This window comes from Pseudomonas sp. MF09156 (genome assembly GCF_059862305.1).
Genome location: NZ_JCBCUR010000026.1, coordinates 1 through 50,153 on the forward strand (window position 1 = coordinate 1; position 50,153 = coordinate 50,153).

The following is a 50,153-nucleotide window of genomic DNA, read 5'->3' on the forward strand; positions in this document are numbered from 1 at the left end:
GCCTTTTCTTCAGATACTTCAGCCCATTCGTTGCCTCCTGAACTGCTCCGAAGTGCTTCCGGCCGGAGCGACAGTGGCCGGGTGGGATTCGCACCCACTGAACTCATACGCCTTGTCAGGGCGTACATAACAACCCGGTCGAAAATCAGATCCGGCCGTGGGCTCTTGGGCGCTCGAACTGGTTATTCGCCGGCTCGCTGCGCAGTGGCAAACGGGCAGCGGCGATCATGAGTTTGATCCAGTCAGCGCGCATGAATGGGCATGATCCATATGCCTATCTCAAAGATGTGCTGACGCGCCTGCCGACGCATCGGGCAAGTGAGATTGATCAACTGCTGCCGCATCGGTGGGTGCCAGCCTAACTTACGCAAGGTGAGTTGGGCGGACGCTTACCGCTATACAAGCTGCGCAAGCAGACGGTCGAGCCGGTCTTCGGAATCATCAAGCGGGTGATGGGTTGGCGGCAGATGAGCATGCGCGGACTGGCCAAGGCCCAATGTGAATGGAGCTTGGTGACCATGGCCTAGAACATCAAGCGCCTGCATGTGCTGCGTGCAGCGTAAAGGTAGAAAAGTACGCCCCGAGGCCGTTCAAACAGCTGCTCAGGCGTGCTGATTCGTCCCCCGGGGCCGCGACCCAACTCAGATGCCTGAAAGGCACGGCGACGCGTCAAAAAGCACCTTGATCCCGCCGCGGGGGCAAGCCCGACAGGCTCCTAGGCCGGAGACAAAAGCCACGCTGTCTGTCCAGCTGAAGCATTCGGCCACCGCGCGCAGGAATGGCACGCAGGTAATCGACGCGCAGGTCTATGGTGGCATAGAGCGGAGCGCGGAGAAAATGGCCAGTCCGCACGTCGTGTCGAGCAGGGTCACCAGCGGCCCCGGTGCAACGCTCTATGGCCGTCGGCAAGAGTTTCGGAAACGGCATCGTCATCTCCGCCCTGGCGTCAGCCACCGCCACCACGTCGATACCGAAGGCGTTGAACAGCAGATGCTGGCAGCCGAAAAATGCTTTGGCCATGGCAGTTTGGCCCAGCTCCGGCTTCATATGCGATATGCCTACTCCTCTATGTGTACTGCAACTGCGTTCACTCAATATGTCAGAACAGCGTCGACATAGCGACGCTCCGCCACCCGTAAGGCTTGCAGGGCATCAGCGAGTTGCTTTGTAGGGAAGCATTCGCTCTCGGAGCCTGCTTTCAGCACCAGCGCCAGCGCTGTCCAGCATATGGCACAACCTGTCATTAGTTCCGGCAGCTGCAACTCGCTGATGCGTGGATCAGCCGATGCGGCTTCCTCCAGAAATTCTGCGTACATCTTGCGAAAGCCACCGCCGCCCGTGCCGCGCCGCTCGATAACTTGATAAGCAAAACGCGTCGTCCAGCGCCAATCGCCCTCGCTCTCCCAGCGGCCAAGATCGGCCAGCCAGGTATCGAGCGCGGCCAAGCCGGTATTGTGTCCGCCCTCCAGCAGCAAACGCGCGTTATGGCGTATAGCTGCCGCCACCCGCTCGACCGAAAGCCGGGCATCAATGGCGGGAGGCGCGAACAAGTTGCCAGCATGAAGAAAGGGAGGCAGTTCCGCGAAGCGTGCACGCGCTAGGGCGGCACGTGCCACCGGGATGGGCGCTGGGCGCTCAGTATCCGTCACCAGAATGCAACCATCCGTCGGTTGGCGCTGCCAGGCCACGATGGCATGGCCGGGAAAATGCGTGCGGCTGGCAAAGTACGGCAGGTGAAAAATATCGGTCAGCAGCAGGGCCGGGCACCCCTGGTCGAGCAGGCCATCTAGCGCCTGCGCGCCCTCCTCGACCGAGCCGTAACTTGTCCAGGCGAACGGTACGTCAAGCGCCTGAAATACCCGCTCCTCGTATCCCAGCGAGCGTACATGGACCAGAAAGGGTGTCGGCGTACCGGGCAGCGTCAGGTACGTGATGCCTAGCCCCGAGCCTAGCCCAAAACACATGGCCTCGGTCAGTGTCGTGCCATGGAACTCGAGCAAGTCCCGGATAGCCGAACTCCCGCAATGGCGGCCGGGCCGATGAGGAATGGCGAGGGCGGGGGCAATCTCTTCAGTGTGCGATGACATTATCGATTTACCTCTCTTGAAGACCGATGAATGAATTTTGGCACATAACATTCCGTCACAATCTGCGTTGCTTTGAAGGGCTGGCCCGGTCAATTACCCAGAACGTTTCAGGTACGGCCGGCGAGTTCAGCACTCGCGTCAGGCGGCCTGCGCCAGCACCCGGTCACCGAGCACAGTAGCCGAGGCCAGGTACCGGGTCGATCATTTTCACCAATCACAGGGATGCAACAGCGGTGGCCTGGCCGATTCCCCGAGGTGCGTCGGTGATGAATATAACCTTGCCCGACACGCTGCTTCTCAACGCCGAGGCAGGGCCGACCAAAAGCGAAGTCGGCAGCGAACGATTGACTCCGGCGTCAATGGCGAGTGCATCTGGGATCCAATGGAGTCGAGGTCACGGATTCAGGCATACATTATCCTCACCCAAAACCTCTTGGCAGCGGGCGCTCAAGAGTTGCATTGCGACGTCAAACACGGCGGGGTCTTCCAGATATGCTATGGTTGCGCGAGCAACTTCCTTCTGCCTATTGCCCCATTCGGCGCATTGCCAGGTCTCCAGATCCGGACCAAGGCCCGGGGTCACGTGGTGGAAATAGGTGCCCACCGGACTCATCAGGCCGTTTTCAGCCCGCAGACTCATCATCGCGATGCGTGCGCGTTCCTTCGGGGTTGCGCCCATCAGGGACGGACCGTCAAAAACGCTGTCGATATATTCCGTGATAGCGTTGCGCTGGGCGATGCAGGTGCCATCGTCAAGCTCCAGCAAGGGTACGGTGGCATCCGGATTCTTCGCCTTGAACGCGTCGGAACGGTGCTCGCTGCCCATCGACGGGGACGAATTCAACCTTATCCGTTGCGCCCTTCTCTGCCAAGGCGATGCGGACGCGAAACGGGTTCGTCTCGCGGGGCTGTAACAGCACCCGATAACGCTGCTACGAATCAACATCCCTTACCTGCTGCTGCACCGTATGCTCCATTAGGTATCCAGATCCTTCTGTACCCTCGCCCAGCAACGGCACATCATCAATACGAATGGTCAGGTGCGTGCTGGCCGCCGCCACCTTGCCCCGCTCCAGCAGATCAAGCCGGTTGGCCCAGTCCTGCATCATCCTTCGACGAGGCTCTACATATAGGGCGTGGTTGTAGGTCGCGCTGACTTTATTGGGATCAGCGTGCGAGAGTTGCGCATCCACCCAAATCTTGGGGTAGCCAATCTCGTTGAGCGCCGTGGAGAGCGTGCCACGAATGCCATGACCTGTGAGTAACCCCTCGTAGCCCATGCGCTTGAGCGCTGCATTCAGCGTGTTCTCGCTAATGCGCTTCTTTAGGTCGCCACGGTGGGCCAGCAGGTGGCGTTGGGCTGGTTTGACCAGCTCCAGCAGATAGCGAACGACCTCGATGGCCTGGACAGATAACGGCACGATGTAGGGCGGAATGTCCTGCGGTCGCTTTCCACGCTTGCGCATGCCGTCCTGCAGTTGCTTGACCACCTCGGGTGGAATGGTCCACAAGCCGCGTTCAAGATCGAACTGATCAGGGGTCGCCAAGCGCAGCTCGCCGGTGCGCACGCCGGTCAGCAGCAACAGACGAATCCCAAGTTGCGTGGTGATCGTGCCCCTATAACTGCGCAGCTTGCGCAGCAGCTCGGGCAACTGGTGCAAGCGCAGGAAGGGGTTATGAGCAACGGGGGGTTTGGGGGCTGCAACCACGTCCAGATCGGACGCAGGGTTAGCCTCCAACCCTCCGACTTTTACCATGGCAAAGCGGAACAACTGCCTGAGCCAGGAACGCACCTTCTCCGCAGTTGTGAATGCCCCGCGCTGCTCGATCCTGGCGAGTACGTCCAGCAGATTGGGGCGGCGGATATCGAAGATGGTTACGGTGCCAAGGGCAGGCAACACATCCTTGTCGAAAATGCGCTGGATCTGCGAGAGCGTGCTCTGCCGCCCTTCCTTGAGGTCCAGCCTGCGGTGTGCAAGCCACTGCAGATAAACTGCCTTGAAGCTGTTTTCCGTCGCCAAGCGGACAGCGTGGAGCTTTTGCTTGCGGTCGATCTTGGGGTTTATACCTTTCGCGGCCAAGGCACGGGCCTCATCACGCAACGCACGCGCTTCCCGAAGGCTGACGGCCGGATAGGTGCCCAGGGACATCCGCTTCTGCCTGGCGGCCCAGTAGTACCTGAAGTGCCACGACTTGCCGCCCTTGGCGGATACCGCCAGCGAGAGGCCATCGAAATCACGGAGGGTATAGTCTTTGCCGGTCGGGCGGGCCTGCCGGACGGCGACATCTGTAAGTGCCATGAGCGAACTCCTGAACAAGAGTCAGGACCCGATACTTGCCTCGCCGACCGCACTCCTCCAGCAACAATCCGGAAACCACAGCCCCCGTAAAGGTGGACTCAAAAATGGACTTAAACGCCCTGGCTGGGGGTAGATTCCGGTAGATGTTGCTGGAACGAAATAAGGGCCGTAAGGCCCTTTTTTCAATGACTTACAGACTTTGGTAGACGCCTGTAGATCATAATCTGGAGCGGGAAACGAGACTCGAACTCGCGACCCCGACCTTGGCAAGGTCGTGCTCTACCAACTGAGCTATTCCCGCGTCTTGGTGATGCGCATTCTATAGAATCCTCACCACCCGTCAACCCCTTGATTCAAAAAAGTTTTATTTCTTTTCCACGGTGGTGCGCAGATGGGGCCAGGCGGCGCGCAGGTATTGCAGCATGGACCACAAGGTCAGGCCGGCGGCGATCAGCAGCAAGGCGTAGCCCAGCAGCACCCAGAACGTGAAATTCGACGGGTTGGCCAGCAGGATGACCAGCGCCAGCATTTGCGCGGCGGTTTTCCATTTGCCCATGTTGGACACGGCCACATGGGCGCGTGCGCCGATTTCGGCCATCCATTCGCGCAAGGCCGAGACGACGATTTCACGACCGATGATCACGGCGGCAGGCAGGGTCAGCCACAGGTTGCCGTGCTCTTGTACGAGCAGCACCAGCGCCACGGCGACCATCAGCTTGTCGGCTACGGGGTCGAGGAACGCGCCAAACGGCGTGCTCTGCTCCAGGCGTCGTGCCAGGTAGCCGTCTAGCCAGTCAGTCGCGGCCGCGAAGGCAAAGACCGAACTGGAGGCCATGTAGCTCCATTCATAGGGCAGGTAAAACAGCAAAATGAAAATCGGAATGAGCAGGACGCGTAGAACGGTGATCAGATTAGGGATATTCATCGGCACAACTGGCTACGAGGTGAGAGGGCATTCTACTCGCTGTGTAGGTTTGCATAAATCAACTCAGCGAGCTTTTTACTGATACCAGGGGCTTTGGCTATTTCTTCAATGCTGGCACGGGACAATTCCTGCAATCCACCGAAATGTTTCAACAGTTCACGCCGCCGCTTTGGTCCTACACCCGCAACCCCTTCCAGGGTTGAGGTGCGCCGGGTCTTACCACGGCGGGCACGGTGGCCGGTAATGGCAAAGCGGTGGGCTTCATCGCGGATCTGCTGAATCAGGTGCAGCGCCGGTGAGTCGCCCTTCAAGGTGAACTCATGGGCCGCATCATTCAAGTACAACGTTTCAAAACCGGCCTTGCGCGTCGCACCCTTGGCCACGCCGAGCAGAATCAGGTCGGGCACCGCCAGTTCGTTGAGCACGTCACGGGCCATGGACAACTGGCCCTTGCCGCCGTCTACCAGCAGGATATCCGGCAGCTTGCCCTCGCCGTCCTTGAGTTTGCTGAAGCGCCGGGTCAGGGCCTGGTGCATGGCGGCATAGTCATCACCCGGGGTGACGCCTTCAATGTTGTAGCGTCGATAGTCGGACTTGATCGGCCCTTCCGGACCGAAGACCACGCAGGACGCCACGGTCGCCTCGCCGCTGGAGTGGCTGATGTCGTAGCACTCAAGGCGTTGCGGCGGTTCGTCGAGCTTGAGCACGTCGGCCAGCGCTTCAAAGCGCGCGGCCACATGCTGGCGATTGGCCAGGCGCGCGCTCAGGGCCTGTTCGGCGTTGGTCACCGCCAATTGCTGCCAGCGTGCACGGGTGCCGCGCACCCGGTGGCTGATGTCTAGCTCGCGGCCACGCAGGGCGTGGATCGCATCGATCAGCGCGGGGAAGTCTTCGTGAACCACGTTGACGATCAATTCACCCGGCAAGTCGCGCTCGGGGCTGCTGACGTAATACTGGCCGAGGAACGCAGCCATGACTTCGGCCACCTCCTCCTCGATCCCCGTCTGGGGAAAGAAGTTCTTGCTGCCCAGCACCCGACCGCCACGCACGCTGATCAGGTGCACACAGGCCCCGCCCGGGTTGACGAAGGCCGCAATCACGTCGACGTCACCGGTGCCGCCCTCCATGCTCTGCTGGTCCTGTACCCGGCGCAACAGCGACACCTGGTCACGCAGCTCGGCGGCCCGTTCGAAATCCAGGACGCTGGCCGCCTGCTCCATGGCCCCCGACAGTTCGTCGGCCAGGGCATTGCTGCGCCCTTCGAGGAACATCACCGAGTGACGCACGTCTTCGGCATATTCCTTAGGCTCGACCAGCCCGACACAAGGCGCCTTGCAGCGCTTGATCTGGTATTGCAGGCACGGGCGGGTACGGTTCTTGTAGAAGCTGTCTTCACATTGGCGCACGAAGAAGGTCTTTTGCAGCAGGCTCAGGCTCTCGCGGATCGCCCCGGCGCTGGGGTACGGGCCAAAATACTTGCCCTTGCGCTTCTTCGCCCCGCGATGGATGCTCAGGCGCGGAAAGTCACCGTCCGACAGAAACACGTACGGGTAGGACTTATCGTCACGCAACAGAATATTGTAGGGCGGCCGCCATTCCTTGATCAGCGTCTGCTCAAGCAGCAACGCCTCGGTTTCATTGGCGGTGATGGTGGTTTCGACCTGGGCGATACGCCCCACCAGCGCGGCGGTCTTCGGCGCCAGGCCGGTCTTGCGAAAGTAACTGGCCAGGCGCTTCTTGAGGTTCTTGGCCTTGCCGACGTACAGCAGACGCGCCTCGCTGTCGAACATGCGATACACGCCAGGCCGGCCACTGCAGGTCGCTAGAAATGCACTGGGATCAAACGCGGCGGTTATTTCAGTGGCTTGCATTTCAGGCGCTGGCGTCCACCATGCCGTGGCGAACCGCGAGCAAGGTCAGTTCAACATCACTGCTGATGGATAGCTTCTCGAAGATTCGATAACGGTAGGTGTTCACGGTTTTCGGCGACAGGCAGAGCTTGTCCGAAATCGACTGGACCTTCTGGCAACCGACAATCATCAGGGCGATCTGGATCTCGCGCTCGGACAAGGCATCAAACGGCGAATCGCTGACCGGCTGGAAAGACTTGATCGCCAATTGCTGGGCAATCTGCGGGCTGATGTAGCGCTGGCCGGCAAATACCAGGCGGATAGCCTGGACCATCTCCGCAAGCCCCGCGCCTTTAGTCAGGTAACCCGCTGCACCTGCCTGCAGAAGCCTGGTAGGAAAAGGGTCTTCCTCACAAACCGTAACCACGACAACCTTGATATCCGGATGACTGCGCAGCAACTTGCAGGTCGCGCCAAGACCGCCAATCCCCGGCATCTTGACGTCCATCAAGACCACATCGGGTTTCAATTCACGCGCTTTGATCAGGGATTCCTCCCCCGACTCGGCCTGACCGACTACTTGCAGGCCATCGATGTCAGCCAGCATTCGTGTAATGCCTGTACGAACGAGATCATGGTCATCGACTACTAGCACCCTAATCAAGCAGACACCTCGCGAAATGGTCTTATAGGTTGCCGGACACCTTAGCAAAAAACCACGGCACAGACCTAGCTGAACGCGTCATATATATAGAGTTTCAATCCACTACGAACGCCTGCCGAGCGGCAGGCGGGGTTGTTTCCTGGGCAAAAGGTCAGGATTCCTTGGGGATCGGCCGGGATTTTCCGTTTGCCACAGAGCAATGCTCTGCCAAGGTGCTGGTCAGCCTGCGGATTGCATCCTGATCCTCTTTAAACATCGCGCGGTAGTTGCCCAGGACTTTTTCTTCGATCTGGCTCAGGTTGTCCAACTGGATGGGAGTTGGGCTACCTGTCAAAACAAACAGAATATCGACACCTTTTTCTGCAACGCGGGATAAGTAATCGGCCTTGGGTGCGCGGCCACCACTTTCATATTTACCTTGCGCGTTAGCCTCCACGCCTCCTATTTCACCAAAAACCTTTTGCGACAAGCCAAGTCGCTCTCTTTCTTGCCGTAAGCGCGAACCTATTCCACTCATTTGGATGTAATATCCTTTCTGGCACACCCCAAGAGGTGACGATGTCATCTCGTTTTACACAAACTTGAACGGTTTTGAACTATGCCCGGAATCCGTACCGCTGCACAAGCCAAAGCCTGGCTGGAACATCAAGGCAAATCGGTCCAGGCATTCGCCAGGGAACATGGCGTGGATCCGGCGACCACCTATCAAGTGCTCGCTGGGCGTAAAAAGGGGCGGCGGGGAGAAGCCCATAAGGTCGCGGTCCTTTTGGGCATGAAAGAGGGGATCATCCTTAACGAGGCAAAAAGCCCAGGCAATGATCAGGAGATTGGCTCCTAAAGAGCAGTATGCACCGATTCAAGTCGAGCGCGAGGTTTACCGGGACGACTGCGCTGATAGACAAACGGACTCCATGCGCCAGAAACACCCCTCCTCACCGACAATACTCAGGCCCTGTCGCTGATACAGCCTTCTAGCCGGATTGGTCTTGAATACCGTCAAGCGCAGATAACCCCGCTTTTCGACATGCGCCTTGCAGATCATCTGCTCCAGCACCCAACTGCCTGCGCCCTGGCGGCGAAAAGCCTCGAGAATGTGCAGTTCGCGAATGTATAGCGCATTGTCATCGCGGCTGAGGCTGACGAACCCTACCAGCCTGTCGTCCTGGCAAATCAACCAGTTTTCCCGCCCGGCCCAGGCGGTGTCGAAGCCTTTGTCGGACCATGTCAGATCATACTGCCGATAGTAATGGCCCATCGCCTGGTGTGTCAGGCTGCGCGCAAAGGCCAGGTGTTGATCCGATGCTGCCTTGAGGGTGAATGCCATAGCAGTGGGCTCCATTGCGTCACAGGTCGCGTCCAGGCAATCATTGTGAGTATCCATCCAGCATATCGGGACATCCGCCATAGTGGTAAGCCCCTCCTCGCGATAGAAATTACTGATTGAATCCAGCGGCATGCGTCAGTTAAGCTCCACCCCATCATTTGGAGAAACACCATGTTGCAACTCACCCTCACCCAGGCTTGCCCTACTGCCAACGCACAGCGTTCGGTCGTGGCTACCCGCGTGAACGGTTTGAGCGCACTGGCCAGCTTTTATTTTGGGTATTGGTTTAGCCACTGGCGCGCCTGATACCTGAAATCGGCGCCCACTACTCAAGGGGTCGCCTGCCAGAGAAATCTAACCCCCGGTCGGCTCCCCGACCGGGGGTTTTGTTTTTTCAGCCCTGAACATTTTTTGCTACACACCGAACTTAAAGGAAACCACACCATGAACTTCAGCACTTATTACCGTTACGACACCTGCACCGCCTGGCGATTTAGCAAGCTCCGTTCGGGACAGCCTGCCGCCTCCGATCGGTCACCTCTTGGTGGCAAGCCAACACACGCAGCCAATACGGCCAATTGTCGAACACCCCAGTAGGGCAGAGCGCGCGGGAACAGCCCGCCGCTTGCCCAGGAAGCAGAACATATGAACTCCTCCATCGCCGCCCTGCCCGTCACCACCCTGTCCAGCGCCAATGAAGCGCTGACCCAGCGTTTGCCCAGCGCCCTTGAGCTCAAGCACCAATTGCCCCTGAGCCCGTTCCTGACCGAGCAAGTCAACGCTCATCGCCAGGCGATCCGCGCGATTCTCACGGGTGAAGACTCGCGCCTGCTGGTCATCGTCGGCCCCTGCTCGATCCATGACCCCGAATCCGCCATGGAATACGCGCGCAATCTGAAGAAACTGGCCAATGACGTCAGTGACCAAATGCTCCTGGTAATCCGCGCCTACGTCGAAAAACCGCGCACCACCATCGGCTGGAAAGGCCTGGCCTACGACCCGCACCTCGATGGCAGCGATGACATGGCCGCCGGCCTCACGCTGTCACGGGAATTGATGCGCGAAATGCTGCGCCTGGGCTTGCCGGTCGCCACCGAGTTGCTGCAACCAATGGCCGCCGGCTACTTCGACGATGTGCTCAGTTGGGTCGCCATCGGCGCCCGCACCACCGAATCGCAGATCCACCGGGAAATGGCCAGCGGCCTGGGCATGCCTGTCGGCTTCAAGAACGGCACCGACGGCGGCGTGGCCATCGCCTGCGACGCCATGCGTTCGGCAGCCCATCCGCACCGCCACTTTGGCGTCGACAGCCAGGGCCATCCGGCGATCATCCAGACTCCGGGCAACGCCGACACCCACCTGGTGTTGCGCGGCGGCCATCGCGGCCCGAACTACGACCGCCAGAGCGTGGCCCAGGTCAAGACCGACCTGGCCAAAAGCAAAGTGGCCACGCGGATCATGGTCGATTGCAGCCACGCCAACAGCGGCAAGGACCCGATGCGCCAGCCAGCGGTGTTCAATGACGTGCTGGAGCAGCGCTTGCAGGGCGACACCTCGCTGATCGGCATGATGCTGGAGAGTCATTTGTTCGAAGGCTGCCAGCCGCTCAGCCCGTCGATGCGCTACGGCGTCTCGGTGACCGACGGCTGCCTGGGTTGGGATGGGACTGAGCAGTTGCTGCGTGAAGCGGCCGCACGTCTGCGCGATCAAGCCTGATGTAAATCAGTGGAACTTTGCCGGGAAATAACCGCCTGAATCCGGTACGCTCACCTTTTTTATTCAAGGAGTTACCCATCATGGCTAAAGCTACCGCCCGTCACATCCTGGTTGCCACCGAAGACAAGTGCAACGAACTCAAAGCCCAGATCGAAGGCGGCGCTGATTTCGCAGAAATCGCCAAAGCCAACTCCAGCTGCCCATCGAGCCGTGATGGCGGCAACCTGGGTTCGTTCGGCCCTGGCCAGATGGTCAAGGAATTCGACACTGTCGTGTTCAGCGCCCCGGTCAACACCGTGCAGGGCCCGGTGAAAACCCAGTTCGGTTATCACCTGCTGGAAGTGACCAGCCGCCAGGACTGATCCACATCTTTGCAAAACACAACGGCCCGCCTTTTGGTGGGCCGTTGTGTTTGTGTGCCAGTGGGGTGACTGGCGACCCGCGTGCGGTTAGGGTACAAGTCCCCTTCCTTCTTCACCCGGCGCTCAAGGCTGATAATGCGACTGGACTTACTCACGTTAGTTGGCTCTACCCTGGCCCTGCTGTTGGCGAGTTCCATCTCGTTTGCTGCCCCGCAACAGGCATTGACCGTCTACGGCGAACCTGCCAAGTACCCCGCCGATTTCAAGCATTTCGACTATGTGAACCCCGATGCCCCCAAGGGCGGCAGCCTCAAGCGCTCGGCCCTCGAAGTCGGCCGCTTCGACCATGTACTGCCGTATATCGACAAAGGCATCGGCGTCAGCCAGCTGGACGGCTGGGTGTACTCGCCCCTGGCCTACCGCTCGCTGGATGAGCCCTATACCGTCTACGGCCTGGTCGCGCAAAAGATGGAGCGCGCCGAGGACGGCCTGTACCTGCGTTTTTTCCTCAACCCCAAGGCACGATTTGCCGACGGCAAGCCGATCACCGCAGAAGACGTACGCTATAGCTTCAACCTGCTGATGACCCAGGGCAGCCTGCGCTTTCGCACGCTGTTTGCCGACGTCAAGCACGTCGAGGTCGAAGGCCCCCTGCAAGTGCGCTTTGACTTCTCCAGCAACGAGAACCGCACCCTGCCCCTGGATATCGCGACCCTGCCGGTGTTCCCCGAACATTGGTGGAAAAGCCGCGACTTCGCCAACGGCGGCGGCTATGAGGTGCCCCTGGGCAGCGGTCCGTACAAAGTCAGCAAGATCAATTCCGGCAGCACTATCACCTTCCAGCGCGACCCCGACTGGTGGGGCAAGGACTTGCCCGTCAGCCGCGGCCTGTACAACTTCGACCGCTTGAGCCTGGAGTACTTCGGCGATACCGAAGTCGCGCGCCAGGTCCTGCGCGGCGGCGCCTATGACTTCAACCGCGAGTTCTCCGCCACCGGCTATTCCATCGGCTACAACGGCCCGGCCCTGGACGATGGCCGCCTGCAACGCGCGCACCTGGCCAAGCAAGCCCCGCAAGCGGCCCAGGGCTACGTGTTCAATATGCAAAAGCCGATATTCCAGGACCGCCGCGTGCGCCAGGCCCTGGCCATGCTCTGGGATTTCGAGTGGGCCAACCGGCAGATGATGCGCAACCTGTATATCCGCCAGCAAAGCTACTTTTCCAACAGCCCGCTGGCCGCCACCCAACTGCCCGACGCCCAGGAACTGGCGATTCTCGAACCCTTGCGCGGGCAGATCCCCGACGAAGTCTTCACCCAAGTGTTCAAGGCGCCGACCACCGACGGCAGCGGCATGATCCGCGACAAGCAACTGCAAGCCCTGGCCTTGCTGGAAGACGCCGGCTGGACGCCCAAGGGCGACAAGCTGGTGAACGCTGCCGGCGAACCCCTGGAGTTCACCTTCCTCAATGTGCAAAACGGCCTCGAACGCCTGCTGCTCCCCTATAAACGCAACCTGGCGCAGATCGGCATTACCCTCAACATCCGGCGCATCGACTCATCCCAGTACGTCAACCGCCTGATGACCCGCGACTACGACATGATCGTCACCGGCTTCCCGGTCACCACTTCGCCAGGCATGGAGCTGTACAACTACTTCGGTTCCTCGTCGGCCTTCGACCCGGGCAGCAACAACTACATCGTCCTGCAAAACCCGGCGGTCGACACCCTGGTCACCGGCCTGGTGCGTGCTACCACCCAGGCGCAGATGCTCAGCTACGCCCATGCCCTGGACCGGGTGCTGCAATGGAATTACTACTGGATCCCCAATTACTACCCGCCCGGCACCTCGGCCGCGTGGTGGAACCGCTTCGGTCGCCCGGCCATCGAGGCCAGCAACGACGAGGCGCTGGAATCGTGGTGGGAGGTCAGCCCGACACCCCTGACCAATGAGCAGATGAAAGCCGAACTGAACAAGCCGCGAGGTGCCCGCTGATGTTTGCCTATATCGTGCGGCGCCTGCTGCTGATCATCCCGACCCTGGTGATCATCCTGCTGGTGAACTTTGTGATCGTCCAGGCCGCGCCCGGCGGGCCGGTGGAGCAAGCCATCGCCCACTTGCAGGGGATTGGCGGCGGGGGCGTCGGCGGCTCGGCCGGCGACGGCGTCAGCAGTGGGTCACGCGCCAGTCGCGGCCTGGACCCCAAGCTGATCAAGGACATCGAAAAACAATACGGCTTCGACAAATCCGCGCCCGAACGCCTGTGGCTGATGCTCAAGAACTACGCCCAGCTGGATTTTGGCAACAGCTTCTTTCGCGGCGCCACGGTGATCGACCTGATCCTGGAAAAGATGCCGGTGACCCTTTCCCTCGGCCTCTGGGCCACGCTGATCACCTACCTGGTGTCGATCCCCCTGGGGATCCGCAAGGCGGTGCGCCACGGCAGCAGTTTCGATGTGTGGAGCAGCACCGCCATCGTCATTGGCTACGCGATGCCGGCCTTCCTGTTCGCGATGTTCTTGATCGTGGTCTTTGCCGGCGGCACCACCCTGAACTGGTTCCCGGTGCGGGGCCTGGTGTCGGAGAATTTCGAGCAACTGAGCACCCTGGGCAAGATCGCCGATTACTTCTGGCACCTGGTGCTGCCGGTCAGCGCTCTGGTGATCGGTGGTTTCGCCACCTTGACCATCCTCACCAAAAACTCGTTCCTCAATGAAATCACCCGTCAGTACGTGGTCACCGCACGCGCCAAGGGCCTGAGCGAACGGCGCGTGCTCTACGGCCATGTGTTTCGCAACGCCATGCTGCTGGTGATCTCCGGGATCCCCCAGGCGTTTATCAGTGTGTTCTTCGCCGGTTCGCTGCTGATCGAGGTGATCTTCTCCCTCGACGGCCTGGGCCGCATGAGCTACGAAGCGGCGGTGTCGCGGGACTATCCGGTGGTGTTTGGCTCACTGTTTATCTTCACCCTGTTTGGCCTCTTGATAAAACTGATCGGCGACCTCTGCTACACCCTGGTGGACCCGCGTATCGACTTTGCCGCGAGGAACGCCTGATGCTCAATCTGTCTCCCGTAGCCCGTCGGCGCTTCGAACGCTTCAAGCAAAACCGCCGGGGTTGGTGGTCGCTGTGGCTGTTTATCGGCCTGTTTATCCTGACCCTGGGCGGCGAGTTGATCGCCAATGACAAACCGCTGGTGCTCAGCTACCAGGACGAACTGTACTTCCCGGTGTTCAAGCGCTACACCGAGCAGCAGTTCGGCGGGCAACTGCCATTCCAGGCCGACTACCGCAGTGACTACGTGCAGCAACTGATCGAGCAAGACGGCGGCTGGATGCTGTTCCCGCCGATCCCCTTCAGCGATGACACGCCCAACTACGAACTGACCCGCCCTGCCCCCAGCCCGCCGTCCACGGTGAACTGGCTGGGCACCGACGACCAGTCCCGCGATGTGCTGGCGCGGGTGATCTTCGGCGCGCGGGTATCGATCCTGTTCGCCCTCGGCCTGACCGCGATCAGCGCCGTCATCGGCATTGCCGCCGGTGCCTTGCAGGGCTATTACGGCGGCTGGGTCGACCTGCTTGGCCAGCGCATCCTCGAAGTGTGGTCGGGGCTGCCGGTGCTGTACCTGCTGATCATCCTCTCGGGGTTTGTCGAGCCCAACTTCTGGTGGCTGCTGGGGATCATGGCGCTGTTTTCCTGGCTGGCCCTGGTGGATGTGGTGCGCGCCGAATTCCTGCGCGGGCGCAACCTGGAATATGTGAAAGCCGCGCGAGCCCTGGGCCTGAGTGACGGCAAGATCATCCGCCGGCACATCCTGCCGAACGCGATGACCGCCACCCTGAGCTACCTGCCTTTCATCCTGACCGGGGCGATTTCCACCCTCAGCGCCCTGGATTTCCTCGGCTTCGGCATGCCGGCGGGCAGCGCGTCCCTGGGTGAGTTGATCGCCCAGGGCAAGCAAAACCTGCAGGCGCCGTGGCTCGGGCTCACGGCCTTTTTCACCCTGGCGCTGATTCTGTCGCTGCTGGTATTTATCGGCGAGGCGCTGCGTGACGCCTTCGACCCACGATCATGAAGGGCGATGCATCCATGACTGACAACCTGATCGAGATCCGCGACCTGTGCGTCGCCTTCAACGGCCAGACCGTGGTGCGCAACCTGAGCCTGGATATCCGCCCCGGCGAGTGCCTGGCGCTGGTGGGCGAGTCGGGCTCGGGCAAATCGGTGACGGCCCATTCGATCCTGCAACTGCTGCCCCAGGCCGGCACCGCTACCACAGGGTCGGTGCGCTATCGCGGCCAGGAACTGCTCGGCGCCACCGCCAGCACCCTGCAAAAACTGCGGGGCAACCGTATCGCGATGATCTTCCAGGAGCCGATGACCTCCCTCAACCCCTTGCACAGCATCGAAAAGCAGATCGGCGAAACCCTGCTGCTGCACAAGGGCCTCGGCGGCAAGGCGGCCCAGGCGCGTATCCTCGAGCTGCTGGACCTGGTGGGCATCCGCAATCCCCAGGAACGCCTCAAGTCTTACCCCCATCAGTTGTCGGGCGGCCAGCGCCAGCGGGTGATGATTGCCATGGCCCTGGCCTGCGAGCCGGAACTGCTGATCGCCGACGAGCCGACTACCGCCCTGGATGTGACGGTGCAGCGCAAGATCCTGCTGCTGCTCAAATCCTTGCAGCAACGCCTGGGCATGTCCTTGCTGCTGATCAGCCATGACCTCAACCTGGTGCGCAGCATTGCCCAGCGCGTGTGCGTGATGCAGGCCGGGGAAATCGTCGAGCAGGCCGACTGCCAAACCCTGTTCAACGTCCCACGACACCCCTACAGCCGCCTGCTGCTGGATGCCGAACCGGTCGGCACGGCACTGTGCCAGGATGCACGCGAGACGGTGTTGCAGGTCGACGGACTGAGTGTGCGTTTCCCCATCGCTGGCGGGCTGTTCCGGCGCAAGCAGTACCTGCAAGCGGTGGACGGCATCAGCCTGGAACTGCAACGGGGCAAGACCCTGGGGATCGTCGGCGAGTCCGGCTCCGGCAAGTCCACCCTCGGCCAGGCGATCCTGCGCTTGCTCGACTCCAGCGGCAGCATCCGCTTCCAGGGCGAGGCCCTCGATAGCCTCAGCCAGAAACAGATGCGCCCGTGGCGCAAGCAGATGCAGGTGGTGTTCCAGGATCCCTATGGCAGCCTCAGCCCGCGCATGTCGGTGCAACAGATCATCAGCGAAGGCCTGGAAGTGCACGCGCCCTGCAGCCTGCAGGAGCGTGACTCGCAGGTGATCAAGGTGCTGCAAGATGTGGGCCTCGACCCGGCCAGCCGCCATCGCTACCCCCACGAATTCTCCGGTGGCCAGCGCCAACGCATCGCCATCGCCCGCGCCCTGGTGCTGCGCCCGGCCTTGATGCTGCTGGACGAGCCCACCTCGGCCCTGGATCGCACCGTGCAAAAACAAGTGGTGGCGCTGCTGCGTGAATTGCAGGAAAAGTACGGCCTGACCTACCTGTTTATCAGCCATGACCTGGCCGTGGTGCGGGCCATGGCCCACGACATGATCGTGATCAAGGACGGCAAGGTGGTCGAGCGCGGGCCGAGCCAGGCGGTGTTCGACTCACCACAGCACCCCTACACCCAGGAACTGCTGGCCGCAACGCAACTCCCTCTGTAGGAGCCGGCTTGCCGGCGATGGCGCCAGTAAAATCGCCATCGCCGGCAAGCCGGCTCCTACAGGGGATCAGGTCATTCATTCATCTTTTTTGTTGGCGCCCCGAGCATGAACACCACCGAAAGCCTCAAGGACTACCCGCACGTTCGTGGCCTGGCGATCCAGTCCCTGTTCGAGATCATCGAGCAGTCCAGCGAAGGCACGGTGATTGTCGACCGCGACGCCAACATCGTGTGGATGAACGAGCGCTACGCCAAGCGCTTCGGCCTCAAAAGCGCCGACCAGGCCATCGGCCAGCCGTGCGAGCAGGTGATCTCCAACAGCCTGCTGCGCCAGGTGGTGCGCAGTGACCAGCCGATCCTCCTGGATATCCAGGACACCCCCAAAGGCCCGTTGGTGGTGATGCGCCTGCCGATCCACGACGATGCCGGCAAGGTCATCGGCGCCATCGGTTTTGCCCTGTTCGATGAGTTGCGCAACCTCTCGCCGATGATCGAGCGCTACCTGAGCATGCAACAGGAGTTGGCCTCGACCCGTTCGCTGCTGCGCTCGCGCCAGAGCAAATACAACTTCGCGCACTTTATCGGCACCAGCGCTGCCAGCCTGGAGGTCAAGCGCCGGGCGCGGCGCAGTGCCAGTGCCGAGTCGCCGGTGTTGCTGCTGGGCGAAACCGGCACCGGCAAGGAGCTGTTGGCCCAGGCCATCCATGGCGCCTCGCCACGCGCCCATAAGGCCTTTGTCAGCATCAACAGCGCCGCCATCCCCCACGACCTTCTGGAAGCCGAGTTTTTCGGCACCGCGCCCGGCGCATTCACCGGCGCCGACCGCAAGGGCCGCGCCGGCAAACTGCAAATCGCCCAGGGCGGGACGTTGTTTCTCGATGAAATCGGCGACATGCCGTTGCCCCTGCAAAGCAAACTGCTGCGGGTGCTGCAGGAGAAAGAGTTCGAGCCGGTGGGCTCCAACGAAATGATCCACAGCGACGTACGGGTGATCGCCGCGACCTCCACCGACCTGGAAGCCGCGATCAAGCGCGGCGAATTTCGCGCCGATTTGTATTACCGCCTCAACGTATTGCCGATCGAGGTCCCGCCCCTGCGCGAACGCCTGGATGATATTCCGGCGTTGAGCGAAGCGATCCTGGAAGAACTGCGCAGCCAGCATGAGCTGGACCGCGAAGCCCTGGCGCTGCTGGCCGAGCATGCCTGGCCAGGAAACATCCGCGAGTTGCGCAACGTGCTGGAGCGCGCTGCGTTGCTCAGCGATGACCTGGTGTTGGATGCGCGGGAAATTCGTGAGGCGATTGGTACGTTCAGCCCGGTAGAGCGCAGCGCCGTGGCGCCAGTCGAGGTCCAGACCTTCAGCGCGGCACGGCAGCGGTTTGACCGGCAGTTGATTGCGGCCGCGTTGCGCCAGTGCGAGGGCAATGTGATCGAGGCGGCCAAGCAATTGGGGCTTGGGCGCTCGACGCTGTACAAGAAGATGGTGGCGCTGGGCATCGCTCAATCTCAATAAAGAGACACAAATCTATTTACCAAGACACCCCCCCCTGTGGGAGCGGGCTTGCCCGCGAATGCGGTCTATCAGCAACAAATCATTGCCTGACACAGCGCTTTCGCGAGCAAGCCCGCTCCCACATTGGAATTTCATCTGTCTTGAAATAGAGAATCCGCATGAAAATCACAGCACAGAAATTATAAATATCTATATATATCAATAACTTACAAACTTGGCACAATTCCCGCTATAACCCCTTCCTACAGCATTACCCCACAACAATAACAATCCGATGGAGACACACCATGAGTGTGATCATTGCCCTGGCGGCGCTCGCGCTGCTGATGCTGGCCGCCTACCGTGGCTATAGCGTCATCCTGTTTGCCCCCATCGCCGCCCTTGGCGCCGTACTGCTCACCGACCCTTCCGCCGTCGCCCCCGCCTTTACCGGGGTGTTCATGGAAAAAATGGTCGGCTTTATCAAACTCTACTTCCCGGTGTTCCTGCTCGGCGCGGTGTTCGGCAAGCTGATCGAGCTGTCGGGCTTTTCGCGCTCGATCGTCGCGGCCGCCATCCGTTTGCTCGGCACCCGCCAGGCGATGCTGGTGATCGTGCTGGTGTGTGCCCTGCTGACCTACGGCGGCGTGTCGCTGTTTGTGGTGGTGTTTGCGGTGTACCCGTTCGCCGCCGAGATGTTCCGCCAGAGCAATATCCCCAAGCGCCTGATCCCGGCGACCATTGCCCTGGGCGCGTTCTCGTTCACCATGGACGCCCTGCCCGGCACGCCGCAGATCCAGAACATCATCCCCAGCACCTTCTTCAACACCACCGCCTGGGCCGCGCCCTGGCTGGGCCTGATCGGCACGATCTTTGTGTTCTGCGCCGGCATGCTGTACCTGGCACGCCAGCGCAACAAGGCCCAGCGTGCCGGCGAAGGCTATGGCACCGACTTGCGCAACGAGCCGGAAACCGCCGAAGACCTGAGCCTGCCCAACCCGTGGATCGCCCTGTCGCCATTGATCCTGGTGGGGGTGATGAACCTGCTGTTCACCCACTGGATCCCGCAGTGGTACGGCAAGACCCACAGCCTTGCCCTGCCGGGCATGAGCGCGCCGGTGACCACGGAAATCGCCAAGCTCACCGCAATCTGGGCGGTGCAGGCGGCGTTGCTGGTGGGGATCATCATGGTCCTGGTGTTTGGCTTTTCGGCGATCAAGAGCAAGTTGGCCGAAGGCAGTAAAAGCGCAGTCAGCGGCGCGCTGCTGGCGGCGATGAACACCGCTTCGGAATACGGCTTCGGTGCGGTGATCGCTTCGCTGCCGGGCTTCCTGGTGTTGGCGGACTGGCTCAAGGGCATCCCCAACCCGCTGGTCAACGAGGCGATTACCGTGACCCTGTTGGCCGGTATCACCGGCTCTGCTTCCGGCGGCATGAGCATCGCCCTGGCGGCCATGTCCGAGAGCTTTATTTCCGCGGCCCATGCCGCCAATATCCCCCTGGAAGTGCTGCACCGGGTCGCGGCCATGGCCAGCGGCGGCATGGACACCCTGCCCCACAACGGCGCGGTCATCACGCTGCTGGCGGTGACCGGCCTGACCCACCGCGAAGCCTACAAGGACATTTTCGGCATCACGATCATCAAGACCCTCGCGGTGTTCGTGGTGATCGGTACTTTCTACGCCACCGGCATTGTGTGAGGTTTTCATGACGACATTGAACGGCAAGACCGCCCTGGTCACCGGCTCCACCAGCGGCATCGGCCTGGGCATTGCCCTGAGCCTGGCCAAGGCCGGCGCCAACCTGATCCTCAACGGTTTCGGCGATGCCAGCGCGGTGATCGCCCAAGTGCAGGCGTTTGGCGGCAAGGTCGGCCATCACCCGGCCGATGTCAGCGACCCGGCGCAGATCGCCGAGATGGTCGCCTACGCCGAGCGCGAGTTCGGTGGCATCGACATCCTGGTCAATAACGCGGGCATCCAACATGTGGCGGCGGTGGAAGATTTTCCGGTGGAGCGCTGGGACTCGATCATCGCCATTAACCTGTCGTCGGTGTTCCACAGCACGCGCCTGAGCCTGCCGGGCATGAAGGCCAAGGGCTGGGGGCGGATCGTCAACATCGCTTCGGTGCACGGCCAGGTCGGCTCGGTGGGCAAGGCGGCCTACGTCGCGGCCAAGCATGGGGTAATCGGCCTGACCAAGGTCGTTGGCCTGGAAACCGCCACCAGCAACGTGACCTGCAACGCCATTTGCCCGGGCTGGGTCTTGACCCCGCTGGTGCAAAAGCAGATCGATGACCGCATTGCCGCAGGCGTCGACCCGCAACAGGCCCAGCATGACCTGCTGGCCGAGAAGCAGCCGTCGTTGGAATTTGTCACGCCACCGCAGTTGGGTGAGCTGGTACTGTTCCTGTGCAGCGAGGCCGGCAGCCAGGTGCGTGGCGCGGCGTGGAACATCGATGGCGGGTGGTTGGCCCAGTAAACCCAAACACCGCAAACCCCCTGTAGGAGCTGGCTTGCCTGCGATAGCGGTCGGCCAGCCACCACCGCTATCGCAGGCAAGCCAGCTCCCACAGTTTGGATGTGTGATGCCTGGCAGATTTCATACAAGAACAAGAGAGTGCGCCATGTCCGATATCCTCTGGCAACCCAGCCCGGAACGCATCCACAACACCCGGATGGACCAGTTCCGGCGCTTTATCAATGATCGCCACGCCTTGCAGATCAACGATTACCCCAGCCTGCACCAATGGAGCATCGACCAGCGCCCGGCGTTCTGGGCGGCGATTGTCGAGTTCTTCGACGTGCAGTTTCGTACGCCGCCCGGCACAGTGCTGGTGGAAGGCGCGCAGATGCCCAGCGCGCAGTGGTTTCCCGGCGCCACCCTGAACTTTGCCGAGCACCTGCTGCGCCGCCGCGATGACCACCCCGCCGTGGTCGCCATCAGCGAAGACGGCCAGCGCGAACAACTGACCTATGCCGAACTGGCCCGCCACGTCGCCGGCCTGCAGCGCAGCCTGCAAGCAGCCGGCGTGGGCCAGGGAGATCGGGTGGCGGCGTGCATGCCCAATACCTGGCAAACCCTGGTGGGCATGCTTGCCACTACCAGCCTCGGGGCGATCTGGTCGTGTTCCTCGCCGGATTTCGGCACCCAAGGGGTGATCGACCGCTTCGGCCAGATCGAACCCAAGGTGCTGATCACCTGCGCCGGCTATCGCTACGCTGGCAAGCTGATCGACCAGAGCGCCAAGCTCAATGAAATCCTCGAGCGCCTGCCCACCCTGCAACAACTGATCATCGTGCCCTACGCCCGGCCCGAGGCGCGCGTCGAGGATTACCAGACCCAGGCCAACGTAGCCCTGTGGGATGACTTCTACCGCGCGGGCGGCGAACCACAGTTTGTCGCCGTGCCCTTCGACCACCCGCTGTACATCCTCTACTCCAGCGGCACCACCGGCGTGCCCAAGTGCATCATCCACGGCACCGGTGGCGTGCTGCTGACCCACCTCAAGGAACACGGCCTGCACGCCGACCTGTCGCGCGACGACTGCTTGTTCTACTACACCACCTGCGGCTGGATGATGTGGAACTGGCTGGTCTCGGTACTGGCCATCGGCGCCACGGTGGTGCTGTATGACGGCTCGCCGTTTCATCCGGGGCCCGAGCGCCTGATTGACCTGATCGACCAGGAGCGCATCAGCGTGTTCGGCACCAGCCCGAAATTCCTCGCCACCCTGGAAAAAGCCGGCCTGCAACCGCGCCGCAGCCATGACCTGGGCAGCCTCAAGGGCCTGATCTCGACCGGCTCGCCACTGTCGCCCCAGAGCTACGACTACGTGTACCGCGACATCAAACAGGAGCTGTGCCTGTCGTCGATGTCGGGCGGTACCGACATCGTCTCCTGCTTTGTCATCGGCAACCCGGTGCTGCCGGTACGGCGCGGTGAAATGCAATGCAAGAGCCTGGCGATGGCCATCGAAGTGTGGGACGACCAGGGCCGGCCGCTGGTCGGCGAAAAAGGTGAACTGGTGTGCACCCGGCACTTCCCGGCCATGCCCATCGGCCTGTGGCATGACCCCCAGGGGGAAAAACTGCGCGCCTCGTATTTCAGCCAGTTCCCAGGTGTGTGGGCCCAGGGCGACTATGCCGAGCAACGCACCAACGGCAGCCTGCTGATCCACGGGCGTTCGGATGCAGTGCTCAACCCCGGCGGCGTACGCATCGGCACGGCGGAGATCTACCGCCAGGTGGAAAAAGTCCCACAGGTCCTGGAAAGCCTGGCCATCGGCCAACGCTGGCAGGACGATGTGCGCGTGGTGCTGTTTGTGCGGCTCAACGACGGCGAACACCTGGACGCCGCACTCGAACAGCAGATCCGCGAGGTGATCCGCGCCAACACCACGCCGCGCCACGTGCCGGCGAAGATTCTCAGCGTGAGTGACATCCCGCGCACCATCAGCGGCAAGATCGTCGAGCTGGCGGTAAGAAATGTCGTGCATGGCGAACCGGTGAAAAACACCGATGCCCTGGCCAACCCCGAGGCCCTGGAGCAGTTTCGCGACCGCCCTGAGCTGGCATAAAAGATGAAAGGTTTCAGCGCCCACACACTCATTTGAAGATAAACCCCTCAAGCATGCTATTTTTCGAGGGGTAGCCAGCCGTTTCCGCAGCACGGGATAATCGGTTTCTGTCATTCTTCAAGACGTTACGCGCGGGACACTTACATGAACGGATCACCCACCGGCAGCGAGGCCGCGGCCCTGATCGCACGGCTGGACTGGGCCACAAGCCCCCTCGGTGATGCCAGCCACTGGCCACAAAGCCTGCGCACGGCAATCGATATCGTCATCCACTCACCGATGCCAATGCTGTTGCTGTGGGGCGACGAACTCACGCAGATCTACAACGATGGCTTCGCCCTGCTGGCCGGCAACAAGCACCCCCAGGGCTTTGGCCAGCCGACCCACCGGGTCTGGCCGGAACTGCAACACTTCACCGCCCCCATCTACAGCGCCGTGCTGGCCGGCCAGGTGCGCACCTTCAGCGAGCAGCGTTTTGTCCTGCAACGCAACCACCGCGATACGGAAATCTGGCTGGACCTGACCTACAGCCCGATCCGCGACGAACGTGGCCGGGTCGCCGGGGTCCTGGTGACGGCGATTGAAACCAACGAGCGCCGGCAACTGGCCCAGGAGCTGCAACAACGCTCCGAGGCCAGCCTCAAGGCCCAGCACGATACCGAGCAACGCTTGCAACTGGCCCTGGCCGCCACCGATGCAGTGGGCACCTGGGACTGGGATATCAGCGAAGACCGCTTTATCGCCGACAGCCATTTTGCCCAGTTGCATGGGGTTGATCCGGTTAACGCCCACCAGTTGCCCATCAGTGACTACCTGCAAGGCGTGCACCCGGAAGACCGTGGCATGGTGGCCCGCAGCATCAAGCATTGCATCACCCATGGCACCGAGTACGCCGAGGAATATCGCCTGCTCCAGGCCGACGGGCAGATACGCTGGGTGTTCGCCCGGGGCCGCTGCTACAAGGATCACCACGGCCGACCGGCGCGTTTTCTCGGTGCAGCCCTGGACCTGACTGAACGCAAGCACACCGAGCAAGCCCTGCGCCAGAGCCAGACCGAGCTGCAACTGATCATCAACGCGATGCCGGTGCTGATCGGCTATGTGGATCACCAGGAGCGCTTTCGCCTGAACAACAGCGCCTACCTCGACTGGTACGGCCTGACCCCGCAAGAGCTGTATGGCAAGACCATCCTCGAAGTGATCGGTGCCCAGGTGTACGCCGGGCGCGCCGACAAAATCGCTGCTGCGCTCAAGGGCAAGGCGTGCAGTTTCATCACCGTCACTCCCCATCGCGACGGCCGGCCCCGGCATGCGCTGATGAAGTACCTGCCACGCTTCAGCGCCGATGGCTCGGTCAATGGTTTCTACATCTTTGTGATCGATGAGACCGAACGCAAACTCACCGAAGAAGCCCTGCGCCACCTCAACGATAACCTCGAAGAACGCGTGGCCCAGCGTACCCAGGCCCTGGCCGAGGCCAACCAGCGCCTGCAAAACGAAATGTTCGAGCGCGAGCGCGCTGAAGATGCGCTGCGCCATGCGCAAAAAATGGAAGCGGTCGGCCAGCTCACGGGCGGGATCGCCCATGACTTCAACAATATGCTCACCGGCATCATCGGCAGCCTGGACCTGATGCAACGCTACATCGCCGCCGGGCGCAGCGATGAGATCGGGCGCTTCACCGATGCCGCCGTATCCTCGGCCCATCGTGCGGCGGCCCTGACCCATCGCCTGCTGGCCTTCTCCCGGCGCCAGTCGCTGGACCGCCGGCCCCTGGACCCAAACCAGTTGGTTGCGTCCCTGGAAGACCTGTTCCGCCGTACCAAAGGCGCCCATATCGACCTCAAGGTGCAACTGGGCAGTGATATCTGGCCGGTGAACACCGACGCCAGCCAACTGGAAAACGCCCTGCTCAACCTGGTGATCAACGCCCGCGACGCCATGCCCGATGGCGGCCAACTGAGCATCGAGACAGCCAACAGCTACCTCGACGGCACCGACATCACCACCCTGGAACCGGTCAAGGCCGGCGACTACGTGATGCTCGGCGTGTGCGACAACGGCGCCGGCATGACCCCCAAGATCCTGGCCAAGGCCTTCGATCCGTTTTTCACCACCAAGCCCATCGGCCAGGGCACCGGCCTTGGGTTGTCGATGATTTATGGCTTTGCCCAGCAATCCGGCGGCCACGTCACGATCCACAGCGAACCGGGGCGTGGCACCTGCGTGCGCCTGTACCTGCCGCGCCTGCACGGCACTGCCCTGGAAAAAGTCCTGCCGCAAATCCCCGTGGAAGCCCCCGTGGCGCTGGATGGCGAAGCCGTGGTGGTGGTCGAGGACGATGCCGCAGTGCGCATGCTGGTGGTCAACCTGCTCGATGAGCTGGGCTACACCGCCCACCAGGCTGCCGATGCACGCGCGGCCTTGCCGTTGCTGGAGTCTGACCTGCGGGTGGACTTGCTGGTGACCGATGTCGGCCTGCCCGGCATGAACGGCCGGCAACTGGCGGAAATCGCCCGCCAGCACCGCCCTGAGCTCAAAGTGCTGTTCATGACCGGCTATGCCGAAACGGCCGCCGAGCGCCGCGGCTTCCTGGAAGACGGCATGGACATGGTGGCCAAGCCGTTTTCCATCGACCAGTTGGCCACGAAAATCCGCAGCATGATCGGCGTCAATGGCCAAGTTGATGCATAATCCCGCGCCTTCAAGCCCGACCGTTGCAAGGTAACTGCCCGATGAAAGCCCAAGCCCGCCATATCCTGGTCAAGACCAGCGAAGAAGCCGAACAGCTCAAGCAGCGTATTGCCAAGGGCGAAGCCTTTGATGTGCTGGCCAAGAAGTTCTCCACCTGCCCGTCCGGCAAGCGCGGCGGCGATCTGGGTGAAGTGCGGCCGGGGCAGATGGTGGGGGTGATCGATGCGGTGATCTTCAAGAAACCGCTGCGGGTGGTGCATGGGCCGATCAAGAGCAAGTTTGGGTATCACCTGGTGCAGGTGTTCTACCGCGACTGAGGGGTTGGCTCAAGGCCGCTATCGCAGGCAAGCCAGCACCCACATCTGGATGTGTGAACCCGGCCAAATGTGGGAGCCGGGCTTGCCCGCGATCCGCCGCAGGCGGCCTTATAGCCTGGGAATCAGCGCACCCGGAAGCTGGATCACCTGGCTCGCCAACCGGTGCCCCGCCAAGCCCGCCTCTTGTGGCGACCCACCCCTGAGCCGGCTGGCCAGATACGCCGCACTGAACGAATCCCCCGCCGCCGTGGTGTCCACCACCTTATCTACCACCACCGCCGGCACCGCAAAACGCTCGCCGCCCCGGCGAATCAGACAGTCATCCGCCCCGCGCTTGAGCACCACTTCATCAATCCCCGGATAGGCGGCGAACACCTGCTCGCTGTCGGCATAGCCAAACAGCGCACGCTCATCGTCCTCGGTGAGCAAGGCCATATCCACCAGCGCCAACACCTGCTGATAGGCCTCACGAGCGGCTTCGACACTGGCCCACAGACGCGGCCGATAGTTGTTGTCGAACACCACCCGGGCGCCACGTTGGCGGGCGTGCAGCAACATGGCCAGCAGGCGTGCGCGCCCCACTTCACCCAATACCGCCAGGGTGATGCCGCTCAAATACAGCACATCGTAGCTGGGCAAGGCGGCCAGGACCGGTTCGGCCCCTGGCGTGGTGAAGCAATCGCGCACCGCCGCTTCGTTGCGCCAATAGAGGAATTTGCGCTCGCCATTGGCATCGGTCTGGATGCAATACAAACCCGGCAGGCGGCCTGGCAGGCGCTGGACGCGGTCCAGGCCAAGGCCTTCGGCGGCCCATTGCGCGCACATGGCATCGCTGAAACTGTCATCGCCCAGGGCGGTGACGTAATCCACCGTGCTGTTGGCGCCCAACTCGCGGCGCAGGTAGACGGCGGTGTTCAGGGTGTCGCCACCGAAGCTCTGTTGCAGGCTGCCGTCGGCGCGGTGTTGCAGTTCGATCATGCATTCGCCGATCAGGGCAATGCGCGGGTGTGGGGTCATGTTCGGATTCTCGGCTGGGTTTTGGGGCCTCATCGCAGGCAAGCCAGCTCCCACATTGGGATTTGTGAACACATTCAAATGTGGGAGCTGGCTTGCCTGCGATGGCCGCGACGCGGTCTAGAAACAGGTGTGCAATGTCTCGATCACCTGCAACTGCTCATCCACCAAACACCCCACCTGCCACTTATCAAAGGTCAGGCACGGGTGCGAGGTGCCAAACGAGATGATGTCGCCAATGCGCAGCTCAACCCCCGCCGCCACGCTCATGAAGGCGTGCTGGTCCATCACCGCCGTAACCTTGCAAGCACTCACGTCATCGCCCACCGCCGGCAACACGCCGGCCTTGTAGCGCTTGAGTGGCACCGGCAGGCCGGCGTCGTAGGCCACGTCACGCTTGCCCAGGGCAATCACTGCAAACCCCGGCTGCGGCAACGATTGCACATGGGCCCAGACTTCCAGGGCCGGGCGCAGGCCTTCAGTGAGGTCGCTGCGCCGGTCCAGCACACAGCATTGCGCCTCCTTGTAGATGCCGTGGTCGTGGGCCACATAGCTGCCGGGGCGCAGCACACTGAGGAAGCGCCCTTCGGCGTTTTGTGCAGCGAAGGACTCGGCGATCAGGTCATACCAGGCCGAGCCCGATGCGGTGATGATTGGCTTGCCCAGGTCAAAGGCCCCGCTGTTCTGCATATCCACCGCCAGGCGCACCAGGGACGCAGCAAACTCGCGAATGCCGCTGACGGCATGCTCGCCGTGGATCACCCCTTCGTAACCTTCGATGCCGGTGAGCGCCAGGGCCGGCTGGGCCTTGATTGCCCGCGCCAGGTCCAGCACCTCTTGCTCGCTGCGGCAACCGCAACGGCCGCCGACCACGCCGTATTCGATCATCACGTTCAGGCGCAGGCCACGGGCAGCGAAGAACGCGCCCAGGTCAGCCACGTTGTCCGGGTGATCGACCAGGCAATGGAAGTCAAAGCCGGGGTCAGCCAGCAGCTCGGCGATCAGCGCCATGTTCGGCGCGCCCACCAATTGGTTGGCCATCAATACCCGGCGCACGCCACCGGCGTAGGCCGCGCGGGTCTGCACGGCGGTGGCCAGGGTGATGCCCCAGGCGCCCTGCGCCAACTGACGCTGGAACAGCGCCGGCATCATGCTGGTCTTGCCATGGGGCGCCAGTTGCGCGCCGCTGCTGCTGACAAAGTCCTGCATCCAGCGGATGTTGTGTTCCAGGGCCGCGCGGTGCAGCACCAGGGCGGGCAGGCTGACGTCGCGTACCAGGTGGGCACCGCTGGCGGCGGCACCTTTTTCAACGGCATTGAAGGCAGACATGGCGTTACTCCGTTTCGCTATTCATTGATGCGACGGGCCAGGTTGTTGGCGCTTTCGATCAGCACCCGGCGGTAGTCGGCGTAATTGTTCTTGGCGTCGGCCCGTGGGGCGACGATGCACAGGGTCGCAATGGCGACGCCCTGGGCATCGCGCACCGGGGCGGCAAAGCAGTGGGTAAAGGTGTCGGCAACACTGTCGAAGGAAAAGAACCCGTCGACAGTGGCCTGGCGGATCTGCCCGAGGAAGGTGTCCAGGGGTAAACGCTGGCCGTCCGGCAGGATAAAGTCGTCGTGGTCGATCAGGTCGATGATCTGCTGGTCGCTCAAATGCCCCAGCAGCAAGCGCCCGGAAGCGGTCCAGGGAATCGGCGCGTTTTCACCGATATCCGAAGAAATCCGGAAATGCCGCTCGCCCTCGCGCATCAGCGCCACCGTGTACTTGCGCCCGTTGAGCAGGCACATCTGCGCGGTCTCGTGGGTTTGGCTGACGATCTCCTGCAAGGCGTGATCGGCCTCGCGGGTCAGGTCGAAATGGCGCAAATGGGCCTGGCCGAGGAAGTACAACTGACGCCCCAGGTACACGTGCCCGTCCTTGCCCACGGTTTCGAGAATCCGCCGCTCCAGCAGGGAGGCGACCAGTTCGTAGACCGTGGACTTGGGGCTGCCGATGCCACTGGCAATATCGTTGGGGCGCAGGGGCTGGCCGACTTCCTTGAGAAAATCGAGGATATCGAACGCCCGGTCCAGGCCTTTGGCGCGGCGTTTGATGGTGTCTTCGGTCATGGCGGTCTTCATCAGCGTAAGAGGTCCATGTGGGGCGGGGCTGTTGTGGGAGCGGGCTTGCTCGCGAAAGCGGTGTGTCAGCCAACAAATCTGGCACTGATACACCGCTTTCGCGAGCAAGCCCGCTCCCACCCGAATTCACTCCCACATTGAATTTTTAATGGTCTTGAGGTCGGGCATTTAGCCTTTTTTCTTGTAGGCCACGCAATCGATCTCAACCTTGCAATCGACCATCATATTCGCCTGCACACAGGCCCGTGCCGGGGCGTGTTCGGGGGTGAAGTACTCGCCGAAGACTTTGTTGAAACTCCAGAAATCCCGCGGGTCCTCCAGCCATACGCCGACCCGGACCACGTCTTCAAGCCCGTAGCCGGCCTCTTCAAGGATCGCCACCACGTTCTTCATGGTCTGGTGGGTCTGCTCGACAATCCCGCCATTGATGATCTCGCCCTCCACCGCCGGCACTTGGCCCGACACGTACAACCAGCCATCGGCCTCCACCGCACGGGCGAATGGGCGGGGTTGGCCACCACCGGCGGTGCTGCCGGCGCCGTAACGAGTAATGCTCATAATGTTGCTCCTTGATTAAAAACGAATACTTTTCAGAAATTCCGCCAGCCGTGGCGATTGCGGGCGCTCGAAGATGTCTTGGGGCGGGCCCTGCTCTTCAATCCGGCCCTGGTTCATAAACACGATGTTGTCCGAGACCTCGTAGGCAAAGCGCATTTCGTGGGTCACCAGCAACATGGTCATGCCCTCTTGCGCCAGGCCCTTGATCACACTGAGCACCTCGCCGACCAACTCCGGGTCCAGCGCCGAGGTCACTTCGTCGAACAGCATCAGGCTGGGGTTCATCGCAATCGCCCGGGCAATCGCCACCCGCTGTTGCTGACCGCCGGACAACTGACCGGGGAAGTGGTTGCGCCGTTCCAGCAGGCCCACGCGCTCCAGCCATTTTTCCGCGAGGGCCACTGCCTCGTCCTTGCCCATATGCTTGACCTTGAGCAGGCCCAGGGTGACGTTCTGCAACGCGCTCAGATGGGGGAACAGGTTGAATTGCTGGAACGCCATGCCGGTCATGGCGCGGTGTTGGGCGATGAGTTTTTCCGGGTGGCGTACGCGCTTGCCGGCAACATCGGCATAGCCAATGGACTCTCCGTCGAGGGTAATCTGCCCGCCCTGGAACTCTTCCAGCAGGTTGACGCAGCGCAGCAGCGTGGTCTTGCCCGAGCCGCTGGAGCCGATCAAGGTCACCACGTTGCCGCGCTGCAACGACAGGTCGACGCCCTTGAGGACTTCCACCGCGCCGTATTGTTTGCGCAGGCCGCTGATGTTGAGCAATGGTTGATTCATGGCAAGGCCACCCGCTTTTCAATGTAGCGCCCGAATAACTCGATGGCGTAGTTGATGACAAAGAACAGAAACCCGGCGAACAGGTAGAACTCCAGGGTCATGAAGGTCCGGGCGATCACTTGCTGGGTGCTCAACAGCAATTCGGCGACGCCGATCACCGACAGCAGGGTCGAGGCCTTGACGATCTCGGTGGAGGAATTGACCCAGGTCGGCAAAATCTGCCGCAGTGCCTGGGGCAGCAACACATAGCCCAGGGACTGATAGAAGGTCAGGCCGATGGCCTTGCCCGCTTCCAGTTGCCCACGGGGAATGGCTTGCAGCGCACCGCGCACAATCTCGGCGACGTGGGAGCCGCAAAACAGCGTCAGGCCCAGGGCGCCGGCCTGGAACGCACTGATCTGCCAACCGAGCGCCGGCGCCATATAGAAGCAGGCCAGCACCAGCACAAACACCGGGGTGCCACGGATCAGGTCGACGTACAGGCGAAACGGCGCGCGCATCCAGAACTTGCCGTAGGTCAGCACCAGCCCGGCGACGATGCCGATCAGGGTGCCGAAGATAATCGCCAGCACCGAGCAATACACGCTGGTCTGGAACCCCGCCCACAGGGTTGCCCGGGCGATCCACAACTCATGCAGCCAATACATGCAAAACCCCTCTCATCGACGAATCGCCAGGCGCTGTTCCAGGTAACGCAGCAGCAGGGCGATGAAGTAACAGGCAGCCACATAGAGCGCGGTCGTCACCAGCCAGGTTTCAATCACCCGGTAGCTTTCGACGTTGATCTTGCGGGCGTAATAGGTCAGCTCCGGCACCGCAATCGCCGCCGCCAGGGAGGTGTCCTTGAACAGCGAGATAAAGTTGTTCGACAGCGCCGGCAGCACGTTGCGCAGCATCACCGGCACGGTGATATAGGCGCGGATCTGCCACTCCCCCAGGCCAATCGCCAGGCCGGCTTCGCGCAGGCCCTTGGGAATATTCAACAGGCCGGCACGAAACACTTCGGTCAGGTACGCCCCGGCGTACAGCGACAGGGTGATGATGAACGAGGGGATCTTGTCCAGGCGGATACCCAGGCTGGGCAAGGCGAAGTAGATCAACAGGATCAGCACCAGGATCGGCGTGTTGCGCACCACCGTCACATACACCGAGGCCAGGATGCGCAGCGCACGGTGCCGGGACAGCATGGCAAAAGCCATCAACAGGCCGATCACGCAGCCGATGGCAATCGACAGCAAGGCCAGTTGCAGGCCCAGGCCGAGGCCCGCGAGCAAGGTGTCGAAATCGCGCCAGACTGCGGCAAAATTCAACTGATAGTTCATGGTCGGCAGTACCTTGAGCGGGGCGCCCGCTGCAACGCCGCGCGCTCAACAATCATTTGAATTCCACCGGAAAGCCAATCGCCGGGCTCGGCAGGTCGACGCCAAACCACTGCTTGAACGAGGCCGCATAGGTGGGGAACTCGACGCCGGTCATGGCTTCATGCAGCGCCGTGTTGACGAAGTTCAGCCAATCCTGGTCGCCACGCTTGACCGCGCACGCGTAGGTTTGCGGGCTCCAGGCGTAGGTGGGGCTGCGGTAGCGGCCGGGGTTCTGCACCATCAGGTACTTGACCGAAGACTGGTCGGTGGCAGCGGCGTCGGCACGCCCGGAGTTCACGGCCTGGTACATCAGGTCGACGCTGTCGTATTGGTCGACCTTGGCCTTGGGCAGCGCCTGGTGCACCAGTTCTTCGGCGTAGACGTTTTGCAGCACCGCCACGGTGACGTCGTCACCCGCTGCCTGCAGGTCTTCGAGTTGCTGGTATTTGCTGTTGGCCGGCAACAGCAGGCCCACGCCTTCGCGGTAGTACGGCAGGGTGAACGCCACCTGTTGCGCGCGGCTGGCGGTGACGGTGATGAACTGGCAGCTCATGTCGACTTTGTTGGTCAACAGGTTGGGAATCCGCGCATCGGAGGACTGCACCACAAACTCGACCTTGCTCGGGTCGTTGAACAGGCCCTTGGCGACAATACGTCCGATATCGATATCAAAACCCTGCAACTTGCCATCCGCTCCCTGGACGTGCCACGGCGCATTGGTACTGCCTGTACCGACGAGCAGATGCCCACGTTTGAGCACTTCATCGAGCTTGCTGTCGGCCTGCACTTGGCTGGCGAGGGAAGCCGAGGCGGCGAACAGAAAAACACAGGCTTTAAACACGGAAGGTCGGCGATGCATGGCAAGCACTCCAGGAGTTGTGTATTCCGCTATACCGGAACATGGTATGTAACAACGGAATAGACAGCAGAAAGTGTGCCACAGCCAGTAACAGAAAAATATTGAAGAGTTAAAGGTGTTTTAAATCAGCCAGATAAGGACGCATCGACGAACCAGCGCCGCGCCAGTCACACCAGACACACTGCTACCGTGCGCCCCAATCCGTTGCGATCCGTCACATTTGGGTGCGTTACCTGTGAATTCTCACAGTAGACCGTCCGGCCCGCCCGGCTTAGGGTTTGGCCACCGGCCTATAAGGAGATTGTCATGGGACTGATCAACACGCTGATCGATAACGCAGATGCGTATAGACAGGCGCTGCAGACACAACGCACGGTGTTCATGCTCTTTGTATCGCCCCAGTGCCCGGCGTGCGGCGCGGCCAAGCCACTGTTTCGCAAAGTGGCCGGCCGCTATCGCCGTCAGGTAGCGCTTTATGTACTCGATACGAGCCAGACCCCACGGCATCCCGAGGTGACCGGCACACCGACGCTGCTGATATTGAAAAACGGCAGGCTGGTCGAAAAGCTCAAGGGGTTCGGCCCCTGGGAGACCCAGGAGCAGACCCTGAAGAGAACCTTCGAGCGGCACACCCGGGGTGTGCCGACCAAAAGGGCAAAACCCCGTTAACCCGCCGTGACAGGCATCAGCAACACCTGCGTCACCCGGCGCTCCTCCACCGCCGCCACCGTCAAGCGCCAGCCTTCGTATTCCAGGCTGTCACCCACCACCGGCAGGCGATCCAACAGGCTCATGACCAGGCCAGCCAAGGTCTGGTAATCCTCGGTGGCCACCGCCTGGAAACCCGTGCGCTGGCGAATCAGGTTCAGGTTCAACGCACCGTTGGCACGGTAACCGCCCTGCTCCTGGACGATGTCCGGGCCTTCGACTTCACTGGCATCGGGCAACTCACCGGCGATGGATTCGAGGATGTCAGTCATGCTCAACACCCCCATGAAATCGCCGAATTCGTTGATCACAAAGGCGATGTGCGTCGACTCCTGGCGCATCTGCTCCAGGGCGTTGAGGATCGAGAAGCTGTCGAGCAGGTTGATTGCCCGCCGCGCCAGGTGTTCCAGGTTCGGCTCGTTGCCGGCCAGGTACTCCTTGAGCAACTCCTTCTTATGCACGAAGCCCAGGGGCTCATCCACCGCGCCATTACGGATCAGCGGTAAGCGCGAGTAGGACGAGTGCATCAATTTCAGGCGAATCGTCTCCGGGTCGTCGGCCAAGTCGATGTAGTCGACATTCGCCCGCGGGGTCATCAAGGTGCGGATCGGCCGCTCGGCCAACTGCAATACACCGCTGATCATCACGCGCTCACGGCGGTCGAACAGCGGGCCTTGACTGCCCTGGGAGTCGCCCAGCAGGTCCGTAACGTCCTCACCCACCTCTTCCACCGCCAGACTGCGACCACCCAGCAAGCGCATCACCGCATGGGCAGTGCGCTCACGGATCGGCCGCACGCCTTGCGCCGACTTCTTGCGGCGCGCCCGGGCGATCTGGTTGAACACCTCGATCAGGATCGAGAAACCGATGGCCGCGTACAGGTAGCCTTTCGGGATATGGAAGCCCAGGCCTTCGGCGGTCAGGGCGAAACCAATCATCATCAAGAAGCCCAGACACAGCATGATCACCGTCGGGTGCGCGTTGACGAAGCGGGTCAGCGGTTTGCTGGCCACGATCATCACGCCGATGGACACGATCACCGCGATCATCATCACCGCCAGCTCGTCCACCATGCCGACCGCAGTAATCACTGCGTCGAGGGAGAACACGGCGTCCAGCACCACGATCTGCGCCACGATCGGCCAGAACATCGCGTAGGCCGCATTGCCGGTGCGTTCGGTGACATGCCCTTCGAGCCGCTCATGCAATTCCATGGTGGCCTTGAACAACAGGAACACACCACCAAACAGCATGATCAGGTCGCGTCCGGAGAAGCTCTTGTCGAACACCTCGAACAACGGCTGGGTCAAGGTCACCAACCAGGAGATACTCGCCAGCAAGCCCAGGCGCATGATCAGCGCCAGGGACAAACCGATCAACCGCGCACGGTCACGCTGCTCCGGCGGCAGCTTGTCCGCGAGAATCGCGATAAACACCAGGTTGTCGATACCCAGCACCAGTTCCAACACAATCAAGGTCAACAGGCCGAGCCAGGCCGTTGGATCCGCTAACCATTCCATATAGAAGTCTCTGTCTCTTTATTGATTTTCAGAATGCCGGGCACAACAAGACGCGGTCGGGTGACCGGGAAAAGGTTAGCAGTCTGAATAGAGGATGTTTCAGCGGGAACGTCGGCAGTAGCGGTCTTGGGGAAAGACGACTGGGGGGCTCCGAGAGGGTGTTCATGCAAGTCCTGCAGTGAGAAAAGGACTTTAATCCTACAGCGGAAATACAAATCTCCTACAATTTAAAACTATTACAAGATCTGTAAAAGCCGCCCCCAGAAGCCTGTGCTGTGGGCTTGTGTAGGAGCTGGCTTGCCAGCGATGCAGACACCTCGGTGTATCAGGTAGATCGAGGCGATGCTATCGCTGGCAAGCCAGCTCCTACACAAGCCAGCCCCCTCACACACGCCAGTGCCCATATTTTGAGAGGAGACAGGTCAGGTTTTACGGGTAGCGTCGTCCAGCGCCAGGATGGTGTGGGCATTGGTAACCGTGGTCGCCAGGGTATTGATCACCCCCGAGCGCAACGCCCCCAGGGTCGCGGCGGCCTTGGTGTTTTCACTGGCAATCGCCACCACATCGGGAATGCGGAACAACTCCTGCACCGTCAAGCCGATCACCCGCCCCTGGATGGCGTTGACCGCCGGCTGGCCATGAATGTCGATAAAGTCGTAGCCCATCATGTCACCCACCGTGCCGGACAAGCGCGCCTGGGCGATTTCCTGGGGTGAGAACCAGCCCATGCGCACCATGTTGCTGTTCTCGCTCATGTCACCAATACCGATCAGCGCCATGTCGGCACGCCGTGCGCGGTCGAGGGTCGAGCGTACGGTGTCGTTGCTGATCAGCACGCTGCGCAGTTCCGGGTTGGCCACCAGCGCCGGGGCGTACAGGCTTTCGCTCTCGCCGCCAAAACGCAGGGCCAGGCGGCGGCAGATATGGTCGGGATTCATGTATTCGCCAGCCTTGAGCGAACCGCCAATGGCGCAGACAAACGTGCAGTTGCGCGTTACCGGCAAAAACACGTTATCGGCCACCGCACCCACATTGCGCCCCATGCCCACGGCGACAATCATGCCGTCGCCCAGGGTCTTGTTCAGGTAGTTGGCCACCAGGCTGGCCACGGCGGAACGCTGGGTGTCAGCGTCACTGTGATCGACCGCGATCAACGCGCGGTCCAACTGGAAACGCTCCACCAGCGCCTGTTCCAGTTCGTTGTTCATCGCCGGATGCTGCAGCACCCGCACCTCGACAATCCCTTCGTCGCGCGCACGCTTGAGCAGCCGGCTGACTTTCGCCCGGGACAGGTCAAAGCGCTTGGCGATGGCTTCCTGAGTGACGTTCTCAAGGTAATAGAGCATCGCCACTTCGGTCATCAGATCGATATCGCTGGCGGTGCGCAGGGTACTGTCACTCATGGGGACGGGCTTCCGTTTCGGCGTCAAAGGCGCATTCTCCCGACTCTTGCCCTGCCCCGTCCACTACTGATGCCCATCACGCTCAATGGCATTGATGCGCTCGACCTTGGCCCCGGACCGCGCCGCCTCGAACTCCGAGGCCAGAAACGCGGTGACGATGCTCTTGGCCAGCTCCGCCCCCACCACCCGTGCACCGATAGACAGGATCTGCGCATCGTTGCTCTTGCGCGCGCGCTCCGCCGAATAGGTGTCATGGGCCTGGGCCGCGCGAATACCCAAGACTTTATTGGCCGAGATCGCCATGCCGATGCCCGTGCCACACACCAGCACCCCCAGGCGCTGCTGCCCAGCATTGATGGCCGTGGCCACCGCCAGCGCAATATCCGGGTAGAGCACCGGCGCTGTGGAATGGGTGCCAAAGTCGGTCACCGGATACCCCAGCGCCTCGATATGGCGCTTTAACAGCTCCTTGAGCTCAAAACCCGCTTCGTCACATCCGATAGCCACCGGGAAAGGTGTGTTCATGGCATTAGGCTCCGCTGCCGTGGTGAAGCTTAAGACTGATCATATGATCACTCAATGAAATTTCGATCAGTCATTTCTCGGATATTCCCTCGCAACTGTCAAGCACGTTTTAACTGACCCTTCAGTCAAACCCCTCTAAAACGCCACGCATCAAGAAAACCTCGGCGATTACAAGTTTTCAATGAAAGAGATTGACTGATCAGAATTTCATTTGATACACATATGCTCACGCAGCAACACGACTGTGTACCTAATAAGAACTCACAGCACGAGGACACGCCGATGGCCACGCCATTACTGCTCCAGGCTGAACACGTCGCCAAGGCCTACGCCGGCATCCCTGCCCTGCGTGACGGCCGCCTCTCGCTGCGGGCCGGCAGTGTGCATGCCCTGTGCGGCGGCAATGGCGCCGGCAAATCCACGTTCCTCAGTATCTTGATGGGCATCACCCAGCGTGACGCCGGCAGCATCCTGCTCAATGGCGCCCCCGTGCATTTCCATCGCCCCAGCGAAGCATTGGCGGCGGGGGTCGCGATGATCACCCAGGAGCTGGAGCCAATCCCCTACATGAGCGTCGCCGAAAACATCTGGCTGGGCCGCGAACCTCGGCGCGCCGGCTGCATCGTCGACAGCAAGGAACTGCACCGGCGCACCCGCGAACTCCTGGAAAGCCTGGAGTTCGAGGTCGACGCCAGCGCGCCCATGCACCGCTTGAGCGTGGCGCAGATCCAGCTGGTGGAGATCGCCAAGGCGTTCAGCCATGACTGCCAGGTGATGATCATGGATGAACCCACGTCCGCCATCGGCGAGCGCGAAGCCGAAACCCTGTTCAAGGCCATCCGCCGCCTCACCGCCCGTGGCGCCGGGATCGTCTATGTGTCCCATCGCCTCAGCGAGCTTGCGCAGATTGCCGACGACTACAGCATCTTTCGCGATGGTGCCTTCGTCGAAAGCGGGCGCATGGCCGATATCGACCGCGCCCACCTGGTGCGCGGCATCGTCGGCCAGGAACTGACACGCATCGACCACAAGGTCGGCCGCGAAAGCGCCGCCGAGTGTTGCCTGGACGTCCAGGGCCTGAGCCGCAGCGGCGAGTTCCAGGACATCAGCCTGCAATTGCGCCAGGGCGAAATCCTCGGCATCTACGGCCTGATGGGTTCGGGGCGCAGCGAGTTCCTCAACTGCATCTACGGCCTGACCACCCCGGACGCCGGCAGCGTCACCCTGCAAGGCAAGCCGATGCCCATCGGCCTGCCCAAGGCGACCATCCGCGCCGGCATGTCCCTGGTCACCGAAGACCGCAAGGAAAGCGGCCTGGTGCTCAGCTCCAGCATCCTCTCGAACATCGCGTTGTCGGCGTACAAGCAGCTGTCGAGCTGGTCGCTGATCAACGCGCGCAAGGAAAACCAACTGGCCGAGGACATGGTCAAGCGCCTGCAAATCAAGACCACCTCCCTGGACCTGCCGGTGGCGTCCATGAGCGGTGGCAACCAGCAAAAGGTGGTGCTCGCCAAATGCCTGTCGACCCAACCGGTGTGCCTGCTGTGCGACGAGCCGACCCGGGGCATCGATGAGGGCGCCAAGCAGGAGATCTATCACTTGCTCGACCAGTTCGTGCGCGCCGGTGGCGCGGCCATCGTGGTGTCGTCCGAGGCCCCGGAACTGCTGCACCTGAGTGACCGTATCGCGGTCTTCAAGGGCGGCCGCCTGGTGACTATCAGCAGCGACACCGCCCTTTCCCAGGAAGCCTTGTTGAGTCTTGCCTCATGAACGCCAAAACCCTTGCCACGCCACTGACCACCCCCGCGCGCAGCCGCCTGCGGCTTTCCCTCGACCGCTTTGGCCTGCCGCTGGTGTTTATCCTGCTGTGCGTGGTCATGGCGTTTGCCAGCGAATACTTCATGACCTGGCGCAACTGGATGGACATCCTGCGCCAGACATCCATCAACGGCATCCTGGCGGTGGGCATGACCTATGTGATCCTGACCAAGGGCATCGACCTCTCAGTAGGCTCGATCCTCGCCTTCGCCGGCCTGTGCAGCGCCCTGGTCGCGACCCAGGGCTACGGCCTGCTCGCTGCCGTCAGCGCCGGGATGTTTGCCGGGGCGATGCTGGGGGTGGTCAACGGGTTCATGGTGGCCAACCTGTCAATCCCGCCCTTTGTCGCCACCCTCGGCATGCTGAGTATTGCCCGCGGCATGACCTTTATCCTCAACGACGGCAGCCCGGTCACCGACCTGCCGGACGCCTACCTGGCGCTGGGCATCGGCAAGCTCGGGCCGATTGGCATACCGATCATCATCTTTGCCGTGGTCGCGCTGATTTTCTGGATGGTGCTGCGCTACACCACCTACGGGCGCTATGTGTACGCGGTGGGCGGCAATGAAAAAAGCGCGCGCACCTCAGGGATCGGCGTGCGCAAGGTGACGTTCTCGGTGTATGTGGTTTCGGGTTTGCTGGCCGGCCTGGCAGGCGTGGTGCTGTCCGCGCGCACCACCTCCGCCCTGCCCCAGGCGGGTATGTCTTATGAGCTGGATGCGATTGCCGCCGTGGTGATCGGTGGCACCAGCTTGTCCGGCGGCGTCGGCACCATTGTCGGCACGCTGTTCGGCGCACTGCTGATCGGGGTGATCAACAACGGCCTGAACCTGCTCGGCGTGTCCTCCTATTACCAACAGGTCGCCAAGGGCCTGATCATCGTGCTCGCGGTGTTGATCGACGTGTGGCGCAAGAAAAAACGCTAGTCGCTTTTGCTCTGAACCGAACTGAACGACCACAACAATAAACGGGGTTCTCATCATGAAATTCGCTACATCGTTTGCCGCCGTGGCGGCCCTCTCCCTGCTCGCCAGCAGCGTCACCCTGGCCGCCGATGGCAAGACCTACAAAGTCGGCGCCGCCGTGTACGGCCTCAAGGGCCAGTTCATGCAGAACTGGGTGCGCGAGCTCAAGGAACATCCGGCAGTCAAGGACGGCACCGTGCAGTTGACCGTGTTCGACGGTAACTATGACGCACTGACCCAAAACAACCAGATCGAAAACATGGTCACCCAGCGCTATGACGCGATCCTGTTTGTACCTATCGACACCAAGGCCGGCGTCGGCACGGTGAAGCAGGCGATGTCCAATGATGTGGTGGTGATCGCCTCCAACACCAAGGTCGCCGATGCCAGCGTGCCGTACGTGGGCAACGACGATGTCGAGGGCGGTCGCCTGCAGGCCCAGGCCATGGTCGACAAGCTCCAGGGCAAGGGCAATGTGGTGATCATCCAGGGCCCGATCGGCCAGTCGGCGCAGATCGACCGCGAAAAGGGCGAGCTGGAAGTGCTGGGCAAGCACCCCGGAATCAAGATCATCGAGAAAAAGACCGCCAACTGGGACCGCGCCCAGGCCCTGACCCTGACTGAAGACTGGCTGAACGCCCACCCCAAGGGCATCAACGGGGTGATCGCGCAAAACGACGACATGGCCCTGGGCGCCGTGCAGGCCCTCAAATCCCATGGCCTGACCTCCAAGGAGGTGCCCGTCACCTCCATCGACGGCATGCCCGACGCCATCCAGGCGGCCAAAAGAGACGAAGTCACCACCTTCCTGCAAGACGCCCAGGCCCAGTCCCAGGGCGCACTGGACGTGGCCCTGCGGCAACTGGCGGGCAAGGACTACAAACCCAAGTCGGTGATCTGGGAGCGTTATGCCAAGGACGTGACCTGGGGCGACGGCACCGCGAAGAACTACATCCTGCCGTGGGTGCCGGTGACCAATGCCAATGCGGATACGCTGTACCAGCAGGTCAGCGGTACTAAATAGCAGTTCGACCTGTAAATGCTATCCAAATGTGGGAGCGGGCTTGCTCGCGAAGGCGGTGGGTCAGCCAACTGATGTGTCAACTGACACACCGCCTTCGCGAGCAAGCCCGCTCCCACCTTTGAATCTCCAGCGACTGAGAGAATGGAGTTAAACCAATGTCTGGATTCTGGAACCAAGCCTTCGACCTCACCGGCCGTTGCGCCGTGATCACCGGCGGGGCCGCCGGGATTGGCCTGGCGTGTGCCAGCCTGCTGGCAGAGCGTGGCGCGCGCGTGGCCCTGCTCGACCGTGACCCAGCCGTGGTTGAAGTGGCCGCCAGCCTGGGCAGCGGGCATCTGGGCCTGGCCGTCGACCTGCGCCAGCTCGACCAGGTGCAGAGCAGCATCGATTACGTGTTCGCGCACTTCAAGCGCCTGGATTATTTGGTCAACAGCGCCGGCGTGGTGATGCTCGACAAGGCCATCGATGTCAGCGAAAACGCCTGGGACATCACCCTGGATATCAACCTCAAGGCCAGCTTTTTCGTGGCCCAGGCCTGCGCCCGGCACATGCTCGCCCAGGGCAGCGGGCGCATCGTCAACCTGGCATCCCAGGCGGCGGTGATCGGCCTGGATCGGCATGTGGCCTATTGCGCGAGCAAGGCCGCGATTGTCGGCATGACCAAGGTCCTGGCCATGGAATGGGCGCCGCACATCACTGTAAATGCCATCTCCCCCACCATCGTCGAAACCGCCCTGGGCAAGAAAGCCTGGGCCGGTGAAGTAGGCGAACGGGCCAAATTGCAGATCCCGGCGGGCCGTTTTGCCCAGCCGGATGAAATCGCCGGGCTGGCGTTGTACCTGCTCAGCGACGCAGCCCAGATGATCACCGGCGCCAATATGGTGATCGACGGCGGCTACAGCATTCAGTAATCCATCTATTCGTCGTGAGGTCTGTCATGTCCACCGCTACCGAACGTACCGCCGAACAACTCCATCCGGTAATCCCCAAGACCATGCAGGCCGTGGTTTGCCATGGCCCGGAAGACTATCGCCTGGAAACCGTCGATGTACCGACGCCAGGCCCCGACGAGATCCTGACCAAGGTCGAGCTGTGCGGCATCTGCATGGGCGATATCAAGACCTATCGCGGCGCGCCGTCGTTCTGGGGCGACGCCGAGCAGCCGCGCTACGTCAAGCCGCCGATGATTCCCGGGCATGAGTTTGTGTGCCGCGTGGTCGCCCTGGGCCCAGGCGCAGAAAAGCGTGGGGTGAAGGTCGGCGACCGAGTGATTTCCGAGCAGATCGTGCCGTGCTGGGGCTGCCGCTTCTGCAACCACGGCCAGTACTGGATGTGCCAGAAACACGATCTCTACGGCTTCCAGAACAACGTGCAGGGCGCCATGGCCCAGTACATGATTTTCACCAAGGAAGGCATCATCCACCAGGTGCCCGACTCCATCGAGCCAGACGAAGCGATCCTCATCGAACCCCTGGCCTGCTCGCTGCACGCGGCGGAACGGGCCAATGTGGATTTCGACGACGTGGTGGTAGTCGCCGGCGCCGGCACCCTGGGCCTGGGGATCATCGGCGCGGTGCGCATGCGCAACCCCAAACGCCTGATCGTGCTCGACATGAAACCCGAACGCGCCGAACTGGCCCTGCGCATGGGCGCCGACGAAGTCTGGAACCCGGCCGAGGTCGATGTACTGGCGAAAATCCGCGAAATCACCGACGGTTATGGCTGCGATATCTATATCGAAGCCACCGGGCACCACAAGGCGGTGAACCAGGGCCTGGCGATGCTGCGCAAGTTGGGACGCTTCGTCGAATTCAGCGTATTCAACGACGAGGCCACGGTAGATTGGTCGATCATTGGCGACCGCAAGGAACTGGACGTACTCGGCTCGCACCTGGGCCCTTACATGTACCCACGGGCCATCGACTTTATCGGCAAGCGCAAGATCGACATGCGCGACGTGGTCACCCACAAGTTTGCGCTGGCGGATTTCAAGGAGGCGTTTGCGGTGATGGAGCGTGGGGACAAGTCCTTGAAGGTTGTGCTCGAACCCTAAAACACCCCAACCGCTTTTTACTGTAGGAGCGAGCTTGCTCGCGAAAAACCTGAGGGCGACGCACTCATCCAGGTAGCCCGCGTTAGCGTTAACGTTTTTCGCGAGCAAGCTCGCTCCTACAGTTAGTTGCTCACAACAAGAACAGGAACCCGCGTTATGAATCGAGTCATCAACGATCCGGACCAAGTGGTCGAAGACATGTTGCGCGGCATTCTGGTCGCCCACCCGGAGCTGCGCCAAAGCGACAGCAACCCCCGTGTGATCAGCAAGGCCAAGCCCTCCGGCCAGGGCCGCGTAGGTATCGTCACCGGCGGCGGTTCCGGCCATGAACCGGCGTTTCTAGGCTATGTCGGCCCCGGCCTGGTGGACGCGGTGGCCGTCGGCGAAATCTTCTCCTCACCCACCGCCAAGAGTTTTTTCGATGCGTTTCGCGTCGCTGATCACGGTGCCGGCGTGGCCTGCCTGTACGGCAACTATGCCGGCGACAACATGAACGTGAAGCTGGCAATGAAAATGGCCGCCAGCAAAGACATGCGGATCCGCACCGTGGTCGCCAACGATGACGTGGCGTCGGCGCCCAAGGCCGATATCGCCAAGCGGCGCGGGGTGGCCGGGGAAATCTTCATGTGGAAAATCGGCGGGGCCGCCGCCGCGCAGCACTATGACCTGGACGGGGTAATCCGCGTCGCGCAGAAGGCGGTCGATCACTGCCGCTCCATCGGCATCGGCCTGACGCCCTGCACCATTGCAGCGGTGGGCAAGCCGAACTTCCAGATCCCGGACGGCCAGATGGAGTTGGGTATCGGCCACCACGGCGAACCCGGGATCGAGGTGATCCCGATCGAATCCGCGGCGGCCATGGCTCAACGCATGCTGGCACCGATCCTCGCCGACCGCGATTTCAGCCAGGATGACAGCGTGGTGGTGCTGGTCTCGGGCCTGGGCGCGACGCCGGTGATGGAGCTGTACATCTTCTACGCCGAAGTCGAAAGCCAGCTCAAGGCCAAGGGCCTGAAGATCCATCGCTGCTACGTCGGCAACTACTTCACTTCCCTGGAAATGATGGGCGTGACCCTGACCCTGCTGGGCCTGGATGCCGAGCTGAAAACCCTGATCGACCAACCTTGCCGCTCCATCGGCATGACCCAGGCGGAATAAACCATGAGCCAGCATTTTTCCACCCACGACGGCAGCGCGATTGTCACCGACCTGGTCAGCGTGATCGTCGCCAACCGTGAATACCTCAGCGAAGTTGACGGCGCGATTGGCGATGGCGACCACGGCATCAACATGGCCAAGGGCTTTGCCCATTGCGGCCGTACGATCGAAGGCCGGCAACTGACCCTGGCCGAGGCCCTGGATGAACTGACCCTGAGCCTGATGGAAGGCATCGGCGGCTCCATGGGCCCGCTGTATGGCAGCCTGTTTATCGGCATGGCCGACGAGGTGCGTGGCAGCGGCAACATCGACGCCGCCACCTTCGCCCATCTGCTGCGCGGTGGCCTGACTTCATTGCAGGACATCACCGAAGCCGGCGTCGGCGATAAGTGCCTGATGGACACCCTGATCCCGGCCGTGGAGGCATTTGAGCGGGCGCAAGCGGCGGGTGCGTCCTTCAGCGACGCCCTCGACGCGATGAAAAGCGCCGCCGCCCAGGGCCGCGACTCGACCAAGGACCTGGTGGCCAGGATCGGCCGGGCCAGCCGCCTGGGCGAACGCTCGCTGGGGGTGCTGGATGCCGGGGCGGTGTCCTGCTGTCTGATCCTCACGCAACTGGCAGACTCGATCCAGCCGCGCCTGGCCCGGTAGGAACCGGATTGCCGGCAGGCGATTTTAAGATTGCCGTCGCCGGCAAGCCGGCGCCTACGGGGTGGGGTTTTGCTTGATGTGCTGGATGTAGCGCGCCACCGCCGGGGCTTTTTCAAAGCGCCGGTAAATCAGCGACAGCCACGACGATGCATCGCTGCCCTGGAGGGTGCGGTAGTGCACACCCGGCAGGCTGACATGCCCCACCACCGACTCCGGCACCACCGCCACGCCCTGCCCCAGCGACACCAGGGCAATCACCGCCACCAGGCCGCCCGGCTGCGGTCCCAGGCGCGGGGCATAGCCGCCTTGTGCGGCCACCTGCAAGGTGCCGCTGATTTGCTCGGGCAGGATGAAGGTCTCGTTCTGCAAGTGCGCGCAGGTGATCGCCTTCAACCCCAGCAGCCACGAGCCCTGGGGCAGCGCCAGGACAAAACCCTCACTGCCCAGGCGCAGCGCCTCCACACCGTCGGGCAAGGTCATGGGTGAGCGAATGTAGCCAATGTCGTAGCGCCCTTCGGCCACCAGCCCCGGCAACAGCGCCATGGGGCTTTCCCGCACGCTGAGGCTGACATCGGCAAACTGCGCGCAAAACCCCTGCACCTGGCGTTGCAATACCCCGGAATACACCGCCGACGCGACATAGCCCAATTCGATATGACCGATCTCGCCACGCCCGGCGCGTTGGGCATTGCGCTGGGCGAACTCGAACTGGCGCACGGTGCTTTCGGCTTCACCCAGCAACGCGCTGCCCGCCTCGGTCAGGCTCACGTCACGCTGGCGCCGGATAAACAGGCGCGTGCCCAGGGCACGTTCCATATCCTGGATCTGCCGGCTCAACGTCGGCGGGGCAATATCCAGTTGCTCGGCGGCACGCGTGAAATTGCGGTGCCGGGCAACGGCCAGGAAGTAGCGGAAATGACGTATTTCCATATAAGGATTAGCTCAAAGGTAATGATGTGCTTGGCTTCGGCTAACAGAACCACCGGAAGTTGACGTTAAGCTCAGGGACGCCCACAGTAGAGAACCCTCATGATGCCCGTCAAATCCAGCTTGCCTGTTGCCTGCCAGGTAATCACGCCATGAGTCGGGTCAGCCCACGCCTTACCCTGTTGACCGCCTCCGGGGTCTGTTCGCTGATTGTCCTCGACACCAACATCGTCGCGGTGACCCTGCCGACCATTGCCCGCGACCTGGGCGCCAATTTCGCCGATATCGAATGGGTGGTCAGCGCCTATATGCTGGCCTTCGCCGCCCTGCTGTTGCCGGCCGGGAGCATTGCCGACCGCTTCGGCCGCAAGAAGACCCTGGTGTGGGGCCTGGGTATTTTTATCCTCGCCTCCCTGGGCTGTGGCGCTGCGCCCAGCGTGCTGCTGCTGGATATTGCCCGCGCCGTGAAGGGTGTCGGTGCCGCACTGCTGCTGACCTCGGCCCTGGCTTCCATCGGCCATGCCTTTCACGATGAGCTGGAACGGGCCAAGGCCTGGGCGTTCTGGGGGGCCTGCATGGGCGTGGCGATGACCGCCGCCCCAACCCTCGGCGGCCTGATTACCCATTACATGGGCTGGCGCTGGATTTTCTACCTCAACCTGCCGGTGGGCCTGGCGTTGCTGGCGCTGGTCCTGCATGCCATCCCGGAATCGCGCGACAGTCAATCGGCGCGCCTCGACCCTTGGGGCAGCCTGACCTTCAGCGCCAGCCTGCTGTGCCTGATCTGGGGCCTGATCGAAGCCAACCGGATCGGCTGGGACAACCCACTGACCTATGCGCGGCTGCTCGGCGGTGCGTTCCTGCTGGGCCTGTTTGTGCTGGTGGAGCGCGTGCAGCGCCGGCCAATGGTGGACCTGCAACTGTTCCAGTACCCGCGATTTATCGGCGCGCTGCTGGGGATGTTTGCCTACGCCGGGTGCGCCCAGGTGATGATGACGCTGCTACCGTTCTACCTGCAAAACGGCCTGGAGTTTTCTGCGATTGCCTCGGGCCTGGGAATGCTGCCGTTTGCCCTGACCATGCTGATCTGCCCGCGTATCGGCGCACGCCTGGCCAACCGCTTCACCCCCGCGACCATGATGGCGACCGGGCTGGCCCTGGTGGGCTGCGGCAACCTGTTCAGCGCCTGGGCGGTCAGTGTCGGCGGTTACCTGCCGTTCGCCCTGGCGATAGCCGTGACCGGCGCCGGTGCCGGCCTGCTCAATGGCGACACCCAGAAAAACATCATGGCCTGCGTACCGAGGGACCGTGCGGGCATGGCCTCGGGCATGAGTACCACCATGCGTTTCAGTGCGATCATGTTGGCGATTGGGGTGTATGGCGCGCTGCTGGCCAGCCATAGCGAGCATCTGCTGCACGCCAGCCTCGGCGCGCAATGGCAGGCCCAGGTACCGGGGATTGCCTCGCGGGTGGTGGCCGGGGATATGCCAGCGGCCATGGCGCTGCTGCCGGAATCGGCGCAGGGGCCGGTGCAACCCTTGGCATGGCAGGCATTTGTCGGTGGGTTTGGCAGGGTGTTGTGGGTGGCGGGGCTATTGAGCCTGCTGGGAGCGCTGGTAGTAGGCCTGTTGATGAGGCACCCGATTCCGCTGCAGCAGCCCGTAGCCCCAGTCAAGTGAGCGTCAGCAAGATCCCGAAGCTCACCAGCAATGCGCCAAAAATCCGGTCGATCCACTGTCGCGCGGCCAATAACCTGGCGCGCACCGCCCCGGCGGAGAAGCACAGTGCGACGAGGCTGAACCACACCACATGTGCTCCAGCGATAAATAGCCCGTACCCGATTTGTGCCGTCACAGCGGTGTCCGGCCGTACGACTCCCATGAACAGACTGACGATGAAGATCGATGTCTTAGGATTCAACGCATTTGTGAGAAATCCCGTACGCAGCGCTCCCAGATCAGACATGGCGGGCGGTGGCGCATCCGACGGTTCAGTGGCCGGCCCGGAACGAAGCATCTTGATGCCCAAGTAGACGAGATAGGCCGCTCCAGCCAGCTTCAACACATTGAACAACCAAGGCGTTTGTTGCAGCACCAAGCCCAATCCGAGCAGCGTGTAGCACACGTGAACAAGCACCCCCAGGCCAATTCCGACAGCGGTGAGCACGCCCGCCCTTCGAGACAGGAGCAATCCGTTGCGAGACACCATGGCGAAATCCGGCCCTGGACTGATGCACGCCAGTAGTGTGATGGTGATTACTGCTATCCATTCGCCCATGCTGTACCCTTTGAATTCTTGGTGGTGTAGGGCAATATTTACAGATCCTATGCCTTGGTAAAAACGATGATTTCTGAAGCAAATGGTGACTACAACTCACTGACTTCTGAGACTCGCATGCCGTCTCTGCTGGCATTGCGCTGCTTCGAATCAGCCGCACGCCTGGAAAACTTCGCCCGCGCAGCTGACGAGTTGCACCTGACACCCGGGGCCATCAGCCGAGCAGTGCGCCTGCTTGAGGAGGATTTGGGCGTCGACCTGTTCGAGCGGCGTGGTCGCAGGGTGTTTTTAACCGATGCCGGAAGACGCCTGGCAAAAGCCACCAGTGAGGGGCTGGGGTTGATGACCCAGGCCGTTCGCGAGATACGCACCGACGCCCGTCGAGCTCGCCAGCTCGTCCTGTCCTGCGAGCCCACGCTGTTGATGCGCTGGCTGATCCCTCGCTGGAGCGACTTCCAGACCCTTCACCCAGGCCTGGACATTCACCTGGTTGCTGGCGGCGGCCCCTTCTCATTCAACCAGGGTATCGACCTGGCCATCCGGCGCGACGATTTTCCCTGTCCTCCCGGCTACCATACCGAGACGCTATTCCCAGAGCAGGTCGGCCCCGTATGCCGGCCAGAAAAGGCAGATCAGTGGTTTGGCAAAAATCGCAAATCCCTGCTCCCCTCTGCCCCGCTACTGCAAACAGCTAGCCGGCCCACGGCTTGGCACGAATGGGCTTACGCAAAGCAACTGCCTGTTCCAGAAGTGGAAATGCAATCTTTCGAGCACTTCTATTTCAGCATCCAGGCCGCCGTTGCAGGCCTTGGGGTAGCCATCGGCCCATGGCACCTGGTGCGCGACGATATCCAAAGCGGTGTGTTAGCCGCGCCATTGGGCTTTGTTGAAGATGGCTCGCGGTACTGCCTGCTATCGCCTACAGCGCCAAGGCCCGGTAGCGTGGAGATGGCGCTACTTGAATGGTTGCAAACTGTGGGGTGAGATGTCTGGGTGTTCAGTCATACCCCGGCGAACTAGCCAACTAGCCAACTTGCCGAACGCGAAGCCCCTAAATAACAGGCGATAGAAAAGGACATACCGTGCTTATCGTATTCAGCGGCCTTCCCGGCACCGGCAAAACCACAATCGCCAAGGAGCTTGCGGCTAAAACCGGCGCCGTTTACCTGCGGATCGATACGATTGAGCAAGCGATCCGCAACTGCGCAGTTCTTGCACAAGACGTGGGGTCCAGCGGCTATAGGGTCGCGAATGAACTTGCCCTGAGTAATCTTCGCCTTGGCCACACGGTCATCGTTGACTGCGTAAACCCTGTAAGCGAAAGCCGAATAGCCTGGAGCGAAATCGCCGTAAAGGCGGGTATCGAGTTATTCAATATTCAAGTGATTTGCTCTGATAAAAATGAACACCAGCAGCGGGTGGAAACCAGGAAGAGTGATATTGCGGGGCTGATCCCACCCACCTGGCAGTCTGTGCTGGATCATGAATACGAAGCCTGGGAAGAAGCTCCGTTTTGCATAGATACTGCGCTGGTTTCACCGGCGCAAGCGCTCTCGATGATCACCGACCGATTACTGTCTTAGCGGGTAATGGCGTCTATAAAGCTTCAAACTTAGGATTGATGCACAGCGACTCTGGAGATGCATATGGACTTGGCAACACTCGCGTTATTCCTGCCCGCATGCTTTGCGCTGAATATGGCGCCAGGGCCCAACAATCTGCTGTCTATCAGCAATGCAACCCGCTATGGCTATCGCACATCCTGCATGGCCGGCGTAGGTCGCTTGCTGGCGTTCGCAATCATGATCGCACTTGCCTCGGCGGGCTTGGCCGTGGTGTTGCAAACTTCAGAGCTAGTCTTTTACGGGATCAAAATAATTGGCGCGGCTTATCTTTTCTACCTGGCGTATCAACTGTGGAACGCCGCACCGCAAGTAGCAGCCGAATCCGAAACCCCTCAGGTGGGACTGTGGGGGTTGGCAAGACAGGAATTCCTCGTGGCCGCCGGCAACCCCAAAGCCATTCTGATCTTTACCGCGTTCTTACCTCAATTCGTTGACCCAGCGGTAGACGTGGGCTCCCAGTTCACGCTGCTGGGATTGCTGTTCCTGGTATTGGAATGGATTGCCATTGGCATCTACGCATACATCGGACTGCACATGCGCCGCTGGTTTACCCAGCCTCGAGGCAAGAAGATTTTTAATCGTTGCTGCGCGGGTTTGTTGTCCGCAGCTGCCTCGATGTTATTGATAGCGCGGCGTGGGTGAGTCTCATCAACAAAACAAAAACGGGACAGATTGATCTTCAAGCGGACGCAAGCTGAATCGCCCCGGGTTTTCTAGACACTCTCAAGGCTCGCTGCGTAACGCTTTTCAAACTCTACCGGTGACAGCTGATTGTTGAAACTGTGGCGTCGTTTTGGGTTGTAAAACATCTCGATGTAATCG

The 50,153-nt window shown here is 61.5% G+C and carries 48 protein-coding genes, 1 tRNA gene and 3 pseudogenes; 28 read left to right on the top strand and 24 right to left on the bottom strand.

The genetic code is table 11. From position 1 onward, the window contains the following. Positions 1 to 122: 122 nt before the first annotated feature. Both AC19YY_RS29105 and AC19YY_RS29110 read left to right on the top strand, forming a co-directional pair. A pseudogene (locus AC19YY_RS29105) lies at positions 123 to 362 on the top strand (transposase domain-containing protein); the annotation flags it as partial. A gap of 33 nt (positions 363 to 395) precedes the next feature. After that, positions 396 to 527: pseudogene (locus AC19YY_RS29110) on the top strand (transposase); the annotation flags it as partial. A 142-nt stretch (positions 528 to 669) separates the two neighbouring features. Here the strand turns inward: AC19YY_RS29110 and AC19YY_RS29115 are convergent. The 9 genes and pseudogenes from AC19YY_RS29115 to AC19YY_RS29155 all read right to left on the bottom strand — a co-directional run bounded on the left by AC19YY_RS29115 (position 670) and on the right by AC19YY_RS29155 (position 8,343). Continuing rightward, positions 670 to 1,047, bottom strand: a complete 378-nt coding sequence (locus tag AC19YY_RS29115) for a hotdog family protein (RefSeq protein ID WP_052185370.1) — start codon at positions 1,045 to 1,047, stop codon at positions 670 to 672. Positions 1,048 to 1,091: 44 nt separating this feature from the next. Continuing rightward, the gene (locus AC19YY_RS29120; RefSeq protein WP_040640991.1) at positions 1,092 to 2,087 is read right to left on the bottom strand and encodes a BtrH N-terminal domain-containing protein; all 996 of its coding nucleotides are present in this window, start codon (positions 2,085 to 2,087) and stop codon (positions 1,092 to 1,094) included. A gap of 394 nt (positions 2,088 to 2,481) precedes the next feature. Then, on the bottom strand, positions 2,482 to 2,931 hold the full coding sequence (locus AC19YY_RS29125; RefSeq protein ID WP_201765109.1) for a glutathione S-transferase family protein: 450 nt from the start codon (positions 2,929 to 2,931) through the stop codon (positions 2,482 to 2,484). A 169-nt stretch (positions 2,932 to 3,100) separates the two neighbouring features. Beyond that, positions 3,101 to 4,387: pseudogene (locus AC19YY_RS29130) on the bottom strand (tyrosine-type recombinase/integrase); the annotation flags it as partial. A gap of 225 nt (positions 4,388 to 4,612) precedes the next feature. Next, positions 4,613 to 4,688, bottom strand: a tRNA-Gly gene (locus AC19YY_RS29135). A gap of 63 nt (positions 4,689 to 4,751) precedes the next feature. Further along, on the bottom strand, positions 4,752 to 5,312 hold the full coding sequence (pgsA, locus tag AC19YY_RS29140) for a CDP-diacylglycerol--glycerol-3-phosphate 3-phosphatidyltransferase (protein WP_029293776.1): 561 nt from the start codon (positions 5,310 to 5,312) through the stop codon (positions 4,752 to 4,754). 32 nt (positions 5,313 to 5,344) lie between these two features. Next, entirely contained in the window at positions 5,345 to 7,168 is a 1,824-nt protein-coding gene (uvrC, locus tag AC19YY_RS29145) for an excinuclease ABC subunit UvrC (protein WP_169956616.1), read from the bottom strand. Between the two features lie 16 nt (positions 7,169 to 7,184). After that, entirely contained in the window at positions 7,185 to 7,826 is a 642-nt protein-coding gene (gene gacA, locus AC19YY_RS29150; protein WP_029293774.1) for a response regulator transcription factor GacA, read from the bottom strand. Between the two features lie 151 nt (positions 7,827 to 7,977). Continuing rightward, positions 7,978 to 8,343, bottom strand: coding sequence for a helix-turn-helix domain-containing protein (locus AC19YY_RS29155; RefSeq protein WP_169956521.1), 366 nt, complete (start codon positions 8,341 to 8,343; stop codon positions 7,978 to 7,980). 81 nt (positions 8,344 to 8,424) lie between these two features. Between AC19YY_RS29155 and AC19YY_RS29160 the strand changes: the two genes are divergently transcribed. Then, positions 8,425 to 8,664, top strand: a complete 240-nt coding sequence (locus AC19YY_RS29160) for a DNA-binding protein (RefSeq protein ID WP_169956523.1) — start codon at positions 8,425 to 8,427, stop codon at positions 8,662 to 8,664. Positions 8,665 to 8,700: 36 nt separating this feature from the next. On the opposite strand, the gene AC19YY_RS29165 is transcribed toward AC19YY_RS29160, so the two are convergent. Then, the gene (locus tag AC19YY_RS29165; protein ID WP_169956618.1) at positions 8,701 to 9,150 is read right to left on the bottom strand and encodes a GNAT family N-acetyltransferase; all 450 of its coding nucleotides are present in this window, start codon (positions 9,148 to 9,150) and stop codon (positions 8,701 to 8,703) included. 171 nt (positions 9,151 to 9,321) lie between these two features. Between AC19YY_RS29165 and AC19YY_RS29170 the strand changes: the two genes are divergently transcribed. The 13 genes from AC19YY_RS29170 to AC19YY_RS29230 all read left to right on the top strand — a co-directional run bounded on the left by AC19YY_RS29170 (position 9,322) and on the right by AC19YY_RS29230 (position 25,979). Further along, entirely contained in the window at positions 9,322 to 9,456 is a 135-nt protein-coding gene (locus AC19YY_RS29170; protein WP_262376865.1) for a hypothetical protein, read from the top strand. Positions 9,457 to 9,795: 339 nt separating this feature from the next. Beyond that, entirely contained in the window at positions 9,796 to 10,866 is a 1,071-nt protein-coding gene (locus AC19YY_RS29175) for a 3-deoxy-7-phosphoheptulonate synthase (RefSeq protein WP_169956525.1), read from the top strand. 80 nt (positions 10,867 to 10,946) lie between these two features. After that, positions 10,947 to 11,228, top strand: coding sequence for a peptidylprolyl isomerase (locus AC19YY_RS29180; RefSeq protein WP_032861429.1), 282 nt, complete (start codon positions 10,947 to 10,949; stop codon positions 11,226 to 11,228). Positions 11,229 to 11,363: 135 nt separating this feature from the next. Then, complete coding sequence (locus AC19YY_RS29185; RefSeq protein ID WP_169956527.1) at positions 11,364 to 13,223, top strand: extracellular solute-binding protein; 1,860 nt, start codon at positions 11,364 to 11,366, stop codon at positions 13,221 to 13,223. Then, entirely contained in the window at positions 13,223 to 14,284 is a 1,062-nt protein-coding gene (locus tag AC19YY_RS29190; RefSeq protein ID WP_500605200.1) for a microcin C ABC transporter permease YejB, read from the top strand. Before AC19YY_RS29185 ends, AC19YY_RS29190 begins: the two co-directional genes overlap by 1 nt. Further along, positions 14,284 to 15,306, top strand: coding sequence for an ABC transporter permease (locus AC19YY_RS29195; protein WP_500605201.1), 1,023 nt, complete (start codon positions 14,284 to 14,286; stop codon positions 15,304 to 15,306). Before AC19YY_RS29190 ends, AC19YY_RS29195 begins: the two co-directional genes overlap by 1 nt. A 14-nt stretch (positions 15,307 to 15,320) precedes the next feature. Next, complete coding sequence (locus AC19YY_RS29200; protein ID WP_500605202.1) at positions 15,321 to 16,898, top strand: ABC transporter ATP-binding protein; 1,578 nt, start codon at positions 15,321 to 15,323, stop codon at positions 16,896 to 16,898. Between the two features lie 105 nt (positions 16,899 to 17,003). Further along, positions 17,004 to 18,410, top strand: coding sequence for a sigma-54 interaction domain-containing protein (locus AC19YY_RS29205; protein WP_500605203.1), 1,407 nt, complete (start codon positions 17,004 to 17,006; stop codon positions 18,408 to 18,410). A 287-nt stretch (positions 18,411 to 18,697) separates the two neighbouring features. Further along, complete coding sequence (locus tag AC19YY_RS29210; protein ID WP_029293751.1) at positions 18,698 to 20,089, top strand: GntP family permease; 1,392 nt, start codon at positions 18,698 to 18,700, stop codon at positions 20,087 to 20,089. A gap of 7 nt (positions 20,090 to 20,096) precedes the next feature. Continuing rightward, on the top strand, positions 20,097 to 20,870 hold the full coding sequence (locus tag AC19YY_RS29215; RefSeq protein WP_057959252.1) for a 3-hydroxybutyrate dehydrogenase: 774 nt from the start codon (positions 20,097 to 20,099) through the stop codon (positions 20,868 to 20,870). Positions 20,871 to 21,015: 145 nt separating this feature from the next. Next, on the top strand, positions 21,016 to 22,968 hold the full coding sequence (locus AC19YY_RS29220) for an acetoacetate--CoA ligase (RefSeq protein WP_500605204.1): 1,953 nt from the start codon (positions 21,016 to 21,018) through the stop codon (positions 22,966 to 22,968). 144 nt (positions 22,969 to 23,112) lie between these two features. Next, positions 23,113 to 25,662 carry a PAS domain-containing hybrid sensor histidine kinase/response regulator family protein gene (locus AC19YY_RS29225; RefSeq protein ID WP_169956564.1) on the top strand — a complete coding sequence of 850 codons (2,550 nt, stop codon included), beginning with the start codon at positions 23,113 to 23,115 and terminating at the stop codon, positions 25,660 to 25,662. A 41-nt stretch (positions 25,663 to 25,703) separates the two neighbouring features. Further along, positions 25,704 to 25,979 (top strand): peptidylprolyl isomerase, encoded by a 276-nt coding sequence (locus AC19YY_RS29230; protein WP_029293742.1) that lies wholly within the window; start codon positions 25,704 to 25,706, stop codon positions 25,977 to 25,979. Positions 25,980 to 26,087: 108 nt separating this feature from the next. On the opposite strand, the gene AC19YY_RS29235 is transcribed toward AC19YY_RS29230, so the two are convergent. From AC19YY_RS29235 to AC19YY_RS29270, 8 genes are all read right to left on the bottom strand, one after another. Continuing rightward, a complete protein-coding gene (locus AC19YY_RS29235; protein ID WP_500605205.1) occupies positions 26,088 to 26,996 on the bottom strand; it encodes a sugar kinase in 909 nt (302 codons plus the stop codon). A 117-nt stretch (positions 26,997 to 27,113) separates the two neighbouring features. Then, positions 27,114 to 28,322: an amino acid deaminase gene (locus tag AC19YY_RS29240; protein ID WP_169956568.1), complete on the bottom strand. Its 1,209-nt coding sequence runs from the start codon at positions 28,320 to 28,322 to the stop codon at positions 27,114 to 27,116. Between the two features lie 17 nt (positions 28,323 to 28,339). Further along, positions 28,340 to 29,104, bottom strand: a complete 765-nt coding sequence (locus AC19YY_RS29245) for an IclR family transcriptional regulator (RefSeq protein ID WP_169956620.1) — start codon at positions 29,102 to 29,104, stop codon at positions 28,340 to 28,342. 180 nt (positions 29,105 to 29,284) lie between these two features. After that, complete coding sequence (locus AC19YY_RS29250) at positions 29,285 to 29,674, bottom strand: RidA family protein (RefSeq protein ID WP_032857221.1); 390 nt, start codon at positions 29,672 to 29,674, stop codon at positions 29,285 to 29,287. A gap of 15 nt (positions 29,675 to 29,689) precedes the next feature. Then, positions 29,690 to 30,457, bottom strand: a complete 768-nt coding sequence (locus tag AC19YY_RS29255) for an amino acid ABC transporter ATP-binding protein (protein ID WP_169956570.1) — start codon at positions 30,455 to 30,457, stop codon at positions 29,690 to 29,692. Beyond that, a complete protein-coding gene (locus tag AC19YY_RS29260; protein ID WP_057440845.1) occupies positions 30,454 to 31,104 on the bottom strand; it encodes an amino acid ABC transporter permease in 651 nt (216 codons plus the stop codon). The genes AC19YY_RS29255 and AC19YY_RS29260 overlap by 4 nt, the downstream gene beginning before the upstream one ends. A 12-nt stretch (positions 31,105 to 31,116) precedes the next feature. Further along, positions 31,117 to 31,779 carry an amino acid ABC transporter permease gene (locus AC19YY_RS29265; RefSeq protein WP_500605206.1) on the bottom strand — a complete coding sequence of 221 codons (663 nt, stop codon included), beginning with the start codon at positions 31,777 to 31,779 and terminating at the stop codon, positions 31,117 to 31,119. 52 nt (positions 31,780 to 31,831) lie between these two features. Beyond that, the gene (locus tag AC19YY_RS29270; RefSeq protein WP_500605207.1) at positions 31,832 to 32,677 is read right to left on the bottom strand and encodes a transporter substrate-binding protein; all 846 of its coding nucleotides are present in this window, start codon (positions 32,675 to 32,677) and stop codon (positions 31,832 to 31,834) included. Between the two features lie 306 nt (positions 32,678 to 32,983). Between AC19YY_RS29270 and AC19YY_RS29275 the strand changes: the two genes are divergently transcribed. Next, positions 32,984 to 33,346 carry a thioredoxin family protein gene (locus AC19YY_RS29275; protein WP_169956576.1) on the top strand — a complete coding sequence of 121 codons (363 nt, stop codon included), beginning with the start codon at positions 32,984 to 32,986 and terminating at the stop codon, positions 33,344 to 33,346. Here the strand turns inward: AC19YY_RS29275 and AC19YY_RS29280 are convergent. From AC19YY_RS29280 to rpiB, 3 genes are all read right to left on the bottom strand, one after another. Next, complete coding sequence (locus AC19YY_RS29280) at positions 33,343 to 34,905, bottom strand: TerC family protein (RefSeq protein ID WP_169956578.1); 1,563 nt, start codon at positions 34,903 to 34,905, stop codon at positions 33,343 to 33,345. The genes AC19YY_RS29275 and AC19YY_RS29280 overlap by 4 nt on opposite strands. A 422-nt stretch (positions 34,906 to 35,327) precedes the next feature. Continuing rightward, a complete protein-coding gene (locus AC19YY_RS29285) occupies positions 35,328 to 36,308 on the bottom strand; it encodes a sugar-binding transcriptional regulator (protein WP_029293725.1) in 981 nt (326 codons plus the stop codon). A gap of 63 nt (positions 36,309 to 36,371) precedes the next feature. Further along, positions 36,372 to 36,833, bottom strand: a complete 462-nt coding sequence (rpiB, locus tag AC19YY_RS29290) for a ribose 5-phosphate isomerase B (protein WP_029293723.1) — start codon at positions 36,831 to 36,833, stop codon at positions 36,372 to 36,374. A gap of 282 nt (positions 36,834 to 37,115) precedes the next feature. Here rpiB and AC19YY_RS29295 point away from each other — a divergent pair, with 282 nt between their 5' ends. The 7 genes from AC19YY_RS29295 to dhaL all read left to right on the top strand — a co-directional run bounded on the left by AC19YY_RS29295 (position 37,116) and on the right by dhaL (position 44,502). Then, positions 37,116 to 38,603: a sugar ABC transporter ATP-binding protein gene (locus AC19YY_RS29295; RefSeq protein WP_170041173.1), complete on the top strand. Its 1,488-nt coding sequence runs from the start codon at positions 37,116 to 37,118 to the stop codon at positions 38,601 to 38,603. Next, complete coding sequence (locus tag AC19YY_RS29300; RefSeq protein WP_170041172.1) at positions 38,600 to 39,577, top strand: ABC transporter permease; 978 nt, start codon at positions 38,600 to 38,602, stop codon at positions 39,575 to 39,577. The genes AC19YY_RS29295 and AC19YY_RS29300 overlap by 4 nt, the downstream gene beginning before the upstream one ends. A 55-nt stretch (positions 39,578 to 39,632) precedes the next feature. Continuing rightward, entirely contained in the window at positions 39,633 to 40,640 is a 1,008-nt protein-coding gene (locus AC19YY_RS29305) for a substrate-binding domain-containing protein (protein ID WP_500605208.1), read from the top strand. A gap of 155 nt (positions 40,641 to 40,795) precedes the next feature. Then, positions 40,796 to 41,551: an SDR family oxidoreductase gene (locus AC19YY_RS29310; RefSeq protein ID WP_169956586.1), complete on the top strand. Its 756-nt coding sequence runs from the start codon at positions 40,796 to 40,798 to the stop codon at positions 41,549 to 41,551. A 26-nt stretch (positions 41,552 to 41,577) separates the two neighbouring features. Then, entirely contained in the window at positions 41,578 to 42,693 is a 1,116-nt protein-coding gene (locus tag AC19YY_RS29315) for an MDR/zinc-dependent alcohol dehydrogenase-like family protein (protein WP_432754296.1), read from the top strand. Positions 42,694 to 42,849: 156 nt separating this feature from the next. Then, a complete protein-coding gene (locus AC19YY_RS29320) occupies positions 42,850 to 43,851 on the top strand; it encodes a dihydroxyacetone kinase subunit DhaK (protein ID WP_169956588.1) in 1,002 nt (333 codons plus the stop codon). Between the two features lie 3 nt (positions 43,852 to 43,854). Beyond that, a complete protein-coding gene (gene dhaL / locus AC19YY_RS29325; RefSeq protein ID WP_500605209.1) occupies positions 43,855 to 44,502 on the top strand; it encodes a dihydroxyacetone kinase subunit DhaL in 648 nt (215 codons plus the stop codon). 54 nt (positions 44,503 to 44,556) lie between these two features. On the opposite strand, the gene AC19YY_RS29330 is transcribed toward dhaL, so the two are convergent. Beyond that, positions 44,557 to 45,432, bottom strand: coding sequence for a LysR family transcriptional regulator (locus AC19YY_RS29330; protein ID WP_169956592.1), 876 nt, complete (start codon positions 45,430 to 45,432; stop codon positions 44,557 to 44,559). 149 nt (positions 45,433 to 45,581) lie between these two features. On the opposite strand from AC19YY_RS29330, the gene AC19YY_RS29335 reads away from it, so the two are divergent. Beyond that, on the top strand, positions 45,582 to 47,108 hold the full coding sequence (locus AC19YY_RS29335) for an MFS transporter (protein WP_500605210.1): 1,527 nt from the start codon (positions 45,582 to 45,584) through the stop codon (positions 47,106 to 47,108). Here AC19YY_RS29335 and AC19YY_RS29340 read toward each other — a convergent pair. Continuing rightward, a complete protein-coding gene (locus tag AC19YY_RS29340) occupies positions 47,101 to 47,706 on the bottom strand; it encodes a LysE family translocator (protein WP_169956596.1) in 606 nt (201 codons plus the stop codon). The two genes, AC19YY_RS29335 and AC19YY_RS29340, sit on opposite strands and share 8 nt — an antisense overlap. Positions 47,707 to 47,772: 66 nt before the next feature. Here AC19YY_RS29340 and AC19YY_RS29345 point away from each other — a divergent pair, with 66 nt between their 5' ends. The 3 genes from AC19YY_RS29345 (at position 47,773) to AC19YY_RS29355 (ending at position 49,973) form a co-directional block, all read left to right on the top strand. Then, entirely contained in the window at positions 47,773 to 48,690 is a 918-nt protein-coding gene (locus tag AC19YY_RS29345) for a LysR family transcriptional regulator (protein ID WP_500605211.1), read from the top strand. 98 nt (positions 48,691 to 48,788) lie between these two features. Next, on the top strand, positions 48,789 to 49,289 hold the full coding sequence (locus AC19YY_RS29350; protein ID WP_169956600.1) for an AAA family ATPase: 501 nt from the start codon (positions 48,789 to 48,791) through the stop codon (positions 49,287 to 49,289). 63 nt (positions 49,290 to 49,352) lie between these two features. Further along, positions 49,353 to 49,973, top strand: coding sequence for a LysE family translocator (locus AC19YY_RS29355; RefSeq protein ID WP_170041165.1), 621 nt, complete (start codon positions 49,353 to 49,355; stop codon positions 49,971 to 49,973). Positions 49,974 to 50,044: 71 nt separating this feature from the next. Here the strand turns inward: AC19YY_RS29355 and AC19YY_RS29360 are convergent. Continuing rightward, positions 50,045 to 50,153: IS3 family transposase (locus AC19YY_RS29360; protein WP_138762977.1), on the bottom strand; the 109-nt coding region annotated here is incomplete at its 5' end.

Excerpts from the sequence above, each read along its gene's own strand:
- AC19YY_RS29195 (WP_500605201.1), top strand. The coding sequence starts at position 14,284 with ATGCTCAATCTGTCTCCCGTAGCCCGTCGGCGCTTCGAACGCTTCAAG.
- AC19YY_RS29170 (WP_262376865.1), top strand. The coding sequence starts at position 9,322 with ATGTTGCAACTCACCCTCACCCAGGCTTGCCCTACTGCCAACGCACAG.
- AC19YY_RS29230 (WP_029293742.1), top strand. The coding sequence starts at position 25,704 with ATGAAAGCCCAAGCCCGCCATATCCTGGTCAAGACCAGCGAAGAAGCC.
- AC19YY_RS29115 (WP_052185370.1), bottom strand. The coding sequence starts at position 1,047 with ATGAAGCCGGAGCTGGGCCAAACTGCCATGGCCAAAGCATTTTTCGGC.
- AC19YY_RS29190 (WP_500605200.1), top strand. The coding sequence starts at position 13,223 with ATGTTTGCCTATATCGTGCGGCGCCTGCTGCTGATCATCCCGACCCTG.
- AC19YY_RS29255 (WP_169956570.1), bottom strand. The coding sequence starts at position 30,457 with ATGAATCAACCATTGCTCAACATCAGCGGCCTGCGCAAACAATACGGC.
- AC19YY_RS29220 (WP_500605204.1), top strand. The coding sequence starts at position 21,016 with ATGTCCGATATCCTCTGGCAACCCAGCCCGGAACGCATCCACAACACC.
- AC19YY_RS29275 (WP_169956576.1), top strand. The coding sequence starts at position 32,984 with ATGGGACTGATCAACACGCTGATCGATAACGCAGATGCGTATAGACAG.
- AC19YY_RS29310 (WP_169956586.1), top strand. The coding sequence starts at position 40,796 with ATGTCTGGATTCTGGAACCAAGCCTTCGACCTCACCGGCCGTTGCGCC.
- AC19YY_RS29155 (WP_169956521.1), bottom strand. The coding sequence starts at position 8,343 with ATGAGTGGAATAGGTTCGCGCTTACGGCAAGAAAGAGAGCGACTTGGC.
- rpiB (WP_029293723.1), bottom strand. The coding sequence starts at position 36,833 with ATGAACACACCTTTCCCGGTGGCTATCGGATGTGACGAAGCGGGTTTT.
- AC19YY_RS29320 (WP_169956588.1), top strand. The coding sequence starts at position 42,850 with ATGAATCGAGTCATCAACGATCCGGACCAAGTGGTCGAAGACATGTTG.
- AC19YY_RS29250 (WP_032857221.1), bottom strand. The coding sequence starts at position 29,674 with ATGAGCATTACTCGTTACGGCGCCGGCAGCACCGCCGGTGGTGGCCAA.
- AC19YY_RS29205 (WP_500605203.1), top strand. The coding sequence starts at position 17,004 with ATGAACACCACCGAAAGCCTCAAGGACTACCCGCACGTTCGTGGCCTG.
- AC19YY_RS29280 (WP_169956578.1), bottom strand. The coding sequence starts at position 34,905 with ATGGAATGGTTAGCGGATCCAACGGCCTGGCTCGGCCTGTTGACCTTG.
- AC19YY_RS29215 (WP_057959252.1), top strand. The coding sequence starts at position 20,097 with ATGACGACATTGAACGGCAAGACCGCCCTGGTCACCGGCTCCACCAGC.
- AC19YY_RS29330 (WP_169956592.1), bottom strand. The coding sequence starts at position 45,432 with ATGGAAATACGTCATTTCCGCTACTTCCTGGCCGTTGCCCGGCACCGC.
- AC19YY_RS29200 (WP_500605202.1), top strand. The coding sequence starts at position 15,321 with ATGACTGACAACCTGATCGAGATCCGCGACCTGTGCGTCGCCTTCAAC.
- AC19YY_RS29270 (WP_500605207.1), bottom strand. The coding sequence starts at position 32,677 with ATGCATCGCCGACCTTCCGTGTTTAAAGCCTGTGTTTTTCTGTTCGCC.
- AC19YY_RS29235 (WP_500605205.1), bottom strand. The coding sequence starts at position 26,996 with ATGACCCCACACCCGCGCATTGCCCTGATCGGCGAATGCATGATCGAA.
- AC19YY_RS29120 (WP_040640991.1), bottom strand. The coding sequence starts at position 2,087 with ATGTCATCGCACACTGAAGAGATTGCCCCCGCCCTCGCCATTCCTCAT.
- dhaL (WP_500605209.1), top strand. The coding sequence starts at position 43,855 with ATGAGCCAGCATTTTTCCACCCACGACGGCAGCGCGATTGTCACCGAC.
- AC19YY_RS29300 (WP_170041172.1), top strand. The coding sequence starts at position 38,600 with ATGAACGCCAAAACCCTTGCCACGCCACTGACCACCCCCGCGCGCAGC.
- AC19YY_RS29175 (WP_169956525.1), top strand. The coding sequence starts at position 9,796 with ATGAACTCCTCCATCGCCGCCCTGCCCGTCACCACCCTGTCCAGCGCC.
- AC19YY_RS29180 (WP_032861429.1), top strand. The coding sequence starts at position 10,947 with ATGGCTAAAGCTACCGCCCGTCACATCCTGGTTGCCACCGAAGACAAG.
- AC19YY_RS29340 (WP_169956596.1), bottom strand. The coding sequence starts at position 47,706 with ATGGGCGAATGGATAGCAGTAATCACCATCACACTACTGGCGTGCATC.
- AC19YY_RS29240 (WP_169956568.1), bottom strand. The coding sequence starts at position 28,322 with ATGTCTGCCTTCAATGCCGTTGAAAAAGGTGCCGCCGCCAGCGGTGCC.
- AC19YY_RS29210 (WP_029293751.1), top strand. The coding sequence starts at position 18,698 with ATGAGTGTGATCATTGCCCTGGCGGCGCTCGCGCTGCTGATGCTGGCC.
- AC19YY_RS29315 (WP_432754296.1), top strand. The coding sequence starts at position 41,578 with ATGTCCACCGCTACCGAACGTACCGCCGAACAACTCCATCCGGTAATC.
- AC19YY_RS29335 (WP_500605210.1), top strand. The coding sequence starts at position 45,582 with ATGAGTCGGGTCAGCCCACGCCTTACCCTGTTGACCGCCTCCGGGGTC.
- AC19YY_RS29345 (WP_500605211.1), top strand. The coding sequence starts at position 47,773 with ATGATTTCTGAAGCAAATGGTGACTACAACTCACTGACTTCTGAGACT.
- AC19YY_RS29285 (WP_029293725.1), bottom strand. The coding sequence starts at position 36,308 with ATGAGTGACAGTACCCTGCGCACCGCCAGCGATATCGATCTGATGACC.
- AC19YY_RS29160 (WP_169956523.1), top strand. The coding sequence starts at position 8,425 with ATGCCCGGAATCCGTACCGCTGCACAAGCCAAAGCCTGGCTGGAACAT.
- AC19YY_RS29245 (WP_169956620.1), bottom strand. The coding sequence starts at position 29,104 with ATGACCGAAGACACCATCAAACGCCGCGCCAAAGGCCTGGACCGGGCG.
- AC19YY_RS29260 (WP_057440845.1), bottom strand. The coding sequence starts at position 31,104 with ATGTATTGGCTGCATGAGTTGTGGATCGCCCGGGCAACCCTGTGGGCG.
- AC19YY_RS29265 (WP_500605206.1), bottom strand. The coding sequence starts at position 31,779 with ATGAACTATCAGTTGAATTTTGCCGCAGTCTGGCGCGATTTCGACACC.
- AC19YY_RS29355 (WP_170041165.1), top strand. The coding sequence starts at position 49,353 with ATGGACTTGGCAACACTCGCGTTATTCCTGCCCGCATGCTTTGCGCTG.
- AC19YY_RS29225 (WP_169956564.1), top strand. The coding sequence starts at position 23,113 with ATGAACGGATCACCCACCGGCAGCGAGGCCGCGGCCCTGATCGCACGG.
- AC19YY_RS29305 (WP_500605208.1), top strand. The coding sequence starts at position 39,633 with ATGAAATTCGCTACATCGTTTGCCGCCGTGGCGGCCCTCTCCCTGCTC.
- AC19YY_RS29165 (WP_169956618.1), bottom strand. The coding sequence starts at position 9,150 with ATGGCATTCACCCTCAAGGCAGCATCGGATCAACACCTGGCCTTTGCG.
- pgsA (WP_029293776.1), bottom strand. The coding sequence starts at position 5,312 with ATGAATATCCCTAATCTGATCACCGTTCTACGCGTCCTGCTCATTCCG.
- AC19YY_RS29295 (WP_170041173.1), top strand. The coding sequence starts at position 37,116 with ATGGCCACGCCATTACTGCTCCAGGCTGAACACGTCGCCAAGGCCTAC.
- AC19YY_RS29185 (WP_169956527.1), top strand. The coding sequence starts at position 11,364 with ATGCGACTGGACTTACTCACGTTAGTTGGCTCTACCCTGGCCCTGCTG.